Raw genomic sequence first — 53,724 nt, forward strand, 5'->3', positions numbered from 1 at the left:
GATAAGTGGCGGTGGCCGCGCGGCGAATCGGTCCGAGTCGCGTTCGGCGGCGGCGATCTTGACTCATGCTTGACACGACCGTCTTCGCCGCGTGTCGAGCCGCGACGCTAGTCGCCTGAACCGCCGAATACGTTCGACTGTGCGTGCGGGTGCGTGTCCTGATAGATGGCTTTGGCGGCGCGGCGAATTGATAGGAGCCGCGTTTGGCGGCGATCTTTGCGTATGCTGCATACGACCTTCTTCGCCGCGTGTCGGGCCGCGACGCTAGTCGCCCGAACCGCTGATTACGTTGGCCTGTGCGTGCAGTTGCGTTCCGATAGCTGACGGTGGCCGCGCGGCAAATCGCTCCGGGCCGCGTTCAGCGCGGGGCTCGCATTCTCCGATTCAATGGCGGTAATCTGGGCGCGTGCTCAACCCGACGGACGGCGGCGCAAGGTGCTTGAACGCAGAGACATGACTGATGGTCGGCGCGGGCGGTAAATCGCACTGGAGCTTCGCCAAGGCTGCCTTGGCCAGAAGCACGCTGACGCTGCCCGCCGCCGTGACCGTTTCGTCTACGCATCGCAACGGGTGCGCGCCGCGCCACTGCCGAAGCGTCGCGTAGACGGCGGCGCGCGTTCATCCCGGCGGCACGCCGGCAAACCCGGGAGTGCGAGCCGCCCGCTCACGCGACGGTGACCACATGCTTTCCGCATGGCGCCGTGCCATTCCAGCGCGGTGCACACCCCGGGTTCGACATTTGCTTGACACATTCGTGCATACGGTCGCAACGACCTGCACCCCAGCCGAGCCCGACACACGGCCCAGCTAAAGCACAACAAAAAAGGAGAACACCACATGGGGCTGATGCCGCTCACTCTCGAATGGCGCGACGTCGGCATACGCATTCTGCTGGCTGCGATCGCGGGCATCCTCATCGGTTTCGACCGTGGCGAATCCGGCAAGGTCGCGGGCCTGCGCACGACGCTTCTCGTCTGCCTCGCCGCGTGCCTCTCGATGCTCGAAGTTAACGCGCTACTCGCGCAATCCGGCAAGACGCCGGAATCCTTCGTTCAACTCGACGTGATGCGTCTGCCGCTCGGCATTCTGTCGGGCGTCGGGTTCATCGGCGCGGGCGCGATTCTGCGCAAGGACGGGCTCGTCAAGGGCGTGACCACGGCGGCGACGTTGTGGTTCGTGACGGTCGTCGGCCTGTGCTTCGGCGGCGGGCAACTCGGGCTCGGCGTGGCGGGCGTCGTGCTCGGGATCATCGTGCTGTGGTTCATGAAAGCGATCGAAGTGCGTATCCCGCGCGAGAATCAGGCAGAACTGAAGATTACCTACGAGCCGGGGCGTTTCTCGAAGGAATCGCTGATGGAGTCGATGCGCGCACGCGGCTGCCGTCTTTCCGCCATCGCGGGAACGTCGGGTCAGCCGGGGGATCGCGTGCAGGAGCGTTATGAGGTCCGGTGGTACGGCGTGCCGAAATCGCGCGACGTGCCGCCGTTCGTCGAATGCGCGACGAAGGCGGGCGCCGAGCACACCGAATGGTCCATCACGCGGTAAAGCGCCGCGCGGCCCGCGCTCAGAGTTCAGGCGTCTTGAGATCCGCGTCGACGATCTGTTTGCCGCGCATTTGCGCGGCGTTCTTCGCGGCGTCCTTCGAATCGAACGGGCCGAGTTCTTCGGCGCCATCGAAGGGATAGAGCAGGCGCGCATCGGTGAGGCGCACGACCTTCAGCGTGCCGACGAAGCCGCCGCTCACGTGCGGCCGATACGACGCGTAGACCGCGTAGTCGTCTTCGGTGAGGCCGGGCTTGGCCGCATGGTCTTTCTTCCATGGGAACAAGACGAGCTTCGCGCGTCGCGAGACCGGTTCTTTCATGGCCGGGATCAGTGAGAGAGAAATCGACCCGAATGTTAAGCATTCGCTGTGCCGAAGACCGATCCCGGCCTCGGGAGGTCAGCTCTTGAGGTCGTCCGGCACCTTGCCGCCGTTCTCGGCGAGCTTCTTCATCACTTCCTTGTGCAGCCAGATGTTCATGGAAGCGGAGTCGTCCGTGTTGCCGGTGTAGTGCAGTTCGGACGCGAGTTCCTTGCGCGCCTGCAGGCTGCTGTCGAGATCGAGCAGCTTCATCAGGTCGACAATCGACGTGCGCCAGTTCAGGTTGGCGCCATTCTGCTGCTGCTTCTGCGAGAGGATGGCTTCGACATCGACTTCGGGCATTGGCGTGACGGGCGGACGCGCGGGTTCAGCGCCCGCCGTGGCCGGCGCCGCCGCCGTCGGGGTCGGATTCGCTTGCGCCGCCGCGGCGCCGCCCGTCGCGTTCGATGCGGCAGGCGGTGTCGTGCCGCCTGAAGCGGTGGCGGCCGGATGATCGTGCGGGAAAATCTTGTTCAGAATGGTCGAAAAAATACTCATCGTGTTCTCCTGTCGAAAGAATCAAACGCACGGCGAACGCGCTGCCGCGACCGCCGCGCCGGGAAAGAATTTTAACTCTCCTGACCCACCGCCTTCGATACGGCTGCGGGACTTTCGTATTCCTGATCGGGCAACGCGTCGAGCGCGTTCGTGACCTCCTCGCTCGCGCCGTTGCTGCGAGCGGTGTCGAGGAGCGTCTGCTTGTCGGCGGGATAGTCGATGCCTTTGAGCGCCTTCTGCATGTCGATGAACATGCTGTTCGATCCGCCGGACGGGTTGTTCGCCATTGCATTTCTCCTGTGAAGTGGTGTGTCTTGCCGCGCGTGACGTTACTGGCTCGCGCCCGCGGGCGCATCGCTCGCGGCGGTGGCGGGGAAGCTGGCCGCAGCGGGCGCCGATGCCATCGGCGCGGGCGACATCGGCGCCGATGCAGCCGCCGACGTATCGCTCGCCGCGCCGGAACTCGCGCCGCTGCTTGCGTCGCCGCCGCGTTTGCAGCCTGCCGTGAGCGACATCGCGATCAAAAGCGCGGCGAGCGTTGCAACTCGGGTCGTGTGGTTCTTCGTCATGCTTTCTTCCTCCGTGCTTCGTCGTTCGTCATGGAATCACGACGACCCGTTCGCGTCCTTGAAAGGGACTTCGACGAGCGTCGTCTGCACCGACGTGCCGCTTTCCCACGCATTCGCACCGGGCGCGATGTCCGGCACGGGAATGCCATAGCGTCTGCGCTTGCGGTCCTCGGACGAGACGCGAAGACGCGCGTCGCGTTCGGCGACCATTGCCTCGTTCACCTGACCGTCCTGCGTGAAGCCCATCATCAGTTGCGGCGGGCCGTAGGGAAATTCATCGCGGTCGATCTGCCACGTATGGAAAGTCTTGCCGTAGGTCGAAACGAGGTCCTGAAAATACGCGCGCTCGGCCAGTTCCGGAATGCCGGGCGCAATGAGAGTGCCGGACTTCACTTCGTAGTGATGGCTGTGCCAGAGGCGTTTCTCCTCCGCTGGCAACTGCCGGAAACGCTCCTCCGAAATGATGTATTCGATGCCGATGAGCCGCGCGTCCGGCCGGTTCGAATCGAAGATGACGCATTGATGCAGATCGTGCCGAAGATGGATGCAGAAGTGATGCGCCTCGACCTGACGGCCCATGTCGTCCGCGTACATGTGAAAGCCGTTGAGCCACGTACTCATGGCTTGCAGCGGATACTTCGGCTGCATGACACCCGATGCGAGATCGAGCAGGCGATGCTTCGCCGAATGCGCTTCGCCGACGCGCGCAATGGCGTTGGCGCGGCGCCCGATCAGCACGCCCGCCGCCGCCGCGAGCCCGGCCACGACGCCCGCCGCGAGCGGCATGAAAGAATCCGATGCGTTCGACTGTTCTCGCGGGTTGCTCATCGATGCCTCCGTTCGCGTTCGCTGCTCCTCGGGTGAACGAAGCAATCACCGTTCCGGCGCGACGGGCTTTGCGACGGCGGGCGAAGGCATCACGATTGCTTGACGGTGCGCGTGCGGCGCGGGCCGCTCGCGCGGCGCGGAAGACGGCGTCGCCACGGTTCACAGCGGAGCACTTCCCGACATCGATTCATCAGGAGATCGACATGAGCACGTCATCGCAAAACGGCAAACCGGACGAGTCCCAGAACGCCGACAAAGAAGCGCAGGGCGGCAGCGACGAAACCTTCACGACCGACATTTCGGAGACCGACGACGAGGGCACCACCGTGCGCGAAGCCGAAGTGAAGTCGGACGACCTGTCGGAAGTCAAACCGGCGGGCGGCGGCGGACAGTCCTAAGCGGTGCGCCCGGTCAACGCAGGGATCGAGCCGCCATGCGCGTTCATCATCTGAATTGCATTTCGAGTTGTCCGCTCGGCGGCAAGCTTTTCGACGCTCGCACGCCGAGTCTGCTGCGCCGTGGCGAACTGACTTGCCATTGCTTGCTGATCGAGACGGACGACGGCCTCGTGCTCGTCGATACGGGCTTCGGCTTGCGGGATGTCGCCAATCCGCAGAGCCGCCTGAGCACGTTCTTCCTGTTCATGCTGAAGCCCGATTTCCGCGAGGAAATGACGGCGGTGCGGCAGATCGAACGGCTGGGCTTCAAGGCGAGCGATGTCCGGCACATTCTGATGAGTCACCTGGACTTCGATCACGCGGGCGGACTCGACGATTTCCCTCAGGCGACCGTCCATATGCTTCAGGTCGAGCGCGACTATGCGCTCGCGCAAAAGACATGGCTCGACCGGCAACGGTTTCGGCCGCAGCAATGGTCGACGCGCGGCAACTGGAAGGTGCATCGCGCGGACGGCGAGAAGTGGCGCGGCTTCGACAGCGTGCGGCCGCTGCCCGGCTTTCGCGATGACATCGCGCTCGTGCCGCTGCCCGGCCACACCTTCGGGCACGCGGGCATCGCCGTGCGCAAGGACGACCGGTGGCTCCTGCTTGCTGCCGACGCGTATTTCTTCCACACGGAGATGGACTGGGACCGGCCGCGCTGCACGCCCGGCCTCGCGTTCTATCAGTGGATGATGGAGAAGGACCGCGCCGCGCGCCTGCGCAATCAGGCGCGGCTTCGCGAGCTGTGCCGCACGGCCGGGTCCGAGCTGACCGTGTTCTGTAGCCACGATCCGTTCCAATTCGAGCGGCTTGCCGGACGCTCGCCCGGCATTCCAGCGGAACACCTCGTGATGGCGTGAAGCGGGCGTGCGGACCCGTACACGACCCTGCGGCTTCGCGCGATTCCCTTGCGGCTCGTGTGCTGCACGAACACGTCCGCCGAGACGCTGCGGCGTTCGTTGAATGAAATTCTGTCGCGCGGCACCGAAGGCGTCGGCGTGACGCCTCTTGCGGAGTGGCGCGCGTTGATCAGAAAAGCACGCGCGACGGGCGCTTTCTCGGCGTGGATGCGCGACTTCGCGACGTTCGCACGCTTCGGCCGCGCGCAGGCCGCGCTCGGTCCGCACGCAGGCCGCGCTCGGTCCGCACGCCCGACCCGCCGCCGCCCACTCCGCTATCGCAATTCGAAGCCGGCCTGCGGGAACATGGGCCGCTTCACCGCGTGCATGTGCGTCCGCTCTGACGGGGCACGCAGCTTGCATCGGCAAGACGTGCCAACCGACATCGCAGGAGCGATCAGCCATGAAAGGACAACCCACCGAAAACGCGGAGCGTCAGGACGAAGCGAGCGATCCGCGCACCGACAACCCGAAGGCGTCGCCGACATCGAACGCCGAGAAAGACCCCGACGAGTGGGTGACAGGCGACGAGCCGATGACGGGCGCGCAGGCGTCGTATCTAAAGACGCTATCCGAAGAGGCGAAGGAGCCGTTCGACGCGTCGCTGACGAAGGCGGATGCGTCGCGCCGGATCGAGGAGCTCCAGGCCAAAACGGGCAGGGGACAGAAGTCCTGACGGACCGCGACGTCCGCCGCGAGAGGGCGGCGGCGTGCGGTCAGAACTTGTAGCCGACCGACAGGAAACTCACGATCGGATTGAGCTTGATCTTCGACTCGCTGCGCACCGTGCCGACGGCCGATTGCGTCTCGAGCCGTGCGCGCGCCGAGAGCCACATGTACGACAGCGAGAACGACGCCGACCAGTGCTGCGTGAAGTTGTACGTGAACCCGGCGTTGGCGACCGGCGCGAACGAACTGCTGAGGCTCACGGTCGTCGGCCCGGTCAGCGCATTGCCGTACTGGCTGGAATAGAGGAATGCGCCGTTCGCCATCGGCGCGGTGAGCTTCGTATCCGAGAACCACACATACGCGCCGCCCGCGGCGATATACGGACGGAAGCGGCTTTGCGCGCTGCCGAAGTAGTACTTCAGCAAAAGCGTCGGGCTCCACTCGCGCGCCGAGCCCAGCTTGCCGATGGCGCCGAGCGTGCCGGTGCCGTCGAGATTGAACTTCGGCGGCACGCCCAGCACCGCTTCAGCCGCGATGTGATCGGTGAAAAAGTAGGTCGTCGTGATCGCGAACGTATCGGCATTGTCCACGGACGCGCCCGCATTCGACTCGGTCATCGTCTGACCCAGCGCGTTGATCTTGAACGGGCCGCTGGAATCCTGCGGCGCGAAGTGCATCCACCCCGCGTTGACGACGACATTTCCCGCCGCCTGTGCGTGAGCGCCGCTGACACACAACGCCGCGGCGGCCGCACACGCGATTTGCTTCGTTTTCATTCTTCTTGTCCAGATAGGGTACAGGCGCCGTGCACGCGTCCTCGCGCTGCACGGACCATCAATTGCGGTAACGGGCGATGCTCGCGGCGCGGTTACAGGCAGCAGTCGAGGCTCATCTTGAAGTACTCGTAGCTCATCGCGATGCTGCGTTTGACCGCATGCACTTCATCGACGCCCGGCGCATTGCCGAGCAGCGTCGCGACGATTTCGAGGGCTTCCCACGGATGCGCGTCGTCGTAATGCGCGTGCAGGCTGAGCCAGCGCATCGCCTTGCGGCGAATCGACACCGGGAAGCTGTTCGCGTAGGTGTCCGTGCTGCACACCAACGTGGACCATTCGCCGGTCACGCCTTCGATCGCGAAGTTGGTCGCCGCGATGCTCGCCGCGAGCGCGTCCGTGCTGCTGCTCTTCCAGCACCAGTGGCTGAGCGCATAAGCGAGCGACGGACCGTTGGCCTTCATCAGGTCGCGCTTGCTCACATCGTGCGCGGCGGCCCAGTCGACCCAGTAATCGGCGTGATTCTGCTCGACGCGGATGTTGCGCGTCAGATAACGCCGCGCCAGGTCTTCGCCGCGCGAATGCCCGTAGCGGACCTTCTGGAGGTTCATCGCCATGTATTGCGGAAACTGCTCGACGACGGGCCATCCGTTGACGAGGAACGCTTCCGCCTGACGCGGCTCGAGCTTGGCTTCGCGCATCGCCGCGAAAATGGGATGCGTGACGACGGCCAGCTTCGCTTCTTTGGTCTCGGCCAGCACATCGCCGAGCCAGGCCGGGTAACTCGCGATGTCCTTCAAATCGCCCACCCGCTGAAAAGTCGGATCCAACGTGTTCTCCTGATTAGATGTTGATGTGTTCGACATGCTGTGCCCAAGGCGCGGGGCGCCCAACATGAAACCCTTGAACGAAATCGACGCCCATCTCGCGCAACGCGCGCAGAATCGCTTCGCTTTCGACGTATTCCGCGATCGTCAGACGGCCCATGGAATGGCCGATGTCGTTGATCGCGGCGACCATATCGCGATTAACGGCATCTTTGAGCATGTCCTTGATGAAACCGCCGTCGATCTTGATGTAGTCCACCGGCAAGTGCTTCAGATAGCCGAACGACGACATGCCCGCGCCGAAGTCGTCGAGCGCGAACTTGCAGCCGCGCTTCTTCAACTCGCGGATAAAGCGCGCGGCTGCCGCGAGATTGGCGACGGCGGTGGTTTCGGTCACTTCGAAGCAGATCGCGGACGGCGCGACGCCGCTTATCGCGAACTGCTCGTTGAGAAATTGGAGGAAGCGTTCGTCGCCGATCGACGCACCCGACAGATTGATCGCGTACTGGAGGCGCTCGGTCGGTGGCGTGCAGGCGAGCGTTGCAAACACCGCGCGCACGACCCAGCGGTCGATGGCGGACATCAGCCCGTAGCGTTCGGCGGCGGGCATGAAGAGTCCCGGCGGGACGATATCGCCGCGTTCGCCGACCATGCGCAGCAGAATTTCCATGTGCCGGGTCGCGCCTTCGCGGCGGCCCGCTCGCGGGTTCGCGGCCTGGATTTCCTGCGCGTAGAGGCAGAAGCGGTCGTTCGCGAGCGCGTCCTTGATGCGTCCGCACCACGACATTTCGCTCGCGTGGCGCGTCAGTTCCTTGTCGCCGGGCACCGCGAGATGCACGCGGTCGCGGCCGCGCTCTTTCGCGAGATAGCAGGCAATGTCGCCGTAGCGCATCGCGGTTTCGACATCGAGCCCGTTTTGCCGCAGATCGACCACGCCGATGCTCACGCTCGTCGACAGGCGATGCGTCTCCCACGACCACTCGAACGCCGCGACATCCTGTCGAAGCCGCTCCGCGATCTGCATCGCGTCGTGCTTGTCGCAACTGCAGAGCAGCGCGCCGAATTCGTCGCCGCCCAGACGGCCGAGCACGTCGTCGTCGCGCAGACATTGTTCGATGAAGAGCGCGACTTCGCGCAGCATCGCGTCGCCGGCGGCGTGGCCGTACGTGTCGTTGACGACCTTGAACTGGTCGAGGTCGAGCATCATCAGCATCTGCGCGCGATGCGAGTCGTCCATATCCGACTCGGGATCGAGCGCGGTGCTGAGGCGCCGTTCGAATTCCGTGCGATTCAGCAGTCCGGTCAGGCCGTCGTGCGTCGCCTGCCACGCGAGATTCGAGACGTACTCGCGCTCGCGCGTCATGTTTCTCAGCAGCAGGACGACGCCCGTCAGCGTATCGGAGGTATCGCGCACGACCGACGTGATTGCCTGCACGACGATATCGACGCCCAGCGCGTTGGTCAGAATCAAATCGCCGCCGGCTTCGTCCGGCTCCGCGCCCTTGAGCGCCTCGTCGATCACATCGACGGGACGGCGATCCCATTCGCGCGCCACGGTGACGAGCGCGCCCAGCGGCCGGTTCACGCACGCGGCGGCTTCGCGGCAAAAGAGTCGCTCGGCGGCCGGGTTGATGAATTCGACGAGCCCCGACGGCCCCACCGAAATGACCGCCTCGCCGATGGAGCCGAGCGTCGCCTTCGCGCGCGCCTCGCTTCGGCGCAGCGCGTTCTCGGTCTCGAGCCGTGCGGTGATGAAGCGTCGCGCATACCAGCCCGACAGGCACACGAGCAGGACCGCGACCACGACGTTCACGGTGAAAAGAAGCATCGCGGTCTGACGGAACGCGGAGCCGAGCACATCGGCGAACGCGCGCGAGATCGGCGCGATCGAACCGTTGATATTCCAGACTTCGTTGGTGAGCCGGTCCACGTCGGCGTGACCGGAAGGGCCGCGCTGGACGGCGGCGCGCAGCTTCCTGCCCGCATCGGTCAACTGGTCCACGAGCAGGTCGCCCGCCGTCCAGTACGCCACCGCTTCCTGGAAGTAGCTCGCGCGCCGGAACGTGCGGAACACCCAGATCACCGCGCCGACATCGGCGGGATAGACGCCGCTCGTGAGCAGCGCGGCACGCGCGGCGGGCACGTCCGGTTCGGGTAGGTCGAGCGCGAGCCTCGCGCGCTTCAGGCTGAGCGGATAGGCGATCGCGTCTTCGTATTGACGGAACGCCTGTTCGTCGCCGGTCTGCGCATAGCGCACGAGATAGAAGACGGCGTCCTTCTGTCCTTTGGACCAGGTGCTTTCACCGCCGATATACGCGCGCACTGACGACATGATCGCCAGACTCGTGGCCGCCATCGCCAAAAGGGAGATGACGACCGCGAGAAACGGCCATATCGTGTTGAATAATTGCCGGTTTGTCGTCTTGGGGGCAACGCGCATGTTTACCTTCTTGTTGTTCGCTTAGGTACGACTGGAACGCTGCGACTGCGGGCCCGAGTTCCACGACCACGCGACCGGACGATCCGGATAACCCACTCTCTTCCGGAATATCGGCAGCGGACGCCGGGGCTTGAGGGCAGGCGTCGTTAAGCAAACGTTTGGCGCGTTGAATGTTAATTATCGAATAGCCGTAGCCGATAAAAGACGGTGAGGTAAAAAGGACGTTCGCCCTCGGGCGAACCGGAAATTATCGATCAACCGCGCGTGTCGATCCACTCGCGGGCCCATCGGCGCGAGTATTCGACGGCGTCGGTCTCGTTCGAGAAGTAGTCGAGCGAATAGAAGCGATACTGCGCGTCGCTCTCAGTAGTGGAGGCGCGCTCGAGAAGCAGATCGGCGGAAAAGGTTTGGTCGCGCAGCGGATGCGCAAACGCGTGCACCGCATAACCGCGGTAGTGTTGAGTTGCATTCATTTTAATTTTAAGGTCGTGGGCTTTTTCGTCGATGCGGAAAAGCCGGAGGACAAAACGTCCTCGATAGACGCCAGGGAAAATCGTCTGGGCCGAAAGATCTGGCCGAAGGTGGCCGAGAGATAAGCGGGGGACGGAGAAAGGCGAAGAAGCGAGGAAAGCGGATAAAACGCGGGGGCCCTGTGGCCCCCGCGCATGCTACGAATTACTGCGTGCTACTGAATCAAGACTTACAGCGGCTTGATGTTCGAAGCTTGCATGCCCTTCGGGCCGCGCTTCGTTTCAAAGCTCACCTTTTGGCCTTCGGCCAGGGTCTTGAAGCCGTCGGCGCGAATCTCCGAGAAATGCGCGAAGAGGTCGTCGCCACCATTGTCGGGGGTGATGAAGCCGAAGCCCTTGGTGTCGTTAAACCATTTGACAGTACCGGTGTCCATGAAAATCCTGAAATAAAAATTGAAGTTGCTCGAAACGAGCGGGGTGAAGCGGCAAGGAGGGAGTGGACAACGAATACCGGAACAAACTCGGACTATTGATGAGCAGCAATCGACTTCTTGTACTTCAAGCGTCATTATGCCAAACCCAATCGAATCAGTCAACTATTTCTTCGATCAATTTGATAAGGATGCCCGGCCGCGCAAATAAACGGCCGAGCTGACGCTCTCGATGCCGTTACAGCGGGGTCTTCTTCGTGCCCGTCACGCCAGTTGTGCCTTCGAGGTCCGTGGTCGTGCCTGCCACTCCGGTGGTGGCGCCCGGCACGCCGGTCGTCGTGCCTTCCACGCCTGCGGTGCGTTCCACTTCCACTTCAGTGCCGCGGACGGTATCTGTGATCGTCTCGGTCCGGTTGGAGCTTTCCTTGCCGACAACCACTTCCTCGACGACGCGCGCCGTCTTCGCCACGACCGCTTGTTCAGCCGTTTCCTTAATCTCGACGAAGCCTTCCTTCAGATCCGCCGCCGTCGCGGGACGATCCACTGCGCGGCGTTCGATGCTCGCGTGCTCTTCATGCAGGTTCACGGACTCGCTGACCGGCGTTTCCGTCAGACGCGAATACACGCGCACGCCGCCGGTCTGCACTTCGCGCTTGCCGACTTCCAGCGACTCCTGCACGACCGGGAACGCCTGGCGCTCCGCTGCGATTTCGTCTGCGGTGTAAGCGGGCGCATTTCGGTCGTAGCTGCTGTAGCCCGTGTTGCGCCACTGCGCGACACGCGAGTCGATGTCGATTGCGCCCGCCGCATAGAGCGCGTCGCGCACGCGTTCGGTCGCCGTTCCATCCGGTACGTCCACCGACAGCAATGCGCTGCCGCGTCGCACCGCTTCCTGATAATGACCGATCTCTTCGGGACGGTCGTCGTCGCCGAACAGGTTTTTGAAGAAGTGTTCGATGCGGCCCATCGCGCCTTCGTTCGCCTCGCCGACGGGACGGTCCGTCGAGAGATCGGTCGTGGCGGCGCCGGTCGTCATCGACGAGCTTGCGTCGTTCGAGTGCACGCTCATGTCTGTGCGCGCGATGCCTTCTGCTTCGAGGCGGGTCTGAGCGAGTTCGGCATCCTGAAGCGTATTGAATACACCAATGATAGTCTGAGTCATAGCAGCATCTCCGAGAAAAAGGCGTACGCAAGCCGGGAATAAAGCGCGTGCGATGGTAAGCGCAACGGGCGTTCCCGCGCGTGCCTCAGCTTGCTTGCGGATCGGGCTTCCATTCGCCGTCCGGCCCTTCGCGCCGTTCCACGACAAGTTCTTCGGAGTTCACGAGGACTTGATGCACCACGTCCTCTTGCGTCTCGGTCGTCTTGACGTACACCTCTTCTTTCAACGTCAGTTGCATTCTGACCACCGGCACGTATTCGTATACCGGAATGACGAGCGTATCGCCTTCGCGGCGCGGTTCGCTGCGCTCCTCGACCGGACGATTCACCGCGACGCGTCTCACTTCCACTTGCTGCGTGGCGAGCCGCATCGAGACCGGCTGCATTTCCTCATGCACGACCTTGCGCACGCGCACGGAGCCGGTCTCGGTCGTGCGCACGCCGACCGCGAGTTCTTCCTGCACGGCAGACAGGCGCACTTCTTCCGAAGGCTGCGGGACATTGCGGGGTGTTTCGTCTGCGTTCATCGGCTTCTCCATCGCGAGTGCGCGGGACGCTGATTCGCCCGCTCGAAGACGGCCGCCGTTCGCGGAACGCGCGGCGGCCATCTGAGCAATGGAACGCGCAAGCACTGTGCCGCTGTGACTCGCCCGCAAGCCGATGCGCAGTCAGTGTATCGGCGCGACCGTCCCGAGCTTCTCGGCGAGCATCCTTTCGTACACGCCGAAATGCAGGTCCACTTCTTCCTGCGTGACCGTCTGAACGAAGAGGTTGATCTGCTCCGGCATCAGTCCGAACACGGTGGCGAGAGCGGCTTCCAGTTGCGGCGCGCATACGCGGTCTTCGGCTACCGTGGTTCCCACGGTGATGTCGTACACCTTCTCGTGCCGAAAGACGATTTCCACGATCCTCGCCCGCGCGCTCATGTTCTGGTCTACCGCGAGGCGAGCGACTTCCGCCATCTGATGCATGATCTCGGTGGGAAAGCCCCGGGTCGAACGCAGCTTGATGCGATGTCGTCCGAGCGTTTTCCAGTCGGTATCGAATTCCACGACATTCTCCTTGTGACCTGGTGCGCGGATGGTATGGGCGACGCCTCCGTTTTCAAGCCTGAGAAGAACAAGCTCGCCCCCTTGAAAATTGCGCGAGCTTTAATATATTGGCCTCGTAAAGCGTGAAGGCAGCCGCTCGCAATGGGCGCTGCGTGTTCCAACCTTAATTGTCCGCGGCATGGGGCAGCTAAGCTGAAGCGCATCGAGCTTCCCTCCTGCCGCCAGAGGAGAGCAAAAATGAACGAAGCTTTCACTGGAGCGGATCTCTTCAGCGACTTGGAAAGATTGCAGCGGCAACTGTCCAGCGTGTTCGACGGCTTCCCGAGAAGCCTGCGTTCGAGCCGCCCGGGCGTGTTCCCGCCCATCAACATCGGCTCGACCGATGACACCATCGAAATCGTTGCGTTCGCGCCGGGGCTTGATGCGAGCAAGCTCGATATCAGCATCGACAAGGGCCTGCTCAACATTGCCGGCGAACGCGTGACGCGCGACGGCGACTTGCCCGAAGGTGCGCGCGAGTATGCGCAGGAGCGGTTCGACGGCGCTTTCCGGCGCGTGATCGAACTGCCGCAGCAGGCGGACCCGGACAAGGTGCAGGCGCGTTATGTCGATGGCTGTTTGCTGATTTCGGTCGGCAAGCGGGAGGCATCGAAACCGCGTGCCATTACCGTGCAATGAATCGTGGAGTAATCAAAGCAAGAGGTGACACCATGAGCGACACCACGCAAATCGCGGAACGCGAACACGGCGCTGTGGCTCGTCAGGCGTCCAGCCGGGAACAGCGCCGGATGACGCTTGCGCCGAGCGTCGATATCGTCGAGGACATGCACGCCGTCACTGTGTGGGCGGACCTGCCCGGCGTATCGAAGGACCGGCTCGATGTGAAGGTGCACGACGGCAGTCTGATCATCGAAGGGGAGTCGGTCGTGCCGGTGCCGTCCAATCTGCGGCTCGCGCACGCGGAAGTTCGCGCGCCGTATTTCTCGCGCACGTTCACCGTGAGCGATGACTTCGACACATCGAAGATCGAAGCGACGCTCAAGGACGGCGTGCTGAAGCTGACGCTGCCGCGCCGCGAGGAAGCCAAGCCGCGACGCATCGAAGTAACCGCCGCGTGATGCGGTGGCGGGGCCGGCGCAACGCTGGCCCCGTGGCGTCTATCGCTGGCCGCTCGCTTCGTCTTGATCGCGCAAGGCTTCTTCGAGCTGTTCGAGCGTATAGGGCTTGCGCAACGCCTGCCACTCGAAGCCCTGCACTTCGTTGTCCAGCACGGTGTCTCCGGACGCGAAAATGACGCGCACGCCGGGACAACGTTCGATAGCGCGCCGCGCCAGTTCGGTGCCCGCCATATCGGGAAGATTGACGTCGGTGAGCAGCACGTCGAAAGCCTCGTGCGTCATGGCATCGAGCGCCTCGCTCGCGTTCGCCATGCTCGCCACGCGATGGCCGAGCATGACGAGCAGTTCGCTCACGGCTTCGCGAGCGAAGCGGTCGTCTTCCACGACGAGCACGTGTTTTGCAGCGTCGCGCGCCGGGGAAGGATCGGCTTGCGCATGTCTGGCTGCGGGCGGATGCTTCGAAGTCCCGAGCATCTGCCGGATCTTAAACGCGAGGTCTTCGCGGCTGTAGGGCTTGCTGAGCAATTCCACGCCGGGATCGAGACGCCCGCCGTGGACGATCGCATTTTGCGTATAGCCGGACGTGAACAGCACGCGCAGCGTCGGCTGCATCTCCACCGCGCGCCGCGCCATCTCGGGGCTCTTGAGCGAGCCGGGCATCACGACATCGGTGAAGACGAGATCGATGTGCACGCCGCTGCTCAACACGACGAGCGCCTGATCGGCGTTGTCGGCCTTGAGCACGTGATAGCCGAGGTCCGTCAGCATCTCGATGACGGTGGCCTGCACCTTCTGGTCGTCCTCGACGACGAGTATGGTTTCCGTGCCGCCCGTCACGGGCGCGTTTCGCCACGTAGCCGGTTCGAGCGCCTCCACGAGCGATCGCGGCAAATAGACACGCACCGTCGTGCCGTGGCCGACTTCGCTGTAAATGCGGATATGGCCGCCGCTCTGTTTGATGAAGCCGTACGCCATGCTGAGCCCGAGCCCCGTGCCTTCGCCTTCGGGCTTCGTGCTGAAGAACGGATCGAATGCGCGCTCCAGCACTTCGGGCGGCATGCCGACGCCCGTATCCGTCACGCCGAGCATCACGTACTGTCCCGCCGGCACGTCTGAGAGCGTGCGCACGTAGCGGTCGTCGAGCATCGCGTTCGCCAGTTCGAGCGTCAGTTTGCCGCCGTCGGGCATGGCGTCGCGGGCGTTGATCGCCAGGTTGAGCAGCACGTTTTCGAGCTGATGCAAGTCGACGAAAGCGTTCCACAGGCCGCCCGACACCACGGTTTCCACCTCAATGGTTTCGCCGAGGGCGCGGCGCAGAAGGTCGTCCATGCCGCGGACCATCGAGGCGAGATTCACGGACACGGGCCGCAGCGCCTGCCTGCGGCCGAACGCGAGCAATTGCGAAGCGAGCTTCGCGCCGCGTTCCACGGCATCGATGGCATTGCCGAGCCGGTCCATGCTCCAGTTATCGCCCGCGCAGCGGCTGCGCAGCAGTTCGAGATTGCCGCGCAACACTTGCAGCACGTTGTTGAAGTCGTGCGCGACGCCGCCCGTCAGCTTGCCGATGGCTTCCATCTTCTGCGCCTGCAACAGCGCGGCGCGCGTCTCTTCAAGCAACTGATCCGCCTCGCGCTTTTCCGTGACGTCGCGCGTGATCTTGGCGAAGCCGATCAGCGTGCCGGTTTCGTCGCGAATGGCGTCCACGATCACATGCGCCCAGAAGCGCGTGCCGTCGCGGCGCAAGCGCCAGCCTTCGGACTCGAACCGCCCCTCGCGGGCGGCGGTTTTGAGCGCGCGCTGCGGCAGGCCGGCTGCTGCATCTTCGGGCGAATAGAAGCGCGAGAAGTGCGAGCCGATGATTTCGTCGGCCGTATAACCCTTGATGCGCCGTGCGCCGCTGTTCCAGTTGGTCACCAGGCCTTCGGGCGACAGCATGAAGATGGAGTAGTCCGTCACCCCCTCGACGAGCAGGCGGAAGCGCCGCTCGCTTTCGATGACCGCGTCGTGCGCCTGTCGCTTGTCGCTTTCATCCCGGACGATCTTCACGAAGCCGATGAGCGACCCGTCCGCGTCGGAAAGGGCCGTGGTCAGCACGCTCGCCCAGAACACCGACCCGTCCTTGCGCCTGCGCCAGCCTTCGGTTTCGAAGCTGCGGTGCGCGCGCGCCTCGCGCAATTCGTTCTCGAGCGTCATGCGCTCGCGGCCGTCGTCGGGAAAGAAGACCGAGTAGTGCCGTCCGATGATTTCGTCGTCCGCGTAGCCGTAGATGGCCGTGCCGCCCGGGTTCCACGTGGACACGCGGCCTTCGGGCGTCAGGCAGAACGCTGCAAGGTTGGTCGTGGAATCGACCCAGATGCGTGCCCAGTCAGGGCGCATGCCGGCTGGCGTGTTCTCGCTATTGCGCATGACATTCGTCATCGGTTCTTTTGGCTCGCTGACCCTACACGCGGCAATGAGATGGTGTTGGTGGACGTCTCCTGGACGAACCATTCTAGCGGCTTGCTCGCCCGGCGTCGAACGGCGTCACGGCCGGCTGCGGAAAAAGGGAGGAATTGGGCGCAAGAAGCGTGCGGCGGCGGGAAATGCGCGCACAGACAGACACAGGCGGGCAGGCGCGGCTGCCCGGCTGCCGGGGAGTGAGCATGACGGCGCTTAAGGCGCCCGAGGCGCCTCGAACGCTAGTCGAGATCGCTGTAGTAAACGTAGGAGGGCTGACGCAGCTTTCCTTCCTTGCCGACCGAATCGGGCGAGTCCGGCAGACGCGGCAGCTTGTCCCACAGCAGCGCGCGCCCGAGCCTCTGGTTCCGGTCCATATCCGGATGGTCCTCTTTGAGCCGGTTGAGAAACTGCTCGAACTCCGACACATACAGGCCGGTCGATACGCCGCCTTGTTCGCGATGACGTTTGAACAAGCCCACTTTCTTCTCCTTCATCAGGGTTCGCTGGTTCCGCTCACGGCATGATCGCGGTCGTGTTCAGGCATCCGCGATGCGCTCGAAGCTGAACACGTGCGATGTCTTCGATCCGTTCATCTGCTGCTCGTAGAGCGTCTCGGTGAACACCACGCGATAGCCGCGCCTCGGCAGGATCGGCGGTACGTTGCCGGTCGGGCGGCTGTCGATGCCGCCGAGCCCGAGCGCGGGCGTACGCACGTTGTTCGAGAGCGTCGCGTTCGATGAGATCACGTTGTCGTGCCAGCCCGACAGATCGCGGCTCGCTTCGATCGACTTCGCGTCGGCGTCCACGGTGTCGTCGGTGGACTCCATGGCGTCGCTGTCGACCGAGCGGATGCGGCTCTCTGCTTCCCGCACCGGATCGGACGAGCCGTTGCTGGCCGCGTCCTCGTCGATCGACGGCAGCGCGCCGTTTGCGTCGGCGGGGCCCGGTTCCGCCGAGCTTGCGTGGCTCGTGCTGCCGAACTCCTTGGCCTGCGTCTGTGCGTCAGGCGAAGCGGTGCCCGTCGCGGGCGTCTTCGCGGGGCTCTTGGCCGCCATTTCTTTTTGCTGCTGCTGTGACGGATTGCCTTCTGCGTTCTGCATTGCGTCCTCGTCGAATCGGTTGAATGCTCAAGTGAACAGGGCGGTGCATTCCGCGTGCCTGCATCGCGTGGGTGCGCGGTGCACGTCGCGCCGCATGCCTCGCTTACGCCGCCGCGAGCGCATAGCGCCGGCAGTGTTCGAGATAGCCGACTTCGTGACTGCCGACCAGTTCCACGATGCTGCTCCACAGCCATAGCGGCGCGTCGATGGACTTGGGCTTCGTGCGCTTCAGTTCGGCAAGCCAGCTCCGGCGCGTGGCCTTGTCCATCTGCCGGGCGTGCGCCTGCCCGACGACGAACGCGAGATAACGCGCCACTTCCATCGCTTCGGCTTGCCCGATGTGCTCGATTTCGAGCTTCAGGTCCTGCGGCAGCAGTTCGCGCAGAATCACGGGCCGTCCTTGCATGCTCGCGGACCGCATGCGCTCGCCGAGATGCGGCGACAGATTGCGCGCGCCTTCCACCACGCGTTCCGCGTTGTCGCGCGGCATGCTGGTGCCCGGATAGCGCGGCGCGGCGGCCTTCACGCCTTCCTTAATGTCGATCAGGCACAGATCGTCGCCGTCGACGACGCCGCCGTCCACATCGAGCAGCACCGCGTAGCGCAGGCGTCCGAGGGAACTGCAGCCTTTGACCCAGTACGCGGCGTCGAGCACCGTCACCTCGCCGGTGTCGGGCCGGCCGCGCAGGTTAGTCGCGAGCTTGGCGAGCGTTTCCTTCTGGAACAGCGCCTCGATCTCCGCGCGCTCGTCTTTGCTGACGGGCCAGAAGCGGCTGCCGAAAGGGATGGTCGGCTGGATGTCGTCGAGACGTTCCAGCGCCAGATGCTTCCACGAGCGGCGCACCGCTTCGCGCATCACCACGCGCACGACTTCCGGCTTGCGGCACGCATCGCTCGCATCGGTCTCCGGGTCGAAGGCGAGCGCGTAGCCTTCGAAGAGGGCTTCGATCATGTTGATCGTGGTGACGCCGGGCAAGGCGGAGCCGCGCGCCGCGGTCGCGAGCGACAGCCCGAGCCGGATCAGGTCATGCACCGGATTGCCGATGACCGTCTGGTCGAGATCGCGTATCTGAATCTCGATGCGCTTGTTCGCATCCGCGACGGGGCCGAGATTGCCGGTGTGGCAGTCGCCGCAAATCCAGATCGCCGGGCCTTGCGGCAAGCCGCGAATGTCCGCCTGTTCCAGCCAGTCGTAGAACTTCGACGTGTTGCCGCGCACGTAGGCGTGCGTCGAACGGGCCATCTTGGCATTGCGTCGGGCCGTGAGTATTTCCTGACGGCTCTCGAATTCAGGTACTTTTTGCTTGGATGGCTTGGGCATGAATCTTCTTGCGTGTGGTTCTTGCGTATGGAAGCGCGGCATACCCCGCAGGACATGTGCCTGCACCGCACAAATCGGAGGCGCACGTGCGTTGCAGGCACGCCGAATGCGCTGTGCGTCGCACCCGACAAGCCGTTGCAGGTGCCGCTGTGCAATCCCCTCCGTTCAGACTGACCGACTGGCATCGCTTCCTGTTCGGCAATGCGTCATGGCCCTTCCTGCTCGAAGTGCTGCTTAGAACCTGCGCGACCTACGTGCTTCTCGTCATCGCCATGCGCTTGCTGGGCCGGCGCGTGGCTGCGCAATTCACGCTGTTCGAAATCTCCATCGTCGTGACGCTGGCCGCGGCCATTGGCGTGCCGTTGCAGGCGGCCAATCGCGGCATGCTGCCGCCGTTTCTCATCGCGCTGGTCGCGGTCGCGCTTCAGCGGATCATCGCGTCGGCGGGCATCTTGCATCGGCGCGTGGAGACGATGATATCGACCGATGTCACGCTGCTCGCGCGGGAAGGGCGGCTCGAACATGCGGAACTTGCGCGCGCCGCGATGCCGCGCGAGAAGGTCTACGAAGCGATGCGGCTCGCCGGCTGGCAGCATCTCGGCCAGATCAGCCGCCTCTACATGGAGCCGTCGGGCGCGTTCTCGTTCATCCCGGCGCGGCCCGCGAGGCCGGGCTTGTCGGTGCTGCCCGCCATCGACGAGGAATTGCGCGATGAAGCGCGCGTGCCGGGCTGCGCCGCGTGCCTGCATTGCGGCAATACCGTCGAAACGGAGCACGGCGGCCGATCCGTTGACCTGAGCTGCGACAACTGCGGATCGCGCGAATGGACCTACGCCGTGACGGAAGTGGAGCGTTGATGCCTTTCATCGAGCGACTGCTGATCGGCGACGGACCGTGGGCTTTTCTCATCGAGGTCATTCCGCGAGCGGTCATCATGTATCTGATGCTGCTCGTCGCCATGCGGATGATGGGCAAGCGCGTCGCGGCGCAGTTGAGCATCACCGAACTCGCCGTGATCCTGATGCTCGGCGCGGCCATCGGCGTGCCGATTCAGGTGTCGTCGCAAGGCGTGCTGCCGGCCGCTGTCGTGCTGCTGGCGGTCGTCGCGCTGCAACGCCTGAGCGCGCGGGCGGGCCGCCGCTGGCGCAGATTCGAAGTGCTGGAGCAGGGCGACGTGACCATCCTCGTGAAAGACGGCCGCATGCTGCTGGATCAACTGAAAGCGAGCCAGATCTCGCGCGAGATGCTTGCATCCGAGTTACGGGCGGCAAACGTCGCGCATCTCGGGCAACTGCGCCGCGTGTACATGGAGGCGTCCGGCTCCATCAGCATCGTGTGGAGAAAGGAGCCTTTGCCGGGGCTTACGGTGCGGCCCGACATGGAGCGGTCGCTGCTCGACGCGATCGGCGCGAAGGGCTACTTTTCCTGCTGGAGCTGCGGCGTCACGGTGCAGTCGCAAGAGCGTCCGGGGCGTCCGTGCGAAGCGTGCGGCTACGAGCGGTGGGAGTCCGCCGTGCGCGTGCCAGTGGAGCGGTCGACCGCCACCGACACGACCCACGCCGATGAGCAGACCGCGGCGTCCTAGCGCCTTGCAGACGGCATGCGCCGGCCCGTCGCGCGCCGGTCATATTGCTTACACATCCCCTCGCTACGCTTCCGTGCGCTGAGTGCAACTGCCCACGCTTGCGAGAGAGGACGCATGAAGAGAGCCGAAAGACGCCGCCACGTAGCGGCGGGCATCGTCGTAGTCGCGTGCGCAACCGTTGGCGGCTGCAACAGCAAAGACGACACGGCAGTCGATCGCACTGCGGCAGCCTCTGCCCGCGCGAGCACGCAAGATCCCCGGCCCGCCGCAGCGGGAACGAGCGAACTGGAGAACTGGGCGATATCGGCGACGTCCACCGATGCACCGCGCCCGCCGCCGGCGGCTTCCGCGCAGGCCACCTCCGATGCGCTCGCCTTGCCGGTCATTCACACAGTCGACTGAGACCTTCCCTTTCTCCCCAGGTACACGGATGACAACCCAGAACAGACGTGAATTCCTGCGCGCGGCCATGCAGACCGCCGGCGCGGCCACCGCACTCAACCTCGTTCCGCTCGGCATTCGCCAGGCGCTCGCGATTCCCGCGAACAACCGTCACGGTTCGATCGAGGATATCGAGCACATCGTCGTGCTGATGCAGGAAAACCGCTCCTTCGATCACTACTTCGGCACGCTGCGCGGCGTGCGCGGTTTCGGCGATACGCGCGCCGTGCGGCTCGCCAACGGCAACACCGTGTATCACCAGCCGATCGCCGCCGGCGCGGGCGACGTGCTGCCGTTTCATCCAGGCGCATCCAACCTCGGGATGCAGTTCCTGCAAGACCTGCCGCACGACTGGACGAGCAGCCACGGCGCATTCAACGCGGGCCGCTACGATCAATGGGTGCCGTTCAAGGGCACAACGACGATGGCGTATCTGAAGCGCGACGACATTCCGTTCCACTATCAGCTGGCGGACGCCTTCACGATCTGCGACGCGTACCACTGCTCGACCAATACGTCGACCGATCCGAACCGCTACTACATGTGGACCGGCTACGTAGGCAACGACGGCACGGGCGGCGGTCCCGTGGTCGACAACGCGGAAGCGGGCTACGGCTGGTCCACCTTCCCCGAAGTGCTGGAGCGCGCGGGCATCTCGTGGAAGATCTATCAGGACGTCGGCACCGGGCTCGACGCAAAGGGCTCGTGGGGCTGGACGCAGGACCCGTACATCGGCAATTACGGCGACAACTCGCTCTTGTACTTCACGCAGTATCAGAACGCGCAGCCGGGCAGCCCGCTCTACGAGAAAGCGCGTCGCGGCACCAACGCGGCGGCGGGCGACGACTACTTCACGATGCTCAAGCGGGACGTGCAGGCGGGCACGCTGCCGCAGGTCTCGTGGATCGTCGCGCCGGAAGCGTATTCCGAGCATCCGAACTGGCCGGCGAATTACGGCGCGTGGTACGTGGATCAGGTGCTCCAGGTGCTCACCTCCAATCCGGATATGTGGAGCAAGACGGCGCTTCTCATCAACTACGACGAGAACGACGGCTTCTTCGATCATATCGTGCCGCCGTTTCCGCCGACATCCAGCGCGAACGGCCTTTCGACCGTCGATACCACCCTCGAAATTTTCCCCGGCAGCCAGAAGTATGCGGCGGGTCCCTACGGCCTCGGCGCGCGCGTGCCGATGATCGTGGTGTCGCCGTGGTCGCGCGGCGGCTGGGTCTGCTCGGAGACGTTCGATCACACGTCGGTGATCCGCTTCATTCAGAAGCGTTTCGGCGCCTCGCACGGACTTGCCGAACCGAACATCACGCCGTGGCGCCGCGCGATCTGCGGCGATCTGACCTCCGCGTTCGATTTCCGCAATCCGAATCGCGGCGTGCCGACGCTGCCGGGCACGTCGTCGTACGCGCCGCCCGACAAGGCGCGCCATCCCGATTACGTGCCGGTGCCGCCTGTCGTCGGCGCGATGCCGAAGCAGGAGCCGGGCGTTCGTCCCGCACGCGCGCTGCCGTACGAGCTCTTCGTGCGCACGCACGCGAATGCGAGTCAGCGCACGGTGGCGTTCGACTTCGTGAACACGGGCGCGGCGGGCGCGGTGTTCCTGCTGTATCGCCGGGGCAGCACGAATGCGCCGCGCACCTACACGGTGGAGGCGAACAAGCGTCTCGCGGATCACGTCGCGACGAACGCCGACGGCAGCTACGACTTCGTCGTGCATGGCCCAAACGGGTTCCTGCGCCGCGTCGCGGGCAAGGCGACGGCATCGCATGGCTGGTGGTCGCGCGAACAGGCGCTGCCCGAAGTCGCCGAAGGTTACGACGTCGCCAACGGCAACCTGCAACTGCGCCTGAAGAACAACGGAAGCGGGCCGTGCACGTTCAGCGTGACGAACGACTACGCGCCGTCGAACACCGTGACGCGGCGCGTGGCGGGCGGCGAGACCGCGCAGCTATATCTCGATCTGCGCGCGTCGCACGGCTGGTACGACGTGCGCGTGACAGTGGACACGGACAGCACGTTCGAGCGTCGGTTCGCCGGGCACGTGGAGACGGGTTGCGACAGCATGAGCGATCCGGCGCTGTCGGCTTAAGCGGCACGGGCGAGGCTAGCGCGCGGGTTGAACGTCGCGCGCGGCCTCGCGCTCGATCCATGCAAGAAACCGCTCGACGCGCGGCAGGTCGGCGTTCTGGCTCGGATAGACGAGATGATGCGCGCCGACTTCGACCGCGAAACTGTCGTCGAACACGGGCACGAGCACGCCCTCGTTGATCTTGACCGAGGCGAGCATCAGGCTTTCGAGCGCGATGCCGAGCCCGAGCGCCGCCGTTTCGATCGACATATAAGAGCGGTCGAACGAGAAGTCGAAGGTCTTTTGCGGCGCGGACACGCCCGTTCGGCCGAACCACTGCTTCCACTGCACGAGCGGCGTCTCCGAATAGATCAGACGATGCGAGAGCAGGTCTTCCGGCGTCTTCACGGGATGGCGTTCGAGATACTTGGGCGAGGCGAGCGGCGCGATGAATTCGCCGCGCAAGGTTCGCACGTCGAGATTGGTCCAGTTGCCGTAGCCGTGGCGAATGTCGATGTCGTAATAGCCGTTCGAAAACGACACGTTCTCGTACGAACACGCGAGATTGAGCTGGATATCGCCGTTGTCCTCCTGAAACGACGACAGGCGCGGCAAGAGCCACATGAGTCCGAAGCTCGGACTCGAATGCACGCGCAGAATGTCCACTTCTTTCTGGCTCGACGCGCGCTCGGTGGCGCGGCTCAGGTCCGCGAGCAGGCCGGTGACATCGGACAGATAGCGTTCGCCGGCTGGCGTCAGCACGAGGCCGCGTCCCGACCGCTGAAAAAGCGGCTGCCCGATGATGGCTTCCAGATTCGCGATCTGGTGACTGACCGCCGACGCCGACAAGCCCATTTCCTCTGCCGCGCGATTCACGCTTTTCGTCCGTGCGACGCTTTCGAACGCGACGATGGCCTTGAGCGGCGGAATACGCATAGGTGCTGTGTCTGATTGCGGTTGAATGTGGCGCGCTCCGTTGCGGCGTGCGCCCGGTCCGGCATTATCCGTTTTTCGTTCCAGATGCGCGATTGGCGCGAGCCCTATAACCGTTTGTTATATCCCTGTGCGCCGCGCGGCACGATCCATGCTCCAACCCTTCGTCAAACATCGCACTCATACGCGGAGGCGCATCATGGAATTCCAATACCGCTCATGCACGATCCACACGTCGGCGAGCGTCGAGGACGGAAGCATCGTCGGCAATGCGCGCATCTATCTGCCGCCCGCGAACGAAGGCGACGAAATCGACTCGCACGACATGGACTTTCATCTGGCCTTCGTCGATGAAAACGAGGCGATTGCCTTCGCACGCGAACGCGCGATGGCCTGGGTGGACGAACACGAGGCGCTCGCACTCTGAACGAAGGCGCGCAGCCCGCGATGCCCGCCGTCGGGCTCACGACGGCGGCTTGTTCTTGTTCTTCGAATTGACCGAACGTTCGCGAACTGCGTCAGGGTTATCGGCGTTCAACTGCTCGCGCGCGCGGTGATAGTACTCGTCGGCCCGGCCGGCCTGCCGGCCTTCTGCCTCCCACATGTAATAAGCAAGCGTGCGAATGCGCTGTTCGAGGGCTTCGCGCGCCATCGCGTCGCGTGCATCGTCGTCCTCGTGGTCCGGTCTGCTCGACATTCTCTCGTCCTGTGAATTGGGCGCGACGTGCGCAGTTCGATTTTATGGCCGCGACGGCCGCGTTTGGAAGTTGTCCACTGCATTCGTCGTGCCGGGCCGCGTTCGGGCGTTCTAGTGCTGCGCTTCGAGCGCGCGGGGTATCAACACCTTGCCGGCGTAGTTGAGCGCGTGGTCGAGCGGTTCGATCGCGCTGAACGACATGTCCGCATAGTCGAGCCTTCGATAGAAAGCGGTTTCCATCAGTTCGCCTTTCACGCGTCGATATAAGATGCGCCCTGCCAGATACAGTTGCGGATCGCCGGGCGCGGGGGCGTCCGCGGGGATGACGCCGCCGAAGGTCGTCCGCGTATCGCCATGAAACCAGGCCCACCACTCGGCGTTGGCATCGAGCAATGTGCCCTTCGTGATGACGGACGTGACCGTGTAGCCCCAGCCGGCTCTCGGCAGCGCATGCCGCGCGTCGCTATAGGTTCTTTTCAGCTCGAAGAGGCTTCTAACGATTTCGAGGCGCGCGTCGCTTTTGTTCGCGACGGCGAGCGTCACGCGCCCGGGCCTGCCGGGAGACGCGGTCGCTTTCAGCAGAACGAGAGAGGTGTCCATGATGCTTGACTGCAAGATCGATGAGTCCAGTGCGTGTTCGTGACTAGTGGGCCAGTGCGGTCATTTCACAGCGCGCGATGCGCTGAAATTCGGCGATGAATTCGAGGCGGCGGCGCTGCGTGGTCAGGCGTCCGAGTTCCAGGAGCGCGAAGCCGTTGATCGCGTGCAAGGCGGTCGCGAAGGCGGCCGGAACAATCGACAACTTTGCGCAAACGCCCGCAGAACGCACGAGCAACCACTGCTTCCGGGACGGTTTGTCGGGCATGCAGGCTCCCCTTCAGATGGTGATGTCGGCGTGCGTTGGAGCAATCCACAGTCCCGCGAGGCGGTTCGTGGCGGCTGCGGGAACCTGGTCGCGGGGCACGCCGATTGCACCGCTTTCGCCAACCTCGATAAAGAAAGGAAGCGCGATGCATGCAATGACACGAAGGATCATCTTGAGCTCGATGCTCGCGCTAGCGGGCAACGTTCATGCAGCGGGCGGAGGACTCGGCTGCGGCGGCGGCGGCTGCGTCAACAATGGACAGGGCGGCAGCACGTCGGGCGGCGGAAGTGCGGCGGGACACTCGGCGGATGCATCAGGCGCGCAGCGGCGGTCCAACGTTTCGCCGGGCACCGTATCGAAAGGCGGGCAGGGCAGCGGCATGAGCCGCGATATGGGCGGCGCGATGGCGCCCGGCGCTCAGAGCGGCAAGCCGTCGCCCGTGACCAAGCACGACGCCGGCGGCTCGCAAGGCTGGTAAGGGCGACGCTCGTAGATCGCCCGATTCAGCGCAGCGTGCCGAACAGACCTCGAAGCGCGGTCCGCAACAGATCACCGGATGTCGGCTTGCTGACGAAGCTCATCGCCGGCGCGTAAGTCAACTCGAACACGAGCGCGCCGAGCACTTCGGCTTTAACATCGAGTTTCGGATCGAATTGAAGGAGCACCTCGCCGAGTGCCTTCCATTGCGCTCGCAAGACTTTCTCCTGCGACTTGCGAAACGTGTCCGCGGGTCGCGCCACACGCGAATATTCGAGAATCAGCATCGGCCAGTTACCTTGGCGCGAACTGCGCGTGGCCCACGCCGCGATCCGGTCGATGGCTTTTTCAATGTCCCGCGCGCCTTGCAATTCGGCCAGAATCTCGTCGAGACTCACGCGCCCGTGCTCTTCCAGCACGCCGAGAAAGAGTTCCTCCTTGCCCGCGAAATTCGAATAGACGGCGCCTTTGCTGAAGCCGGCTTCGTCCGCGATGCGGTCGAGCGAAGATGCGGCGTAGCCATCGCGGGCGAACTGCTGTTTCGCGACCGTCAGTAGCCGCGACCGCGTGAGCGCCTGATTCTGCTCGCGGGAAAGCCTTGCCATGTTCGAATCCTGTTGGTGTTGAAGACTGCCCAGTCCCGCTACTAGCAAGTATCCGGAATGCCGCAAACTGCGATCGGGCTTTCTAAATTCGTGATAGTATCCGGATACTATGCGGTATTCTAAATCCGCCGCGAACGCGAAAATCATCAAGAGGCCGAGGCATGTACAAGAAGGGCGCCGCGCTCGAATTGCAGTTTTCATCGGCGCGGCTGAACAACGGTGCGGGCAATCCGTACTGGATCGATTTGAGCGTGCAGGAAGCCACGCTGCTGCACGCCGAACTGAGCGCCTTCTTGGCGAAAGGCGTCGATATGCACGCGGGTCCGCTCATCGTGTCACTGGATGAAAGCGCGCATGACGATACGCACAAATCTGGCGATACCGCCGTCGCGCCCGAACCCGTCGCGTCCGCTTTTAGTCAATGGGTGTGCCTGATCTGCGGATGGATCTACGACGAAGCCGCAGGCGATCCCGAACACGGCATTCCGGCGGGCACGCGCTGGCGCGACGTGCCGGGCGACTGGCGCTGTCCGTTGTGCGATGTCGGCAAGGACGACTTCGCGCTCATTGAATTCTGATCCTTTCGTTTTCTAATAACTCTGCTCAAGACCTCATCGCGCGTTGGCGTGACGGGCGTCGTTGACCAGCTCGCCGATGTGAACGGGCGGCGCGACTCAAGCCAGCGTTCGCACCCAGTGCCATGCCAGCGGTCCGCATATTACGCCCCACGTCAGCACGCAGATAATCAGCGAGACGGTGACGGCCGCGCTGCCGCAGTCCTTCGCGCGCCCTGAGAGTTCGTGACGTTCGAGTGAGATGCGATCGATGGCCGCCTCGATGCTCGAATTGATCAACTCGACGAGCAATACCAGCAGGACCGATGCCGCCAGCAATACACGCTCGGCGGCGCTCACCGGCACGATGAACGCGATCGGCAACAGCACCGCAGCGACGCACACTTCCTGGCGAAACGCGCTTTCTTCACGCCACGTCACGACCAAACCCTTCCATGAGTGGCGCAACGCGAACAAGCCGCGCAGCAGGCCGCTGCGCTTGCCGTGCGGAGGGGGTGTCCATGTAGAGGATGAATTGCGTCGGGCCATGAGGCGATAGTGCGGCTGCGTTAGATGGCAAATGCGCGGGACTAACAAGCATACCGGTTTATTAAGAGCGCCTCGTCGCTCGTTCGCAACTAACCGTCTCCCACCTAAGCGCCCGAATCAAAGGCTAAAGCGGCCACCGGCGCAAGCGCCCGTGACCGCCCCCACTCGCGCTTACATCACCGGCAGGGCGCTCAATTTGCCGATGGTATCCGCGCACGCATGCGCCGCTTCTCTGCCTTTCACGAGGAAATGTTTGCGGAAGAAGCTAACGTGCTCTTCGCCATGATGGAAGTGATGCGGCGTGAGCACCGCCGAAAAGACCGGCGTGCCCGTTTCGAGCTGCACCTGCATCAACCCGTTGATGACGGCCTGCGCGACGAATTCATGCCGATAGATGCCGCCATCGACGACCAGTCCTGCCGCGACGATGCCCGCATAGCGCCCGCTCTGCGCGAGACGCTTCGCGTGCAGCGGAATCTCGAACGCGCCGGCGACTTCGAAAAGATCGATATCGTCGCGCGCATAGCCGAGTTTCTCGATCGCTTCCACGAAGGATGTCTTGCACTGATCGACGATATCGCGATGCCAGCAAGCCTGAATGAACGCAATGCGTGGACGACGAGAGCCCGCAGCGTGGACTGCCTGTGATTCGTTGAAAATGGATGTGTTCATGGACTTCAGCCTGTTTGTGTGAACAGGGCGAAGGACGGCCGCGCGCCTCCACACGAAAGGCGCACGCACCGTCCTGTTCTCTTTCATCCGGACTATACCGTCGGCCCCGGAATCCAACCGGGTCTGCTGACATCGCCGCGCGCCTTCTTGCGATGGCATCGGCCGAGCAGCTCGCGGGCTACGTCCGCTAGGGACGATTACCGCCGGTGGGGAATCGCACCCCGCCCCGAGAACGTGTTCCTCGTCTTGTCGAAGAACGCGGCTACGGTATCACGAGAGAACGCCCCTTAGCAGATTTCCCCGTTTCTCTTGAGGGTAATGCCCCGTGAGCCGTCGGTTCAGCGGAAGCGATTACATCGTGCGCGATATATAATGCGCGGAACCGAACTTCGCGCTGGAGAGCACCATGAAATCGACGGAACCGTCATCTTCCGCACCGTTGCTGTCGGAATTTCTCTGCTTTGCGGTGTATTCTGCGAACCTTGCGTTCGGCAAGGCATACAAGCCCATTCTCGAAGAACTGGGGCTGACGTACACACAGTTCATCACGCTCATTGCGCTATCGGAGGAAGACGATCAGACCGTCGGCTCGCTCGGCGAGAAGCTCTTTCTCGAATCGAATACGCTGACGCCCATCCTCAAGAAGCTCGAGGCAATGGGCTATGTACAAAGGCAGCGCGATCCCGCCGACGAACGCCAGGTGCGCGTGAGCCTGACGCGGGAAGGGCGCCGCCTGCGCGAAAAAAGCTGCAAAACAGACCTCGTCGCGGCCACGGGCCTCAAGCCCGCCGAGTTCGCGAAGGTGCAAAAGGCCATCGTCACGCTGCGCGCGAACCTCATTCGCTCGGTCAACGAAGCCGCGTGACACGCGGCCAACGCAACGCTGGAAACGCCGCCTCGTATCCGGAGCACGCATGCAACGAAGGTTCGACGACCTGCTGCTCGGCAGTATCGAGTTGTTCTGCCTCGCTGCCGAACTGGAAAGCTTCACGCTCGCCGCGAACGCCGCGAGCGTCAATCCGGCGGCGGTGAGCCGCTCCGTCGCGCGGCTGGAAGAGCGCCTCGGCGTGCGGCTTTTCGTGCGTACGACACGGCAAATTCGCCTGACGGATTCCGGCAGACGCTATTACGAACGCTGTCGGCAAGCACTCGGCGAACTCGTCGATGCGGAGCGCGAAGTCACCGGTCAGCAAACCACGCCCGCCGGCGTGCTGCGCATCAGCATGCCGACGCCTTACGGGCATTACCGTGTGTTGCCGCTTCTGCCCGCGTTTCGCGAGCGTTATCCCGATGTCAGCATCGAGACGCATCTCAGTAACCGCAACATCGAGTTCGCGGAAGACGGCTTCGATCTCGCGATACGCGGCCGCGCGCCGGACGACTCCACGCTTATCGCCCGCAAGCTCGAAGACGCACAGATGGTCGTCGTCGCGACGCCGGACTATCTGGAGCACGCGGGCGTGCCCGAGTCGCCCGACGACCTCGCGGCGCACGAGTGCATTCAGTTCGAGCGGCCGAGCAGCGGACGCAACATCGCATGGACGTTTCGCGATGCCGCCGGCGAGACGGATATCGTCACGCGAGGCGCATACGGATCGTCGGGCGACGCGCTCGCGGGCGTCACGCTCGCGCGCGCGGGCGCGGGCCTCTTTCAGACATACCGCTTCATCGTCGAAGAAGACCTGCGTGCAGGGCGCCTCGTGGAAGTGCTGTCCGGCTACCGCAGCACGCGTCCGTTCATCCTGCTTTATCCGCACGCGCGGCACTTGTCGTCGCGCGTCAGAGTGTTCGTCGATTTTCTCTTTGAACATTTGTCGCGCGCACAGGCCGGACGAAAGCCGCAATGAAGCGTCAACCGGCTGCTTTTTCGGCGAGCTTCTTGCGGTAATCCTGAACCGGCAGTCCGCCCCAGCCCCAGTTTTCCAGCTCGACTTCTTCGATCACGACGAACGTCGCTTCGAGCGGCTTGTGCAACACGTCGAGCAATAGCTGGCTCGCGCCCGCGATGAGCCGCGCTTTCTCGTCGGCGGTGATGGCATTCGCGCCGGGGCGCGTGCCTTCGCGCGTGACCTGTATCGTGACAATCGGCATGTCAGACCTCCTTTAGCAACGTTACTCAATGCCCCGCGCTCTGGCCGCCATCCACGTGCAGGATTTCGCCGGTGACGAACGGGGCGCTGTCGAGATACAGAATCGCGTTGACGATATCGCTCATCTCGCCCATGCGCCCCACAGGATGCAGCGCCGACAACGCGGCGTGTGTCTCGGCAGGATGCATCGGCGACTTGATGACGCCGGGCGATACCGCGTTCACGCGCACGCCTGAACGCGCGTACTCGATGGCAAGCGACTTCGTCGCCGCGTTCAGACCGCCTTTCGTCAGCGAAGCGAGCACCGAAGGGACGCCGCTGATCGCGTGATCGACGAGACTGGTCGTGACCGTCACGATATGCCCGCTGCCCGCTTTTTGCATCTGCGCGATCACGCGCTGCGTGATGTGAAAGAAGCCGTCCACGTTCACGCGCTGAATCGCGGCATAGTCCTCTGCCGTGTATTGCGTGAACGGCTTCGCGATGAAGATGCCCGCGTTGTTGACGAGCGTGTCGATGCGTCCGAATCGTTCGATGGCGGTCTCGACGATGCGCTCGGCCGTGCCGGCATCGGCGATGTCGCCGGGTATCGTGATGAGGTCCTTATCGGCCGATTCGCCGATGGAGCGCGAAGTCGCAATGACGCGATGCCCGCGTTCACGGAAAGCCTTGACGGTTTCAGCGCCGATGCCTTGCGATGCGCCGGTGACGATAACCACTTTCGATGCGTTCATGATGAGCCTCATGCAGTGTGAGTGTCGGCTTCTCGAGCCGTTCGAATCGATGGATTCGATGGAGGCACACTGTAGGCGCGTACCGTTTCGCCGCGAACACCCATCGCGGACAAACACTCTTGCGTTTCAGGAACAAGAGCGACGCTATGGCCGACTTAAGCAAAAGCAATTGACACCCGAAAGCGGGTCATGCAGTATGGCGCAACCGATTAGATCGCATCCGATTGATTCGGCAACGTTCATTCACTGAGGCAAACATCATGTCCAACATCGACAAAGTGCTCTACACCGCCAAGACCCATACCTCGTCCGGTGGCCGCGACGGCACCGCGCGCAGCTCCGACGGGCGGCTCGATATCGAACTGTCGTCGCCCGGCAGCGCAGGCAAGGGCACCAATCCGGAGCAACTGTTCGCAGCGGGCTGGTCGGCGTGTTTCATCGGCGCAATGGGGCTTGCGGCGCGCAAGATGAAGGTGACGTTGCCGCCGGATTTGTCGGTAGACGCGGAAGTGGATCTCGGCATGACCGGCGACGCGTATCTGCTCGGCGCGCGCCTTAATGTGAGCCTGCCGGGTATCGAGAAGGAGATCGCGCGTGCGCTCGTGGATGCCGCGCATGAGACGTGCCCGTACTCGAAGGCCACGCGCGGCAACATCGAAGTGGCAATCAACCTCGTGTAACGAAGGTCAGCTATTGAGCCCTGACGCCGATCGTTTTCTCGAAGCAGCAGGCGTCGGGCTGATGAACATAGATGCCGTAGCGGCCGGCCGGCGTGAAGCCGTTGCGCTGGTAGAACGCAATGGCGCGCCGATTGAACGACCGCGTTTCCAGCAAGAGCTTGTGGTAGCCGGCCGCCGCCGCATCCGCTTCGAGCTGCGTCAGAATGGCTTTCCCCACACCGCACGTTTTCGGCCTGCTGTAGAGGCGCTTCAGTTCCGCCACGCCGTAGTCGAAGCGCCGGAATGCACCACATCCGAGCGCGAATCCTTGCGCCGTTCGAGCGACGACGAACGCGCCGCGCGCCGAACATACATCTTCGAGGCAGAAGCGGCTCTGGCCGCTGTCGCCCGAAAAGACGGCCAGCATGGCGCTCAGTTCGTCGAGCAGGGCTTGGGCGTCCAGCGACCACGGGTCTTCACGTCGGACAAGAATGGCGGTTTCGAAGGGCGTCACGGCGAGGGCTCCTTGGCTTGGTCTGCGGTAGCTTCGAGCACGAGCCGAGCAAACCATGGTCCCGAAACCGCCTCAGGAGACGTTTGAAACGCGCGTTCGATCATTGAGCAGCGCGATGAACCGTTCGGCCATCGGCGAGAGCACGCCGGTCTTGCGCGTCACGATGCCGTAAGTCTGCGAAGGCGAGCGCAGCGTCACTGGAAGAATGCGCAGCATCTTGTGCTGCGCGAAGAAGTTCGCGATGTCGGTCGGCAACAAGGACACGAGGTCCTTGCTCTGATTCAGCAACGCCACCGTGACGAACGTGGATGCCGTCGAAATCGTGTTAGTCGGCATGTCCACTCCAGCGAGGTCCATCTCCCGTTCGAGCAGTTCGCGCAAGGGCATCTGGCTCGGATACGTGACCCAGCGGCAGTGCGCGAGATCGCGCATCTCCATGTGGCTGCGCGGCTTCGTCGCGTGCCGGTAGCCGACGACGACGGAGAGCGGTTCATCCGCGAGCTTCCAGTAGCGATATTTCGATGGCTGCTCGCTCACCGCCGATCGGCCGATGACGAGATCGAGATGCCCTTCGTCGAGTTGCAGCAGCATGCGCGCGCTCGTGTCCTCGACGATTTCCACCGATACGTGCGGCTGGTCCGCGTGCAACGCGTCGAGCGCGGGCACGACGACAGCCGGTATCGCACCCATGATCGCGCCGATGGCGAGACGCCCGCCGCGCCCCGACTGAATCTCGGCAATGTCCTGACAAAGCAGCGTCAAATCGGTTGTCAGGAGCCGCGCGTATTGAATCACCCGATGCCCATACTGATTCGGAAGCATGCCGCTTGCCGAACGTTCGAAGAGCGCCGTGTCGAACAGGGCTTCCAGTTCGTGCAACGCCTTGCTGGCCGCCGATTGCGTGATGGCCAGCACCGCCGCGGCCTTGTGCAGCGACTTGTGTTCGTCGAGCGCAATCAGCAATTGAAGCTGTTTCATTCTGAGTCGCGACAGCAACATCTGGACCGTGTTCATCGGCGAGTGGCGGGGCAAGTAGAAGAAGTGATCGGGGGATGGAAACAATTCAATATACATGCCGCATCCCACAACCGTATAGTCGGTTCCGGAGACGACACTCGAGAAACCCGGTTCCGGGTTCACATCATGCAGAACGCAAGCCAGAACATAACTGGCCGGCTCGACGAAGCCCGGCCACGATCCCCCGTGATTCGCCTTCACCGTGACGACGACGTGGTCATCGCGCGAGAGCAGCTTGTCGGCGGCGCGCGTCTCGCCGAAGAGGGCATCACCGTATCCGGACTCATTCCGCCAGGCCACAAGATCGCGACGCGCGCCATCGGGCAAGGCGAAGCGGTGCGGCGCTACGGCCAGATCATCGGCTTCGCGAGCCGCGCGATTGCGCCGGGCGAGCACGTTCACACGCATAACGTGGCGATGGGCGAATTCGATCGCGACTACGCGTTCAGTGCGGGCGCGCGTGCCACGCAGTACGCGCAGGCGCCCGCCACGTTCAACGGCATCGTGCGACCGGATGGGCGCGTCGCGACGCGCAATTACATCGGCATTCTCACGTCGGTCAACTGCTCGGCGACGGTTGCCCGCGCGATTGCCGACCACTTTCGCCGCGACACGAATCCCGCGAGCCTCGCCGCCTATCCGAATGTGGACGGCGTCGTCGCGTTGACGCATGGCGCCGGCTGCGCGGTCGACCCCGAAGGCGAGGGCCTGGCGATGCTGCAGCGAACGCTCGGCGGCTATGCGATGCACGCGAACTTCGCGGGCGTGCTCGTGATCGGCCTCGGCTGCGAAACGAACCAGATTTCGCGCATGCTGGAGACGCAGGGCCTCACCGAAGCGCCGTTTCTGCAGACGTTCAGCATTCAGGAGACAGGCGGCACCGCGAAGACGGTGGCGCATGGCATCGGAGTGGTCAAGGGCATGCTGGCCGAGGCGAACCGCGTGGAGCGCCAGCCCGTGCCGGCCTCGCATCTGATCGTCGGACTGCAATGCGGCGGTTCCGATGGCTATTCGGGCATCTCGGCGAACCCGGCGCTCGGCGCGGCCGTGGACTTGCTCATCGCGCACGGCGGCACCGCGATTCTTTCCGAAACGCCCGAGATTTATGGTGCCGAACACTTGCTGACGCGACGCGCGATCAACCGCGACGTCGGCGAAAAGCTCGTTGCGCGCATCCACTGGTGGGAAGACTATTGCGCGCGCAACCGCGCGGCGATGAACAACAATCCGTCGGCGGGCAACAAGGCGGGCGGTCTCACCACCGTGCTCGAAAAGTCGCTCGGCGGCATCGCGAAGGCCGGCAATACGAACCTCGTCGAAGTCTACGAATACGCGCAGCCCGTGCATGCGAAGGGCCTCGTGTTCATGGATACGCCCGGCTACGATCCGATCTCCGCGACGGGGCAGGTCGCAGGCGGCGCGAACCTCATCTGCTTTACGACCGGACGCGGCTCGGCCTACGGCTGCGCGCCGTCGCCATCGCTCAAGATCGCGACGAACGACGCGCTGTGGAACCGCCAGCAGGAAGACATGGACCTGAACTGCGGCGCCATTCTGAGCGGCGAGAAGAGCATCGAGGAAATGGGCGAAGCCCTCTTCGAGCTGATGCTCGCGACCGCATCCGGCGAGCGTACTCGCAGCGAAATCCACGGCTACGGCCAGAACGAATTCGTGCCCTGGCAGATCGGCGCGATCACCTGAACGCGTACTACAGGCCCGGTCCGAGCCGGCACCCAACCCATAAACATCGTCGTGCTAACCATGCCAAACACTCCCTCTTATCGCGGTGTCTTTCCGGTCGTTCCTACCATTTTCGACGAAGCCGGACGACTCGATCTCGAAGGCCAGAAGCGTTGCGTCGACTTCATGATCGATGCCGGTTCGAACGGCCTGTGCATTCTCGCCAACTTCTCGGAGCAATTCGCGTTGTCGGACGACGAACGCGACTCCGTCATGCGCGTGGTGTTGCAACACGTGGCGGGACGCGTGCCCGTCATCGTGACGACGACGCATTTCAGCACCGACGTGTGCGCGCGCCGTAGCCGCGCCGCCCAAGACGCGGGCGCCGCGATGGTCATGGTGATGCCGCCGTATCACGGCGCGACCATTCGCGTGACCGAGAAAGGCATCTTCGAATTCTTCGGCAAGGTCTCGGATGCGATCGACATTCCGATCATGATTCAGGACGCGCCGGTCGCCGGCACGCCGCTGTCCGCGCCGTTCCTCGCACGCATGGCGCGCGAAATCGAGAACGTCGCGTACTTCAAGATCGAAACAGCGCAGGCCGCCTCGAAGCTGCGCGAGCTCATCGAACTGGGCGGCGATAGCGTCGTCGGTCCCTGGGACGGCGAGGAAGCCATCACGCTCATGCCCGATCTCGAAGCCGGCGCGACAGGCTCGATGACAGGCGGCGGCTATCCCGACGGCATCCGCAAGATCGTCGATGCGTACGCGAGCGGTGACAAGGAGCAGGCTGCATCGCTGTATCAACAGTGGCTTCCGCTCATCAACTACGAGAACCGCCAGTGCGGGCTTGCTGCCTGCAAGATTTTGATGAAAGAAGGCGGCGTGATCCGCTCGGACGCGGTGCGTCACCCGTTCGCGCCCGTGCATCCGAAGACGCGCGACGGCCTGCTCGACGTCGCGCGCCGGCTCGATCCGCTCGTGCTGCGCTGGGGCCACTAAGCACTCAAGCACTCAAGCACTCAAGCATGAACTTCGGGCGATTCCGCTCGAAGACATAAGAAACTGGTTAGGAGACCGGACAATGAATGTGTCCAGCAGTAGCAGCGTGCAAGCCGCAAAAATGACGAATGTCCGGTGGAAGATCTTTCTTCTGCTGCTGACGCTCGTGTCCATCAACTACATCGACCGTGCGGCGCTTTCGGTGGCGATGCCCGCCATTTCGCAAGAGTTCAGCCTCACGCCGGAACGTCAGGGCCTCATTCTGAGCTCCTTTTTCTGGACCTATCTGTTCATGCAGGTTCCTTCGGGCATGCTGGCAGACCGACTCAAGCCGCGTGCGCTGATTGCCATTGCAACCGTCGGCTGGGGCTTCTTTCAGGCACTCGGCGCGCTGAGCACCGGCTGGTTCCTGCTCTTGCTGACGCGTCTCGGCCTCGGCGTGACCGAAGCGCCGATCTATCCGGGCGGCGGCAAGCTCAATGCGCTGTGGCTCACGCAGAACGAAAAGACGCGCGGCGCGGCGCTGCTGGATGGCGGCAGTGCGCTGGGTTCGGGCGTCGGCGCGGTGGTCGTGGCGACGCTGATGACGGTGCTCGGTTCGTGGCGCGCGGCGTTCGTCGTCGCGGGCGTTGGCACCATTCTGTGCGGTGTGTGGGCATGGTGGTATATCCGCAATACGCCGCGCGAGCATCCGTCGATCAGTGACGAGGAAGTCGCCTACATCGAGCGGGCGCACGCCGAGGAAGACGCGAACGAGCCGAAGGTCGCATCGGGCGGATCGCTGTTCCGTTTCTTCGCCTACCGCTCCGTGTGGGGCATGTGCCTGAGCCATACCTGCACCAACCTGATCTTCTTCGGGCTGATGACGTGGCTGCCGACGTATCTCTTCAAGGTTCACGGCTTCGACCTGAAGTCGCTGGGCGGCGCGACGTTCCTGATCTTCTTCTGCGGCTTCGTGGGTGAAGTGCTGGGCGGTCAGCTCGCCGACAAGTGGAAAGCGTCGGGCGCGGGCGCGAACGTCGTGTATCGCTCGATGATGATCATCGGCGCGGCGGCCGTCGCGTTGTCGATGCTCGGCGTCGCGTTTGTCAAGTCGCCGGTCATGGTCGTGGGCCTGCTGTGCGTCGCCTTGTTCTTCCTGCGCTGGAACGGCGGCTGCAACTGGGCGACGCCGGCCATGCTCGCCACCCGTGCGCGCGCCGGCACGCTCAACGGCATCATGAATTTCGTCGGCAATATCGCGGGCATCTTTGTGCCTATCTTCATCGGCTTCATCGTGCAGACGACGGGTTCCTATTTCCTCGCGTTGATGTTCTTCGTCGCGGTGGCGGCGTTCCAGGTGTTGTCGGTACTCAACATCAACTATCAACGCAAGCTGCCGGTATAACCAGAAAGACAGCAGGAGAGCTGTAGTGCAACGTCGTCTTTATACGGGTAACGATCCGCGCCGTGCTCACAGCATCGAAGAGCTTCGCGCGATGGCGCAGCGGCGCGTACCCAACTTCTGTTTCGAGTACGTGGAAGGCGGTGCGGAGGAAGAAGCCACCTTGCAGCGCAATCGCTCGGTATTCGCGGATATCGCTTTCCAGCCGCGTTCGCTCGTGGATGTATCGACGCGCGACATCAGCATCGATCTCTTCGGGCGTCGCAGCGCCGCGCCGTTCATGATCGGGCCGACGGGTTTCAGCGGCCTGCTCTCGCGTGAAGGCGATATCGCGCTCGCCAGCGCGGCTGCGGCGGCGGGCATCCCGTTCATCCTGAGCAATGCCTCGACGGTGCCGCTGGAACGTGTCGTCGCGACTGCGGGCGGCCGCGTGTGGATGCAGGTCTACATGTATCGCACGCGCGATTTCGTCGCGAAGCTGGCCGAACGCGCGAAGCATGCGCAAGTGGAGGCGCTCGTCGTCACCACCGACAGCGCGATCTATGGCAAGCGTGAATGGGACTTGCGCAACTACGCGCGTCCGCTGAAGCTCGATCTGCGCAATACGCTCGATGTGATCGCGCATCCGCGCTGGATGAGGGATGTGCTATGGCCGAACGGCATGCCGAAGTTCGCGAACCTCGGCGATCTGCTCCCGCCGGGCCAGGACAGCGTGCGCGGCGCGGCGTCCGCGCTGGCGAAGGAACTCGATCCTTCGCTCTCGTGGGACGACATCCGCTGGCTGCGTGATCGCTGGCCGGGGCGGCTCATCATCAAGGGCCTCATTCATCCGGAAGACGCCGCGCGCGCCGTGTCCGTGGGCGCGGATGGCATCGTGCTGTCGAATCACGGCGGACGGCAACTGGACGGCTCGGTCGCGGCGCTCGAAGTGCTGCCCGAAGTCGTCGCCGAAGTGAACGGGCGTCTTGCCGTCTTGCTCGATGGCGGCTTCAGGCGCGGCTCCGATATCGTGAAGGCGATGGGGCTCGGCGCCGATGCGGTGTTGCTCGGGCGCGCGACGACATGGGGCCTCGCGGCGGGCGGGCGCGCGGGCGTGGACCGCGCAATCGAGATACTGAAGACGGAAGTGGATCGCGTCATCGGTCTGCTGGGCTGCAAGAGCATCGCCGAACTGGATACGCGCTATCTGCAATGGACGCGCCGCAACGGCCAGCCGATGCAGGCACGCACGCCGCAGCCGATGCAGGAAGCTCTCACCCTTTGAGCACGACATCAATGAACACGAACAACACGAGCCTGAACGAAACGGCATCTGCGGCGCGCATCGAACGCGTCGGCATGATCGGACTGGGACTGATGGGCAGCGCCATTGCCGCGCAGGTCATGCGCAGGGGATTCAAGCTGTCGGTGCTCGGGCATCGCAGCCGCGAGGCGCTCGAAGCACTCGTGGCGCAGGGCGCGACCGAAGCCGTCAGCGCAGCGGACCTCGCGCGCAACGTCGATGTGGTGATCGTGTGCGTTACCGGAACGCCGCAAGTGCGCGATGCCGTGTTCCGCGAGAACGGCTTGCTGGCTGGCGCGCACGAAGGTTCGATCGTGATCGACAGCACCACGGCCGATGCGGACTTCGCCGATGAAGCGGCCAGCGCATTTGCGGCGAAGGGTGCGGCATTCCTCGATGCGCCCGTGAACCGCACGCCGAAGGAAGCGCGCGAAGGCCGGCTCAACGTGCTCGCGGGCGGCGATGCAGCCGTGCTCGATCGCGTGCGGCCGCTCATGGCCGCGTACGCGGAGACGGTGCATCATCTCGGCGCCCACGGTTCGGGTTATCGCGCAAAGCTCATTCACAACTTCATCGCGCAGGCGAACGGCGCGATTCTCGCCGAAGCGTTCGGCACGGCCGCGAAGGCGCAACTGAATCTGCACGAGTTCGCGGCGGTGTGCCGTTTGAGCGGCGCGCATAGCAAGACCTTCGACCGCATCATCCCGTATCTGCTCGAAGGCGATGACAGCGGACAGCAGTTCGCCATCCGGAACGCGGCGAAGGACATGCGTTCGTATAGTCAGCTTGCGGCAGCGTATTCATCGACGGCGATCCTCGCCGAAGCCGTGCGTCAGATGTACGTGCTCGGCACGAATCTCGGTCATGGCGACCAATACGTGCCGCATATGTTTGATGTCATTGCCCAGTTGAACGGGATGAAGAAGAACGGCTGATCAGTCGTCGAAGTCGCCTTCAGCGAGAAGATCCGCGACGCTCTGATGAAGCGCCGGATCGAACCGCGTCTGCCGCACGTTGAAGCCGATTTCATAGCCGCGATGCACGCGCGCTTCGCGTTGACGAAGCGCGTGGCGCAGGCGTTGAATCAGATCGTCGGTGTCCTCGGCGCTCGTGTCGGTGAGCAGCACCGCGAATTCGTCGCCGCTCATTCGCGCGATCACGTCGCTTTCGGCGAGCACATCGCGCAGCACGTCGGAGAACGTCTGCAACGCGCGATCGCCTTCGGCGTGCCCGTACGTATCGTTGATTTCGCGAAAGCCGTCGAGGTCGATCAAAAGCAGCGTGGCATCACGTGAGAGCCGCTTGCACACATTGAGCGCATGCTGCGCGAGCGTTTCGAAGCCGCGCCGGTTGGAGAGCAACGTGAGTTCGTCGATGGTCGCAAGCTGCAATGCGGCCATCTCCTGTTCCGCCATGCGGCCGAGGTCGCGCAAGAGTCGGCGGTCTTCTTCGCCGAACGCGCGCGGATGCTGGTCGATCAGACACAGCGTGCCGAGCTTCGCGCCGTTGGGCAGGCTCAGCGGATAACCCGCATAGAAGCGGATGAACGGCGGCCCGATGACGAGCGGATTGTCGTCGAAGCGCGCGTCGGCGCGGGCATCGGGCACGATCAGCACGTCGCCGCCGACGATGGCATGCGCGCAGAACGATACATCGCGCGAGGTTTGCCGCGTTTTCAGGCCAGTGCACGACTTGAACCACTGCCGGTTCTCGTCGACGAGGCTCACCAGTGCGATGGGAACGTCGAAAAGGCGCTTGGCGAGCCGTGTCAGGCGGTCGAAGCGTTCTTCGGGCGCGGTATCGAGGATGTTCAGTGCGCGAAGCGCGGCGATGCGCTCGCTTTCGTTCGAAGGCTTAATAGGGACAAGCATCGGTGGGAACAAGCATCGGTGGTCGGCAATCGGCTTCCGGATGCCCGAGCGGGCGGGAGAACTAAAGACTATTCTAGCGCCTGACGGCTCTTTGCAGAGGCGTTCAAAAAGCCAATAGGTCTCGCGCCAGCGCGGCGTGAACCGCGCTGGCCCGATTGTTGGAAGCTGCCGCGCCCCTTACCACCCGCCGCGCGATCCACCGCCGCCGGGCGAAGGCGTGTTCTGCGGGCTCGTCACGCCGGAGGACATGTTGCGCGTTGCGCCCGGCGGCTGCATGCCGCCCCGGGCCGGCGCCGCGCTCATGGTGCCGTCGTTCGCGCCGCCGATGCCGCCGCCGCGCGCCATGCCGACGCCGCCATTCGCGTTCGTGCCGTTCGCGCCATTCGCGCCGGAGAGCCCGTTGACGCCGTTCGTCCCCATGCCTGCACCGCTCGTCCCGCCGACCGCGCCGCCCGCTGCCCCGCCGATATCGCCGCCGGCCGCATGAACGCCGCCTGACAGAGCGATCAGGAGCGCCGTCATCGCAAGTCTGGATTTCATGTCGAATCTCCTACTGATTACTGATTACAGCGTTCCCGCGCAAACGTCGTGCCGCGTTCAGCATGCGAACCGCCTGGCCGCTCTCAGGCCGCGAGCGCTGGCTTGTTACTTAAGCATTGCATAAGCATGAGGCCCGCATCATAGACGCGCGGGTCGGTCCGGTGTCACGGCGACAACGCATCCCGCGAATGCCGCTCAAGCGGTTCCGAGTCCATGCACGCCTACTGTCACACTATGGCCACAGCCGCGATGCGACGATCAGCACCCAGCCCGATGCGGCTAAGACACGCATGACGGCGCACGCCATTCCCGTCTGGATGTGGCTGGTCATCGGACTGTGTTGCGCGGCGACCTGTCATGCGGCGCTGGCGGCGCTGTTGCACGGCGGCCGGCGCACCGCTCGATCTTCGCGCCGCGACCATTCCACGAGTGCCGATTCCCCCGTTCCCGTGAGCATTCTGAAGCCGCTGTGCGGCGCGGAGCCGCGTCTTTACGCGAACCTCGAAACCTTCTGCACGCAGACGCATCCTTCATATCAACTTCTCTTTGGCGTCGCGCACGCGTCGGATGCCGCGGCGGGCGTCGTGCGGCGGCTTGCGCGCGCATATCCGGACCGCGACATCGAGCTCGTCATCGACGCAACGACGCACGGCAGCAACCGCAAGGTCGCGAATCTCATCAATCTGTCGGGACACGCGAAGCATGACGTGATCGTGATCGCGGACAGCGATATCGCCGTCGAGCCGGACTACCTGATGCGCGTGACCGCGCCGCTTGCCGATGCGAGCGTGGGCGTCGTCACGTGCCTGTACCGGGCGCGTTGCATTGGCGGAATCTGGGCGAGACTCGGCAGCCTTTTCATCGACGAATGGTTCGTGCCGTCCGTGTATGTGGCGAACGCGCTCGGCTATGGACGCTTCGGCTTCGGGGCGACGCTTGCGCTCACGCGCGAAACGCTCGAAAAGATCGGCGGACTGGAAGCCTTGCGCGATTGCCTCGCCGACGATTTCTGGCTCGCCGAACGGGCGCGCGTGATCGGCCTGCGCACGGTGCTGTCGGATGTCGTCGTCACAACCGATGTGATCGAAGGCGATCTCCCCTCCTTGTGGCGGCGCGAGACGCGCTGGCTGCGCACCATCCGTTCGATCAACCCCTTGGGTTTCGCTTGTCTGTGCATTACGTTTGCATCGCCGTGGCTTCTGACGAGTGCGCTTCTGGGCGTTTCGTTCGACACGAGCGGCACGGACCTCGCACAATCGACAGCCGATGCCATCGTCGATATCAGCACCTCTCTCGGCATCAGCGCGCGTCTCTTGCTGCACTCGCGCAGCGCGCGTTCGTGGCGCGCGTTCTGGCGCGACCTGCCGCTCATTCCGCTGCGCGACGGGCTGATGTGGCTCGCGTGGTTCGCCGCGCTGTTCGGTTCGAGCGTCGTGTGGCGCGGCGTGCGCGTGCCGCTCAACGTCTCCGATGCCTCGGCCTCCGAAGGCGACGCGTACGAAACGAATCCGTCCGACAGGCCATGAAAACACGCCTTGAATACACGCCATGAATACACAGGACTTCGCATCATGAAGCAGACGCTTTTTCTTCAGGCCCCGTCTTTCGACGGTTTCGACGGCGGTGCGGGATCGCGCTATCAGGCCAAGCGCGAGATACGCTCGTTCTGGTATCCGACGTGGCTCGCGCAACCCGCCGCGCTGATACCGCAAAGCCGCGTGCTCGACGCGCCCGCCGATGGCCTGTCCGTCGAGGAGACGCTCGACATCGCGGCGCACTACGATCTCGTCATCATTCACACGAGCACGCCGTCCTTTCCGACCGACGCGCTCTTCGCCGAGCATCTGAAAGCGCGCAAGCCGTCGGCGCTGATCGGCATGGTCGGTGCGAAAGTGGCGGTCGATCCGCATCACTCGCTGACAGCGAGCGACGCGATCGACTTCGTGTGCCGCGAGGAATTCGACTACACCTGCAAGGAAGTCGCCGAAGGCATGCCGTTCGCGTCGATCAAAGGGCTCTCGTGGCGCAATGAAGACGGTGCAATCGAGCATAACGAAGCGCGCCCCATCCTCGAAAACATGGATGAGTTGCCGTTCGTCGCGCCCGTTTATCGACGCGATCTGAATATCCGGAACTACTTTATCGGCTATCTGAACTATCCGTACGTGTCCATTTATACGGGGCGCGGCTGCCGTTCGCGCTGCACGTTCTGCCTGTGGCCGCAGACGGTGGGCGGGCATCGCTACCGCGTGCGCTCGGTCGAGAACGTGCTGGAAGAAGTGAAGTGGATTCGCGACAACATGCCGGAAGTGAAGGAGATCATGTTCGACGACGACACCTTCACCGACTTTAAGCCGCGCGTCGAGGACATCGCGCGCGGGCTGGGCAAGCTCGGCGTGACGTGGTCGTGCAACGCGAAGGCCAACGTCCCGTATTCGACGCTCAAGATCATGAAGGAGAACGGCTTGCGTCTCTTGCTGGTCGGTTATGAATCCGGCGACGACCAGATTCTGCTCAACATCAAGAAGGGCTTGCGCACGGATATCGCGCGGCGCTTCGCCGACGATTGCCGCAAGCTCGGCATCAAGGTACATGGCACGTTCATTCTAGGCTTACCGGGCGAAACCAAAGAGACGATCGATAAAACCATTCGGTATGCGAAGGAAATCAATCCGCATACCATCCAGGTCTCGCTGGCCGCGCCTTATCCGGGCACGACGCTCTACAAACAGGCTGTCGATAACGGCTGGCTCGCGGAGAACAAGGTCATCAATCTCGTCAGCAAGGAAGGCGTGCAACTGGCGGCGATCGGCTATCCGCATCTCTCGCGCGAAGACATCTATCACGAGCTCGAACGCTTCTATAAGCGGTTCTATTTCCGGCCGTCGAAGATCTGGGAAATCGTGCGGGAAATGCTGACGAGCTGGGACATGATGAAGCGCCGCCTGCGCGAAGGTGTGGAATTCTTCCGCTTCCTGCGGGCGCGCGAGGCATGACCGCATGCGAGCGTTGATTGTCACCGCCGACGACTTCGGTCTGCACGAGCGCATCAACGAGGCGGTGATCCGGGCGCATCGCGAAGGCGTGCTCGCGTGCGCGAGCCTGATGGTCGCCGCGCCCGCCGCGCGGGATGCGGTCGCGCGCGCGAGAGCGTGTCCGTCGCTGCGCGTCGGCCTGCATATCGTGCTGGCCGATGGCGTGTCGACGCTCGGCGCCGCGCGTGTCCCCGCATTGACCGATGATGACGGATGGATGCGCGATGCCCCCCTGAAAGACGGTCTGCGCTATGCGTTGCTTCCTCGCGTGCGGCGCCAGCTCGGCGAGGAAATCCGCGCGCAGTTCGAAGCGTTTCGCGCGACCGGGCTCGCGCTCGACCACGTCAACACGCACAAGCATCTGCACGTGCATCCGGTGGTGCTTTCGCTGATTCTCGAGATTGGCCGCGACTACGGCATGCGCGCGATGCGTTTGCCATCGGAAGCGAGCGCGCCGTTCTGGTTGAAGCCGTGGACGGCGCTGACGCGCCGGCGTCTCGCACGCGCGGGCATCGCGCACAACGATTACGTCGTCGGCATGGCGCAAACGGGCCGGTTCGATGAAGCCGCGTGGCTCGCGGCGCTCGCCGACATAGACGTAAAAGATGGACGGGTCGGCGAAATCTACTGTCATCCTGCCGTGGCCGGCGATACACCGATCACGTACTCGATGCGCGACTACCGGCACGCCGACGAACTCGACGCGCTGCTGTCTCCGCGCGTCAGTCAGGCGCTCGGTGCGGCGCGTGCGCGCGGCGTCGCGCTGGGCGGCTTCTCAGACGTGTTTGCCGACGCATTCGGCGCGGGGCGCGCGTGATCGCGCTACGCAAGGCCGCCGCCACCGCGTGGCCGGGCGTGCTCGCGCTCGTCGCGGCGCTCGTGATCGGCTATACGCTGCGCGACAGCATCGGCCAGGCGAGCGAACGGATCATGCATGCGTGGCTGCCGCTGCTTCTGCTCGTGCCGTATCGCGCGGTGCCGCTCGCGCTCGATGCGCTCGGCTGGTGGATCCTGCTTGCGCGTGCCGTGCCGTTTCGCTTTGTCTGGTGGATCGCGACGGTGCGCGACGGCGTGAGCCGCCTGCTGCCCGTCGCAAGCGTGGGCGGCGAAGTGGTCGGCGTGCGGCTCGCGTGCTGGAAGCTGCGCGATTCATCGGCGGTGATCGCGTCGGTGATCGTGGAAGTGCTCGTCACGCTCGGCATGCAGGCGATTTTCGCGATCATCGGCATCGCGGCGCTCGCGCATGCGGCTGCGTTGCACCGCGCGTTGTGGCCGCTCGCGGCGGCAAGCGCGGCGACGCTCGCGGCGCTCGGCGGATGCGCCTGGTGGCTGCGTCGCGGTGCGCCATTCGATGTGCTTTTGGCGCTCGCACGGCGCGTGCTCGGCAGCAGCCCGCTGCTTCGCGCGGGGCATTCGCGACGGCTCGACGCCGCGTTGCGCGCGCTGGCGCAGCGTCCGCGTGCGTGGCTTGCCGCGCTCGCATGGCAGCTCGCGGGGCAGGCCGCGGGCGCGCTCGAGAACTTCTTCGCGCTCTGGGCGATGGGCGTGCCGGTGACGCTGACCGATGCCGTCGCGATCGAAGCCATCACGCAAATTGCACGGCACGTCGCCTTTTTCGTGCCGCTCGGCGTCGGCGTGCAGGACGCCGCCATCGTGCTGACGGCCCAGCTCGCCGGCCTCGGCACGGAAGCAGCGGTCTCGCTTGCGCTCGTCAAGCGCATGCGTGAAGTGCTGTCGGGCGGGCTTGCGCTGGCGTCGTGGCTGGTCGCGGAGCGCGTTCGTCGCAAGGCCGGCACGACGGCAAGCGCAGCGCGGAAGAACCGCGCGAAATTATCTGCATGACGTATCGCACGGCATGCAAGTCGCAATCTGCAAGTAACGAGGAATACTAATGAAAGTCGAATCGAAGGTCCCACAGGTCACGTTGCTTTTCTGGATCGTCAAGATTGCCGCGACGACGCTCGGTGAAACCGGCGGCGACTGGGTGTCCATGTCGTTGAACCTCGGCTATCTGATCGGCTCGGCCATCTTCGCGCTGCTGTTCGTCGGCTTCGTCACCGCGCAGGTGAGAGCGCGGGCGTTTCACCCGTCGCTGTACTGGGCGACCATCGTCGCGACGACCACGCTTGGCACGACGCTCGCCGACTTCGCCGACCGCTCGCTCGGTCTCGGCTATCCGGGCGGCGTGACGATCGTTTCGGCGTGTCTGCTGGCGAGCCTCGCGGTGTGGTATCGCGTGGAAGGCAGCGTGTCGGTCGATCGGATCAATACGCCGCGCGTCGAATGGTTCTACTGGGTGACGATCCTCTTCTCGCAAACGCTGGGCACCGCGCTCGGCGACTGGATCGCGGGCGACGACCGCGGCGGTCTCGGGTTCGGTTACGAAGGCGGGGCGCTTCTCTTCGGCGGATTGCTGGCCTGCGTCTCCGCGCTCTACTTCTGGACCGCGCTGTCGCGCACGCTGCTGTTCTGGGCGGCGTTCGTGCTGACGCGGCCGCTCGGCGCGACGCTCGGCGACTTGTTCGACAAGCCCGTTGCGCAAGGCGGCCTCGCGATGAGCCGCCTCTGGGCGTCGGTCGCGCTGCTGGCGTTCATGGCCCTCTGCGTCGCATGGATGACGATGGCGCAGACGCGCGAGCGCAGATCCTTGCGATAGCGCGCATCAGCGCAGCGGCGCAATGCCTTCGGCCACGCCAGCCGGCATGCAGATGTGCTTGATCTCGGTGAAGTCGGCGAGCGCGTCGTAGCCATGCAGACGCCCGAGGCCGCTTTGCCGGTATCCGCCGGTTTCGGCTTCCGCGAAGAGCTTGTTGTGGTCGTTGATCCACACCGTGCCGTTCTTGAGCGCCCGCGCGATGCGAAACGCGCGCGGACCGTCGTGCGTCCACACGCTGGCTGACAGGCCGAACACGGTGTCGTTGGCCTTCGCGACGGCTTCCTGTTCGCTCTCGAAGACTTCGAGCGTGACGAACGGACCGAAGATTTCTTCCTGACAGAAGAACGCCTTAGGGTCGCCATGCTCGACGAGCGTCGGCGACAGAAACGCACGGCCCGATGCGCCGCCGCGCAACAGCACGCGATCCGCCGTGTCGCATGCACGTTCGATCGTGCGATTCACGGCATCGCGCGTCGGGGCGTCGATGAGCGCGCCGATATCCGTCGCCGGATCGATGCCCGGCCCCACCTTCAGCGCCGCGAGTGCGCCCGCGAGCTGTTCGCGCATGTCCGCCGCGCGCGACGCATGCACGAGCACGCGCCGCGCAGCCGTGCATTGCTGGCCCGAGATGATCGTCGCGGCGCGCGCCAGGCGCGGCGCGATGGCGGCGATATCGGCATCGTCGAAAACGAGGCAGCATGACTTGCCGCCGAGTTCGAGCGAGAGCTTCTTCATGCTGTCCGCCGCCGCTGCCATGATCTTCTTGCCGGTGGCGGTCGATCCGGTAAAGCTCACCACGTCCACGCCGTGCGAATCCGCGAATCGCTGGCTCGCGACATGACCCTGCTCGTTGACGAGGTTCACCGCGCCGCTGGGCAGCGCGGTGTGCTCGAAGCAGCGCAGCATCGCCGCCGTGACGAGCGACGTCTGCGCGGCGGGCTTCACGACTGCCGTGCAGCCCGCCGCGAGCGCAGGCGCGAGCGAGCGCACGAGCAGCACGGCCGGCGCGTTCCACGGCACGATGATCGCGGCGACGCCAGCGGCTTCGCGCAGCATCGTCGAAATGGTGCCCGGTTCGGGTTCGAGCACATGCCCCGCGATGTGCCGAGCAAGTCCAGCGTAATAGCGCACTTCGGAGATCGCGCCCGCGATCTCGCCGCGCGATTGCGCAATGGCCTTGCCGTTTTCGCGCGTGAGCAGCGTGGCGAGCGCTTCGCGTTGCTGCTCCAGCGCCGCGGCCCACGCAAGCAGCACGTCCTGACGCAGACGCGCATCTTGCGCCCACGTCGTGCGGTCGAATACATGGCGCGCGGCGGCGATGGCGGCGTCTGCTTCCTGCGCGCCGCCGTCGGCGTACTGGCCGATGGCTTCGCCCGTCGCGGGATCGATGCTGTCGAGCGTCGGCGTGCCGGTCCATTCGCCGCCGATCCAATGCAATGCGCAATGCAATGCGTTCATGCTGATTGTTCCTTCAATGAGGGAGATACGTCGGACACCGAAGTATTGGAGGCTTGGTGCAATTCATCGCCGATGATCGCGATTAGTGCCTCCGCCGCCGCGCTCAACGGTCTGCGCGGATGACTCACGCACACGATATGCCGCACGATGCGCGGCGCGAGGATCGGGCACGCGCGCAAGGTGCCGTGCCGCGCGGCACGCTCGACCACGATGCGCGGAAGAATCGTCGCAAAGCGCGTGTGCTCGACGAGTTTGAGAATGGTGGAAAGCACGTCGATCTCGAAGCGCGGCGCGAGCAGCACGTCTTCATGCTGCGCGGCGCTGTCGAGCACGCCGCGCAGACCGTGGCGCTTGGTCGGCAACACGAGTTCGAGTTCGGGCAACTGCGCTAATTCAATCGCGTGCGGCAAGTCGGGGCCGTGCACGGCGCTTGTCGCGAGCACCATCTCCTCGTCGAGCAGCGCGCGCGAATCGAGCGAAAGGCGAGCGCGCGGCTTGTTGATGATCGCCGCATCCAGTTGACCGCCCGCGACCCAGTCGATGAACGTCGCGCTGTAGCCATCGGCCACCGTCACTTCGACATCCGGATAACGCGCATGAAAACGCGAGAGCGAGTCCGCCAGCACGCTCTCCGTGACCGAGGCGATCAGCCCGATGCCCACGTGTCCCGTCACGACTTCATCGCGCTGCACGAGCTGCTGCCGCGCGTGCGCGAGGTCGCGCATGATCGGCAAAAAGAGGCGATACATGAGCCGTCCCGCCGCGGTCGGCGCCATGCCGTGCGCGCCGCGCTCGAAAAGTTGCTGATGCAGTTCGTCTTCCAGCTTGGCGATCTGCATGCTCAACGCGGGCTGCACGATGTTCAGGCGCTTGGCCGCACGCGTGACCGAGCCGTCCTCGAAGAGCGCAATGAAGTACTGGATTTGCTTGAGGTCCATTCAATCCCTTTCGGCATCAGTAACGCTAATAGCTTGCGCTCGCGTTATCACCAAGCGCCCTTTGCGCTCCCACTGTGTCTTTAATGACAACGCCCAGCCGCACGGCGTGCGGAAGGCATCTATTGATACGTAACTGTAAGAACGCTGTCATCGGGGCTAACACGGATATAAGAGCCAGTGATTCGGCGCATCAGAAAACAGTATTAGAACTTATGGAGCGATCTCGCTACGCTTCAGACCATGCGCTTGCTTCGGCATCTTCAGCCGATGAAGCGGGCATGAGATGGAGACACGAATGAACACACGCGATGCCGCAACGAACGGCATTTCCGCATTGACGTGGGCCAGCCAAGGCTCGGACGCCGGTTCGCTTTCGCTGCGCGACTGGCTCGCGCATCTCGCGAAAACCGGACGCGTCGCGACGATCGACAAGCCGGTTGCGCTCGAGCATGAACTGGCGGCCATCGCCAAGCGGCTCGACGGCACGCAGGCGGCATTCTTCACGCAACCGGGCGGACATGCGGTCCCCGTGGTGACCGGTTTCATGGCGAAGCGTGCGTGGATTGCGGAAGCCCTGGGCGTCGAGGAAGCCGGCCTGCTCGCGCGCTTTTCCGCTGCGGCTGCCGCGCCGCTCGCGTCGAAAGTCGTCGCGCGTGAAGAGGCGCCGTGCCAGCAAGTGGTGCATACGAACGACATCGACCTGCACGCGCTTTTGCCTATTCCCACGCACAGCGAGCACGACAACGGCCCGTACATCACGGCGGGCCTCGTGATTGCGCGCAATCCGCGCACGGGCGTGCAGAACGTGTCCATCAACCGCATTCAGGTGCATGGCCGCGACCGCATGGCGATTCTGCTGCTGCCGCGCCATCTGTACGCATTCCAGCGTGCAGCCGAGGAAGCGGGCGATGCGCTCGACGTGGCAGTTGCCATCGGCGTCGATCCGCTGACAATGCTCGCGTCGCAAGCCATCACGCCGATCGATCACGACGAACTCGAAATCGCGGGCGCGCTGCATGGCGCACCGCTGCCGGTCGTGTCGTGCGTGACGAGCGGCGTGCATGTGCCGGCGTTCGCGGAGATCGTCATCGAAGGACGCATTCTGCCGAACGTGCGCGAGCCCGAAGGCCCGTTCGGCGAGTTTCCCAAGTACTACAGCGCGAAGGAAGCGCGCGAAGTGATCGAAGTGACGGCGGTGACGCATCGGCGCGACCCGATCTTTCATACCATCGTGCCCGCCGAAATGGAGCATCTGCTGCTCGGCGCGATTCCGCGCGAAGCCACGCTGCTCGCGCATCTTCAGCGCAGCCATCCTTCGGTCACGGACGTGCATCTTTCGGTGGGCGGCGTGTGCCGCTATCACCTGTGGGTGCAGTTCGACAAGAAGCGCGAAGGCGAGGCGAAGAACGTGATTCTCTGCGCATTCGGCGCGCACTACGACATCAAGCAGGTCGTCGTCGTCGATACCGATGTCGACGTGCACGATCCCGCCGAGATCGAATGGGCCATTGCGACGCGCTTTCAGGCCGACCGCGATCTCGTCGTGATAGCGGGCGCGCAAGGCTCGCCGCTCGATCCTTCGACGACCGTCGGCCTTCCTGATGACGCGCCTGCGCATCTGCAAGGCATCAGCGCGAAGATGGGCCTCGACGCCACGCGTCCGGTCGTCTATCCGGCGCACGTCTTCACGCGCGTACGCATTCCCGGCCAGGACACGGTCGATCTGGATGCGCTCATCGCGAGCGATAACAGCGCGCTGAACGCCTACCTTACGCGCGATCATGGCTGAGCGAAAGAAGCGCATCGTCGTCGGCATCTCGGGCGCGAGCGGCGCGGTTATCGGCGTGCGCCTCATTGCCGCGCTGCGCCGGCTCGGCACGCACGAGACGCATCTGATCGTGTCGGCGTCCGGCGCGGTGACGGCGGCGCAGGAACTCGGCCTCACGCGCGGCGACCTCGATACGCTCGCGGACGTCGTGCATAACGTGCGCGATATCGGCGCGGCGGTCGCGAGCGGTTCGTTCCTGAGCGACGGCATGGTGATCGCGCCGTGTTCGATGAAGACGCTCGCCGGTGTCGCGAACGGCTTCGCGGACAACCTGCTGACGCGCGCCGCCGACGTCATGCTGAAAGAACGCCGCCGCCTCGTGCTGGTCGCCCGCGAGACGCCGCTCAACCTCGCGCATCTGCGCAACATGACGCTCGCGACAGAAATGGGCGCCATCGTGATGCCGCCCGTGCCGGCGTTCTACGCGCATCCGAAGACCATCGACGATGTCGTCGATCACACGGTCGGGCGCATTCTGGATTTGTTCGGCATCGAGCACGGCGAGATCGCGCGCCGCTGGAGCGGCCTCGCCGATGAATTCGGCAGCCGCGCCGAGAGCAAGGAGTGACGCCATGAACCAGCGCGATACAGGTTTTGCCGATATCAACGCACGCGCCGCTGAGAACACGGCCGCCGCGCCGGAGCGCCACGTCGGCCGTTCGATGCCCCGCGTCGAAGACCCCGCGATCCTGACGGGCCGTGGCCGCTACGGCGACGACCTCGCCGTGAAGCCCGGCACGCTGCACGCCGCGATTCTGCGCTCGCCGCACGCGCACGCGGATATCGTGTCCATCGACACCGAAGCCGCGTCGAAGCTGCACGGCGTGCGCGCGGTTCTCACGCGCGACGACTTGCGCCCGTGGTCGCGGCCCTTCATCGTCGGCGTGAAGTCGCCAATGGAGCAGTGGGCGCTCGCGATGGACCGCGTGCGCTACGTAGGCGAGCCGGTGGCTGTCGTGATGGCGGAATCGCGCGCCATCGCGGAAGACGCGCTGGACCTCATCAAGGTCGAATACGCACAGCGCGATGCCGTCACGTCCATCGAAGAGGCGGTGAAGGAAGACGCGCCGGTGCTGCACGAGCGCGTCGGCACGAACGTCATCAGCGAGCGGCATTTCAGCTATGGCGATCCGCAAGCCGCGTTCGAGCGCGCGCCGCATCGCGTGAAACTGGTCGCGCACTATCCGCGCAATACGTGCGCGCCGATCGAATGCGGCGTGGTGATCGCCGAATATCTGTCGGGCGACGAAGGCTACGACGTCACTTCGAATTTCATGGGGCCGTTCTCGCTGCACGCCGTCATGGCGATGGCGCTCAACGTCCCCGCGAACCGTCTGCGCCACAAGGCCCCGCGCGATTCGGGCGGCAGCTTCGGCGTGAAGCAGGCGGTGTTTCCATACGTCGTGCTGATGTGCCTCGCCTCGCGCAAGGCCGGCGCGCCGGTGAAATGGGTCGAAGACCGGCTCGAACACCTGAGCGCGGCGACGTCCGCGACCGCGCGCCTGTCCACCCTCGAAGCCGCCGTGGAAAGCGACGGCCGCATTCTCGCGCTTTCGTACGATCAATTGGAAGACGTCGGCGGCTACGTGCGCGCGCCCGAGCCCGCGACGTTCTACCGGATGCACGGCTGCCTGACCGGCGCCTACGCAATTCCAAATCTCGCCGTGCGCAACCGCGTCGTGCTCACCAACAAGACGCCGACCGGCCTCGTGCGCGGCTTCGGCGGACCGCAGGTCTATTTCGCGCTGGAGCGGCTGATTCAGCGCATCGCGATCGAATTGAAGCTCGATGTGCTCGACGTGTACCGCCGCAACTTCGTTCCCGCCGATGCGTTCCCGTATCGCGCGGCGGCGGGCGCGCTGCTCGACTCGGGCAACTATCAGGAGGCGCTGCGTCTTTCGAACGTGGAGGGCGGCTACGAAGAACTCATCGCCCGGCGCGACGCGGCGCGCAAGGAAGGGCGTCTGTATGGCATCGGGTTCGCGGCGATCGTCGAGCCGTCCGTGTCGAACATGGGCTATATCACGACCGTGATGCCGCCCGACGCGCGCAAGAAGGCCGGCCCGAAGAACGGCGCGATAGCCAGCGCGACCGTGAGCGTCGATCTGCTCGGCGGCGTGGTCGTCACCATTGCATCGACGCCCGCAGGACAGGGCCACATGACGGTGTGCGCGCAAGTCGTCGCGGATGTGCTCGGGCTGGACCCGAAGGACATCGTCGTGAACGTGGAGTTCGACACGCACAAGGACGCATGGTCCGTCGCGGCGGGCAATTATTCGAGCCGCTTCGCGGGCGCGGTGGCGGGCACGGTGCATCTCGCCGCGACGCGCGTGCGCGACAAGCTCTCGCGCATTCTCGCGAAGCAGTTCGGGTGCGCCGCCGGCGACGTGCGCTTCGAGCGTGCGCGCATCTTCCCGAAAGATGCCGAAGACCGCGCGCTGCCGTTCGCGCGCGCGGCGAGCAACGCGCCGCACTGGGCGCCCGCGCTCTTGCCCGACGGCGACGAGCCGGGCTTGCGCGAGACCGTGTTCTGGTCGCCGCCGCACATGGACGCCCCGGATGAAGAGGACCGCATCAACACGTCGGCGGCGTATGGCTTCGCGTTCGACATGTGCGCCGTCGAAGTGGACCGCGAGA

Annotated in this window: 62 protein-coding genes and 1 riboswitch (1 of these 63 cut by a window edge); of the genes, 29 read left to right on the forward strand and 33 right to left on the reverse strand. The window is 64.2% G+C overall.

The genetic code is table 11. From position 1 onward, the window contains the following. The first annotated feature begins 837 nt into the window (after positions 1-837). Positions 838-1,545: an MgtC/SapB family protein gene (locus GV035_RS10230; protein WP_159834808.1), complete on the forward strand. Its 708-nt coding sequence runs from the start codon at positions 838-840 to the stop codon at positions 1,543-1,545. Positions 1,546-1,564: 19 nt separating this feature from the next. Here GV035_RS10230 and GV035_RS10235 read toward each other — a convergent pair whose 3' ends face one another. The 5 genes from GV035_RS10235 to GV035_RS10255 form a co-directional block, all read right to left on the reverse strand. Continuing rightward, on the reverse strand, positions 1,565-1,864 hold the full coding sequence (locus GV035_RS10235; protein WP_236572514.1) for a DUF6723 family protein: 300 nt from the start codon (positions 1,862-1,864) through the stop codon (positions 1,565-1,567). Positions 1,865-1,942: 78 nt separating this feature from the next. After that, entirely contained in the window at positions 1,943-2,401 is a 459-nt protein-coding gene (locus GV035_RS10240) for a DUF3597 domain-containing protein (protein WP_159834809.1), read from the reverse strand. 71 nt (positions 2,402-2,472) lie between these two features. Then, positions 2,473-2,688, reverse strand: coding sequence for a DUF2795 domain-containing protein (locus tag GV035_RS10245; RefSeq protein ID WP_159834810.1), 216 nt, complete (start codon positions 2,686-2,688; stop codon positions 2,473-2,475). Between the two features lie 42 nt (positions 2,689-2,730). Next, positions 2,731-2,970 carry a hypothetical protein gene (locus GV035_RS10250; protein ID WP_159834811.1) on the reverse strand — a complete coding sequence of 80 codons (240 nt, stop codon included), beginning with the start codon at positions 2,968-2,970 and terminating at the stop codon, positions 2,731-2,733. 36 nt (positions 2,971-3,006) lie between these two features. Beyond that, positions 3,007-3,798 carry an OBAP family protein gene (locus GV035_RS10255; RefSeq protein ID WP_159834812.1) on the reverse strand — a complete coding sequence of 264 codons (792 nt, stop codon included), beginning with the start codon at positions 3,796-3,798 and terminating at the stop codon, positions 3,007-3,009. Between the two features lie 203 nt (positions 3,799-4,001). Here GV035_RS10255 and GV035_RS10260 point away from each other — a divergent pair, with 203 nt between their 5' ends. From GV035_RS10260 to GV035_RS10270, 3 genes are all read left to right on the forward strand, one after another. Then, positions 4,002-4,196 (forward strand): hypothetical protein, encoded by a 195-nt coding sequence (locus GV035_RS10260; protein WP_159834813.1) that lies wholly within the window; start codon positions 4,002-4,004, stop codon positions 4,194-4,196. Positions 4,197-4,231: 35 nt separating this feature from the next. Then, positions 4,232-5,098: an MBL fold metallo-hydrolase gene (locus GV035_RS10265; protein ID WP_159834814.1), complete on the forward strand. Its 867-nt coding sequence runs from the start codon at positions 4,232-4,234 to the stop codon at positions 5,096-5,098. A gap of 442 nt (positions 5,099-5,540) precedes the next feature. After that, positions 5,541-5,813, forward strand: coding sequence for a DUF3072 domain-containing protein (locus GV035_RS10270; protein ID WP_159834815.1), 273 nt, complete (start codon positions 5,541-5,543; stop codon positions 5,811-5,813). A 40-nt stretch (positions 5,814-5,853) separates the two neighbouring features. Here GV035_RS10270 and GV035_RS10275 read toward each other — a convergent pair whose 3' ends face one another. The 8 genes from GV035_RS10275 to GV035_RS10310 form a co-directional block, all read right to left on the reverse strand. Further along, complete coding sequence (locus GV035_RS10275) at positions 5,854-6,582, reverse strand: OmpW/AlkL family protein (RefSeq protein ID WP_159834816.1); 729 nt, start codon at positions 6,580-6,582, stop codon at positions 5,854-5,856. A 92-nt stretch (positions 6,583-6,674) separates the two neighbouring features. Next, positions 6,675-7,445 (reverse strand): TenA family transcriptional regulator, encoded by a 771-nt coding sequence (locus GV035_RS10280; protein WP_442859541.1) that lies wholly within the window; start codon positions 7,443-7,445, stop codon positions 6,675-6,677. Further along, positions 7,423-9,846 (reverse strand): EAL domain-containing protein, encoded by a 2,424-nt coding sequence (locus GV035_RS10285; RefSeq protein WP_159834817.1) that lies wholly within the window; start codon positions 9,844-9,846, stop codon positions 7,423-7,425. Before GV035_RS10285 ends, GV035_RS10280 begins: the two co-directional genes overlap by 23 nt. Positions 9,847-10,100: 254 nt before the next feature. Beyond that, positions 10,101-10,319, reverse strand: coding sequence for a hypothetical protein (locus tag GV035_RS10290; protein ID WP_159834818.1), 219 nt, complete (start codon positions 10,317-10,319; stop codon positions 10,101-10,103). 227 nt (positions 10,320-10,546) lie between these two features. Continuing rightward, positions 10,547-10,750: a cold-shock protein gene (locus GV035_RS10295; protein ID WP_159834819.1), complete on the reverse strand. Its 204-nt coding sequence runs from the start codon at positions 10,748-10,750 to the stop codon at positions 10,547-10,549. 235 nt (positions 10,751-10,985) lie between these two features. Further along, positions 10,986-11,909 carry a YsnF/AvaK domain-containing protein gene (locus tag GV035_RS10300; protein WP_159834820.1) on the reverse strand — a complete coding sequence of 308 codons (924 nt, stop codon included), beginning with the start codon at positions 11,907-11,909 and terminating at the stop codon, positions 10,986-10,988. 85 nt (positions 11,910-11,994) lie between these two features. Then, positions 11,995-12,435, reverse strand: coding sequence for a YsnF/AvaK domain-containing protein (locus GV035_RS10305; RefSeq protein ID WP_236572515.1), 441 nt, complete (start codon positions 12,433-12,435; stop codon positions 11,995-11,997). A gap of 141 nt (positions 12,436-12,576) precedes the next feature. After that, entirely contained in the window at positions 12,577-12,960 is a 384-nt protein-coding gene (locus GV035_RS10310) for a hypothetical protein (protein ID WP_159834822.1), read from the reverse strand. Between the two features lie 237 nt (positions 12,961-13,197). Here GV035_RS10310 and GV035_RS10315 point away from each other — a divergent pair, with 237 nt between their 5' ends. Further along, positions 13,198-13,638 carry an Hsp20/alpha crystallin family protein gene (locus GV035_RS10315; RefSeq protein WP_159834823.1) on the forward strand — a complete coding sequence of 147 codons (441 nt, stop codon included), beginning with the start codon at positions 13,198-13,200 and terminating at the stop codon, positions 13,636-13,638. 32 nt (positions 13,639-13,670) lie between these two features. Continuing rightward, positions 13,671-14,078 (forward strand): Hsp20/alpha crystallin family protein, encoded by a 408-nt coding sequence (locus GV035_RS10320; protein WP_159834824.1) that lies wholly within the window; start codon positions 13,671-13,673, stop codon positions 14,076-14,078. Between the two features lie 39 nt (positions 14,079-14,117). Here GV035_RS10320 and GV035_RS10325 read toward each other — a convergent pair whose 3' ends face one another. The 4 genes from GV035_RS10325 to GV035_RS10340 form a co-directional block, all read right to left on the reverse strand. Then, the gene (locus GV035_RS10325; protein ID WP_236572516.1) at positions 14,118-16,496 is read right to left on the reverse strand and encodes a hybrid sensor histidine kinase/response regulator; all 2,379 of its coding nucleotides are present in this window, start codon (positions 16,494-16,496) and stop codon (positions 14,118-14,120) included. 260 nt (positions 16,497-16,756) lie between these two features. After that, a complete protein-coding gene (locus GV035_RS10330) occupies positions 16,757-16,996 on the reverse strand; it encodes a DUF3460 family protein (protein WP_236572517.1) in 240 nt (79 codons plus the stop codon). Positions 16,997-17,053: 57 nt separating this feature from the next. Continuing rightward, positions 17,054-17,617: a DUF3005 domain-containing protein gene (locus GV035_RS10335; RefSeq protein ID WP_159834826.1), complete on the reverse strand. Its 564-nt coding sequence runs from the start codon at positions 17,615-17,617 to the stop codon at positions 17,054-17,056. Between the two features lie 103 nt (positions 17,618-17,720). After that, on the reverse strand, positions 17,721-18,938 hold the full coding sequence (locus tag GV035_RS10340) for a DUF2252 family protein (RefSeq protein ID WP_159834827.1): 1,218 nt from the start codon (positions 18,936-18,938) through the stop codon (positions 17,721-17,723). A gap of 149 nt (positions 18,939-19,087) precedes the next feature. Between GV035_RS10340 and GV035_RS10345 the strand changes: the two genes are divergently transcribed. The 4 genes from GV035_RS10345 (at position 19,088) to GV035_RS10360 (ending at position 23,065) form a co-directional block, all read left to right on the forward strand. Then, positions 19,088-19,795 carry a DUF421 domain-containing protein gene (locus GV035_RS10345; RefSeq protein ID WP_236572518.1) on the forward strand — a complete coding sequence of 236 codons (708 nt, stop codon included), beginning with the start codon at positions 19,088-19,090 and terminating at the stop codon, positions 19,793-19,795. Beyond that, entirely contained in the window at positions 19,795-20,523 is a 729-nt protein-coding gene (locus GV035_RS10350) for a DUF421 domain-containing protein (RefSeq protein ID WP_159834829.1), read from the forward strand. The genes GV035_RS10345 and GV035_RS10350 overlap by 1 nt, the downstream gene beginning before the upstream one ends. A gap of 114 nt (positions 20,524-20,637) precedes the next feature. Next, entirely contained in the window at positions 20,638-20,925 is a 288-nt protein-coding gene (locus GV035_RS10355) for a hypothetical protein (protein WP_159834830.1), read from the forward strand. Between the two features lie 28 nt (positions 20,926-20,953). Further along, positions 20,954-23,065 carry a phosphocholine-specific phospholipase C gene (locus GV035_RS10360; protein WP_159834831.1) on the forward strand — a complete coding sequence of 704 codons (2,112 nt, stop codon included), beginning with the start codon at positions 20,954-20,956 and terminating at the stop codon, positions 23,063-23,065. 15 nt (positions 23,066-23,080) lie between these two features. Here the strand turns inward: GV035_RS10360 and GV035_RS10365 are convergent, their stop codons facing one another. Next, complete coding sequence (locus GV035_RS10365) at positions 23,081-23,980, reverse strand: LysR substrate-binding domain-containing protein (RefSeq protein WP_159834832.1); 900 nt, start codon at positions 23,978-23,980, stop codon at positions 23,081-23,083. 196 nt (positions 23,981-24,176) lie between these two features. Here GV035_RS10365 and GV035_RS10370 point away from each other — a divergent pair, with 196 nt between their 5' ends. Then, on the forward strand, positions 24,177-24,404 hold the full coding sequence (locus GV035_RS10370; RefSeq protein WP_159834833.1) for a hypothetical protein: 228 nt from the start codon (positions 24,177-24,179) through the stop codon (positions 24,402-24,404). 36 nt (positions 24,405-24,440) lie between these two features. Here the strand turns inward: GV035_RS10370 and GV035_RS10375 are convergent, their stop codons facing one another. The 4 genes from GV035_RS10375 to GV035_RS10390 all read right to left on the reverse strand — a co-directional run bounded on the left by GV035_RS10375 (position 24,441) and on the right by GV035_RS10390 (position 25,710). Further along, positions 24,441-24,674: a DUF2934 domain-containing protein gene (locus GV035_RS10375; protein WP_236572519.1), complete on the reverse strand. Its 234-nt coding sequence runs from the start codon at positions 24,672-24,674 to the stop codon at positions 24,441-24,443. 111 nt (positions 24,675-24,785) lie between these two features. Next, entirely contained in the window at positions 24,786-25,274 is a 489-nt protein-coding gene (locus GV035_RS10380) for a hypothetical protein (RefSeq protein ID WP_159834834.1), read from the reverse strand. 43 nt (positions 25,275-25,317) lie between these two features. Continuing rightward, positions 25,318-25,539, reverse strand: coding sequence for a hypothetical protein (locus GV035_RS10385; RefSeq protein ID WP_159834835.1), 222 nt, complete (start codon positions 25,537-25,539; stop codon positions 25,318-25,320). 12 nt (positions 25,540-25,551) lie between these two features. Beyond that, entirely contained in the window at positions 25,552-25,710 is a 159-nt protein-coding gene (locus GV035_RS10390) for a hypothetical protein (protein ID WP_159834836.1), read from the reverse strand. A 1-nt stretch (position 25,711) separates the two neighbouring features. Here GV035_RS10390 and GV035_RS10395 point away from each other — a divergent pair, with 1 nt between their 5' ends. Further along, positions 25,712-26,017, forward strand: a complete 306-nt coding sequence (locus GV035_RS10395; RefSeq protein WP_159834837.1) for a hypothetical protein — start codon at positions 25,712-25,714, stop codon at positions 26,015-26,017. A gap of 25 nt (positions 26,018-26,042) precedes the next feature. Here GV035_RS10395 and GV035_RS10400 read toward each other — a convergent pair whose 3' ends face one another. Further along, entirely contained in the window at positions 26,043-26,621 is a 579-nt protein-coding gene (locus tag GV035_RS10400) for a TetR/AcrR family transcriptional regulator (RefSeq protein WP_159834838.1), read from the reverse strand. A gap of 161 nt (positions 26,622-26,782) precedes the next feature. Here GV035_RS10400 and GV035_RS29835 point away from each other — a divergent pair, with 161 nt between their 5' ends. Next, positions 26,783-27,199 carry a rubredoxin gene (locus GV035_RS29835; RefSeq protein ID WP_159834839.1) on the forward strand — a complete coding sequence of 139 codons (417 nt, stop codon included), beginning with the start codon at positions 26,783-26,785 and terminating at the stop codon, positions 27,197-27,199. A gap of 96 nt (positions 27,200-27,295) precedes the next feature. On the opposite strand, the gene GV035_RS10410 is transcribed toward GV035_RS29835, so the two are convergent. Both GV035_RS10410 and GV035_RS10415 read right to left on the reverse strand, forming a co-directional pair. Then, complete coding sequence (locus GV035_RS10410) at positions 27,296-27,724, reverse strand: diacylglycerol kinase (protein ID WP_159834840.1); 429 nt, start codon at positions 27,722-27,724, stop codon at positions 27,296-27,298. A gap of 171 nt (positions 27,725-27,895) precedes the next feature. Continuing rightward, positions 27,896-28,396 (reverse strand): 6,7-dimethyl-8-ribityllumazine synthase, encoded by a 501-nt coding sequence (locus GV035_RS10415; protein ID WP_159834841.1) that lies wholly within the window; start codon positions 28,394-28,396, stop codon positions 27,896-27,898. Between the two features lie 71 nt (positions 28,397-28,467). Beyond that, positions 28,468-28,634: riboswitch (FMN riboswitch) on the reverse strand. 168 nt (positions 28,635-28,802) lie between these two features. Here GV035_RS10415 and GV035_RS10420 point away from each other — a divergent pair. Both GV035_RS10420 and GV035_RS10425 read left to right on the forward strand, forming a co-directional pair. Then, positions 28,803-29,261: a MarR family winged helix-turn-helix transcriptional regulator gene (locus GV035_RS10420; protein ID WP_159834842.1), complete on the forward strand. Its 459-nt coding sequence runs from the start codon at positions 28,803-28,805 to the stop codon at positions 29,259-29,261. Between the two features lie 49 nt (positions 29,262-29,310). Beyond that, complete coding sequence (locus GV035_RS10425; RefSeq protein ID WP_159834843.1) at positions 29,311-30,243, forward strand: LysR family transcriptional regulator; 933 nt, start codon at positions 29,311-29,313, stop codon at positions 30,241-30,243. Positions 30,244-30,247: 4 nt separating this feature from the next. On the opposite strand, the gene GV035_RS10430 is transcribed toward GV035_RS10425, so the two are convergent. Both GV035_RS10430 and GV035_RS10435 read right to left on the reverse strand, forming a co-directional pair. Then, the gene (locus tag GV035_RS10430; protein ID WP_159834844.1) at positions 30,248-30,487 is read right to left on the reverse strand and encodes a tautomerase family protein; all 240 of its coding nucleotides are present in this window, start codon (positions 30,485-30,487) and stop codon (positions 30,248-30,250) included. A gap of 25 nt (positions 30,488-30,512) precedes the next feature. Further along, a complete protein-coding gene (locus tag GV035_RS10435; RefSeq protein ID WP_159834845.1) occupies positions 30,513-31,220 on the reverse strand; it encodes an SDR family NAD(P)-dependent oxidoreductase in 708 nt (235 codons plus the stop codon). A 260-nt stretch (positions 31,221-31,480) separates the two neighbouring features. Between GV035_RS10435 and GV035_RS10440 the strand changes: the two genes are divergently transcribed. After that, positions 31,481-31,900, forward strand: coding sequence for an organic hydroperoxide resistance protein (locus GV035_RS10440; RefSeq protein WP_159834846.1), 420 nt, complete (start codon positions 31,481-31,483; stop codon positions 31,898-31,900). Positions 31,901-31,910: 10 nt separating this feature from the next. On the opposite strand, the gene GV035_RS10445 is transcribed toward GV035_RS10440, so the two are convergent. After that, complete coding sequence (locus GV035_RS10445) at positions 31,911-32,393, reverse strand: GNAT family N-acetyltransferase (RefSeq protein ID WP_236572520.1); 483 nt, start codon at positions 32,391-32,393, stop codon at positions 31,911-31,913. 72 nt (positions 32,394-32,465) lie between these two features. Continuing rightward, complete coding sequence (locus tag GV035_RS10450; protein WP_236572521.1) at positions 32,466-33,371, reverse strand: LysR family transcriptional regulator; 906 nt, start codon at positions 33,369-33,371, stop codon at positions 32,466-32,468. 165 nt (positions 33,372-33,536) lie between these two features. Here GV035_RS10450 and GV035_RS10455 point away from each other — a divergent pair, with 165 nt between their 5' ends. The 5 genes from GV035_RS10455 to GV035_RS10475 all read left to right on the forward strand — a co-directional run bounded on the left by GV035_RS10455 (position 33,537) and on the right by GV035_RS10475 (position 39,696). Then, positions 33,537-35,111, forward strand: coding sequence for a UxaA family hydrolase (locus GV035_RS10455; RefSeq protein ID WP_159834848.1), 1,575 nt, complete (start codon positions 33,537-33,539; stop codon positions 35,109-35,111). A 60-nt stretch (positions 35,112-35,171) separates the two neighbouring features. After that, the gene (locus tag GV035_RS10460; RefSeq protein WP_159834849.1) at positions 35,172-36,095 is read left to right on the forward strand and encodes a dihydrodipicolinate synthase family protein; all 924 of its coding nucleotides are present in this window, start codon (positions 35,172-35,174) and stop codon (positions 36,093-36,095) included. An 82-nt stretch (positions 36,096-36,177) separates the two neighbouring features. Further along, positions 36,178-37,482: an MFS transporter gene (locus GV035_RS10465; RefSeq protein WP_159834850.1), complete on the forward strand. Its 1,305-nt coding sequence runs from the start codon at positions 36,178-36,180 to the stop codon at positions 37,480-37,482. 25 nt (positions 37,483-37,507) lie between these two features. Next, the gene (locus GV035_RS10470) at positions 37,508-38,743 is read left to right on the forward strand and encodes an alpha-hydroxy acid oxidase (RefSeq protein WP_159834851.1); all 1,236 of its coding nucleotides are present in this window, start codon (positions 37,508-37,510) and stop codon (positions 38,741-38,743) included. Positions 38,744-38,754: 11 nt separating this feature from the next. Beyond that, positions 38,755-39,696, forward strand: a complete 942-nt coding sequence (locus GV035_RS10475) for an NAD(P)-dependent oxidoreductase (RefSeq protein ID WP_159834852.1) — start codon at positions 38,755-38,757, stop codon at positions 39,694-39,696. On the opposite strand, the gene GV035_RS10480 is transcribed toward GV035_RS10475, so the two are convergent. Beyond that, positions 39,697-40,632, reverse strand: coding sequence for a GGDEF domain-containing protein (locus GV035_RS10480; RefSeq protein WP_159834853.1), 936 nt, complete (start codon positions 40,630-40,632; stop codon positions 39,697-39,699). It lies immediately after the preceding gene. Between the two features lie 177 nt (positions 40,633-40,809). Further along, entirely contained in the window at positions 40,810-41,172 is a 363-nt protein-coding gene (locus GV035_RS10485; protein ID WP_159834854.1) for a hypothetical protein, read from the reverse strand. A gap of 290 nt (positions 41,173-41,462) precedes the next feature. Here GV035_RS10485 and hpnI point away from each other — a divergent pair, with 290 nt between their 5' ends. The 5 genes from hpnI to GV035_RS10510 are packed head-to-tail and all read left to right on the forward strand — an operon-like array spanning position 41,463 to position 46,863. After that, positions 41,463-42,698 (forward strand): bacteriohopanetetrol glucosamine biosynthesis glycosyltransferase HpnI, encoded by a 1,236-nt coding sequence (hpnI, locus tag GV035_RS10490; protein ID WP_159834855.1) that lies wholly within the window; start codon positions 41,463-41,465, stop codon positions 42,696-42,698. Between the two features lie 45 nt (positions 42,699-42,743). Next, complete coding sequence (gene hpnJ / locus GV035_RS10495; RefSeq protein WP_159834856.1) at positions 42,744-44,168, forward strand: hopanoid biosynthesis associated radical SAM protein HpnJ; 1,425 nt, start codon at positions 42,744-42,746, stop codon at positions 44,166-44,168. Positions 44,169-44,172: 4 nt separating this feature from the next. Then, positions 44,173-45,024 carry a hopanoid biosynthesis-associated protein HpnK gene (hpnK, locus tag GV035_RS10500; RefSeq protein WP_159834857.1) on the forward strand — a complete coding sequence of 284 codons (852 nt, stop codon included), beginning with the start codon at positions 44,173-44,175 and terminating at the stop codon, positions 45,022-45,024. Then, complete coding sequence (locus tag GV035_RS10505; RefSeq protein WP_159834858.1) at positions 45,021-46,049, forward strand: lysylphosphatidylglycerol synthase domain-containing protein; 1,029 nt, start codon at positions 45,021-45,023, stop codon at positions 46,047-46,049. Before hpnK ends, GV035_RS10505 begins: the two co-directional genes overlap by 4 nt. A 49-nt stretch (positions 46,050-46,098) precedes the next feature. Then, positions 46,099-46,863 (forward strand): COG4705 family protein, encoded by a 765-nt coding sequence (locus GV035_RS10510; RefSeq protein WP_159834859.1) that lies wholly within the window; start codon positions 46,099-46,101, stop codon positions 46,861-46,863. A gap of 6 nt (positions 46,864-46,869) precedes the next feature. On the opposite strand, the gene GV035_RS10515 is transcribed toward GV035_RS10510, so the two are convergent. Next, the gene (locus GV035_RS10515; protein ID WP_159834860.1) at positions 46,870-48,321 is read right to left on the reverse strand and encodes an aldehyde dehydrogenase family protein; all 1,452 of its coding nucleotides are present in this window, start codon (positions 48,319-48,321) and stop codon (positions 46,870-46,872) included. Beyond that, positions 48,318-49,259, reverse strand: coding sequence for a LysR family transcriptional regulator (locus GV035_RS10520; protein ID WP_159834861.1), 942 nt, complete (start codon positions 49,257-49,259; stop codon positions 48,318-48,320). The genes GV035_RS10515 and GV035_RS10520 overlap by 4 nt, the downstream gene beginning before the upstream one ends. Before the next feature lie 295 nt (positions 49,260-49,554). On the opposite strand from GV035_RS10520, the gene GV035_RS10525 reads away from it, so the two are divergent. The 3 genes in view from GV035_RS10525 to GV035_RS10535 are tightly spaced (at most 4 nt apart) and all read left to right on the forward strand, a layout consistent with a single transcriptional unit that may run on beyond the window. Then, positions 49,555-51,048, forward strand: coding sequence for a UbiD family decarboxylase (locus GV035_RS10525; protein ID WP_159834862.1), 1,494 nt, complete (start codon positions 49,555-49,557; stop codon positions 51,046-51,048). Next, on the forward strand, positions 51,041-51,655 hold the full coding sequence (locus tag GV035_RS10530; protein ID WP_159834863.1) for a UbiX family flavin prenyltransferase: 615 nt from the start codon (positions 51,041-51,043) through the stop codon (positions 51,653-51,655). The genes GV035_RS10525 and GV035_RS10530 overlap by 8 nt, the downstream gene beginning before the upstream one ends. Before the next feature lie 4 nt (positions 51,656-51,659). Continuing rightward, positions 51,660-53,724: the 5' portion of a xanthine dehydrogenase family protein molybdopterin-binding subunit gene (locus GV035_RS10535; RefSeq protein WP_159834864.1), read on the forward strand. The gene runs 977 nt beyond the window's last position; the window shows 2,065 of its 3,042 coding nt (coding positions 1-2,065); it begins with the start codon at positions 51,660-51,662; its stop codon lies beyond the right edge, outside the window.

Source organism: Burkholderia sp. 8Y, assembly GCF_902506145.1.
Lineage (GTDB): Bacteria > Pseudomonadota > Gammaproteobacteria > Burkholderiales > Burkholderiaceae > Caballeronia.

Excerpts from the sequence above, each read along its gene's own strand:
- GV035_RS10320 (WP_159834824.1), top strand. The coding sequence starts at position 13,671 with ATGAGCGACACCACGCAAATCGCGGAACGCGAACACGGCGCTGTGGCT.
- GV035_RS10385 (WP_159834835.1), bottom strand. The coding sequence starts at position 25,539 with ATGCCCGACAAACCGTCCCGGAAGCAGTGGTTGCTCGTGCGTTCTGCG.
- GV035_RS10455 (WP_159834848.1), top strand. The coding sequence starts at position 33,537 with ATGCAGAACGCAAGCCAGAACATAACTGGCCGGCTCGACGAAGCCCGG.
- GV035_RS10475 (WP_159834852.1), top strand. The coding sequence starts at position 38,755 with ATGAACACGAACAACACGAGCCTGAACGAAACGGCATCTGCGGCGCGC.
- GV035_RS10275 (WP_159834816.1), bottom strand. The coding sequence starts at position 6,582 with ATGAAAACGAAGCAAATCGCGTGTGCGGCCGCCGCGGCGTTGTGTGTC.
- GV035_RS10245 (WP_159834810.1), bottom strand. The coding sequence starts at position 2,688 with ATGGCGAACAACCCGTCCGGCGGATCGAACAGCATGTTCATCGACATG.
- GV035_RS10350 (WP_159834829.1), top strand. The coding sequence starts at position 19,795 with ATGCCTTTCATCGAGCGACTGCTGATCGGCGACGGACCGTGGGCTTTT.
- hpnK (WP_159834857.1), top strand. The coding sequence starts at position 44,173 with ATGCGAGCGTTGATTGTCACCGCCGACGACTTCGGTCTGCACGAGCGC.
- GV035_RS10305 (WP_236572515.1), bottom strand. The coding sequence starts at position 12,435 with ATGAACGCAGACGAAACACCCCGCAATGTCCCGCAGCCTTCGGAAGAA.
- GV035_RS10380 (WP_159834834.1), bottom strand. The coding sequence starts at position 25,274 with ATGGACACCTCTCTCGTTCTGCTGAAAGCGACCGCGTCTCCCGGCAGG.
- GV035_RS10485 (WP_159834854.1), bottom strand. The coding sequence starts at position 41,172 with ATGAAATCCAGACTTGCGATGACGGCGCTCCTGATCGCTCTGTCAGGC.
- GV035_RS10430 (WP_159834844.1), bottom strand. The coding sequence starts at position 30,487 with ATGCCGATTGTCACGATACAGGTCACGCGCGAAGGCACGCGCCCCGGC.
- GV035_RS10435 (WP_159834845.1), bottom strand. The coding sequence starts at position 31,220 with ATGAACGCATCGAAAGTGGTTATCGTCACCGGCGCATCGCAAGGCATC.
- GV035_RS10360 (WP_159834831.1), top strand. The coding sequence starts at position 20,954 with ATGACAACCCAGAACAGACGTGAATTCCTGCGCGCGGCCATGCAGACC.
- GV035_RS10425 (WP_159834843.1), top strand. The coding sequence starts at position 29,311 with ATGCAACGAAGGTTCGACGACCTGCTGCTCGGCAGTATCGAGTTGTTC.
- hpnJ (WP_159834856.1), top strand. The coding sequence starts at position 42,744 with ATGAAGCAGACGCTTTTTCTTCAGGCCCCGTCTTTCGACGGTTTCGAC.
- GV035_RS10260 (WP_159834813.1), top strand. The coding sequence starts at position 4,002 with ATGAGCACGTCATCGCAAAACGGCAAACCGGACGAGTCCCAGAACGCC.
- GV035_RS10335 (WP_159834826.1), bottom strand. The coding sequence starts at position 17,617 with ATGCAGAACGCAGAAGGCAATCCGTCACAGCAGCAGCAAAAAGAAATG.
- GV035_RS10295 (WP_159834819.1), bottom strand. The coding sequence starts at position 10,750 with ATGGACACCGGTACTGTCAAATGGTTTAACGACACCAAGGGCTTCGGC.
- GV035_RS10515 (WP_159834860.1), bottom strand. The coding sequence starts at position 48,321 with ATGAACGCATTGCATTGCGCATTGCATTGGATCGGCGGCGAATGGACC.
- GV035_RS10325 (WP_236572516.1), bottom strand. The coding sequence starts at position 16,496 with ATGACGAATGTCATGCGCAATAGCGAGAACACGCCAGCCGGCATGCGC.
- GV035_RS10340 (WP_159834827.1), bottom strand. The coding sequence starts at position 18,938 with ATGCCCAAGCCATCCAAGCAAAAAGTACCTGAATTCGAGAGCCGTCAG.
- GV035_RS10240 (WP_159834809.1), bottom strand. The coding sequence starts at position 2,401 with ATGAGTATTTTTTCGACCATTCTGAACAAGATTTTCCCGCACGATCAT.
- GV035_RS10250 (WP_159834811.1), bottom strand. The coding sequence starts at position 2,970 with ATGACGAAGAACCACACGACCCGAGTTGCAACGCTCGCCGCGCTTTTG.
- GV035_RS10255 (WP_159834812.1), bottom strand. The coding sequence starts at position 3,798 with ATGAGCAACCCGCGAGAACAGTCGAACGCATCGGATTCTTTCATGCCG.
- GV035_RS10230 (WP_159834808.1), top strand. The coding sequence starts at position 838 with ATGGGGCTGATGCCGCTCACTCTCGAATGGCGCGACGTCGGCATACGC.
- GV035_RS10510 (WP_159834859.1), top strand. The coding sequence starts at position 46,099 with ATGAAAGTCGAATCGAAGGTCCCACAGGTCACGTTGCTTTTCTGGATC.
- GV035_RS10520 (WP_159834861.1), bottom strand. The coding sequence starts at position 49,259 with ATGGACCTCAAGCAAATCCAGTACTTCATTGCGCTCTTCGAGGACGGC.
- GV035_RS10525 (WP_159834862.1), top strand. The coding sequence starts at position 49,555 with ATGAACACACGCGATGCCGCAACGAACGGCATTTCCGCATTGACGTGG.
- GV035_RS10285 (WP_159834817.1), bottom strand. The coding sequence starts at position 9,846 with ATGCGCGTTGCCCCCAAGACGACAAACCGGCAATTATTCAACACGATA.
- GV035_RS10450 (WP_236572521.1), bottom strand. The coding sequence starts at position 33,371 with ATGAAACAGCTTCAATTGCTGATTGCGCTCGACGAACACAAGTCGCTG.
- GV035_RS10290 (WP_159834818.1), bottom strand. The coding sequence starts at position 10,319 with ATGAATGCAACTCAACACTACCGCGGTTATGCGGTGCACGCGTTTGCG.
- GV035_RS10465 (WP_159834850.1), top strand. The coding sequence starts at position 36,178 with ATGAATGTGTCCAGCAGTAGCAGCGTGCAAGCCGCAAAAATGACGAAT.
- GV035_RS10530 (WP_159834863.1), top strand. The coding sequence starts at position 51,041 with ATGGCTGAGCGAAAGAAGCGCATCGTCGTCGGCATCTCGGGCGCGAGC.
- GV035_RS10415 (WP_159834841.1), bottom strand. The coding sequence starts at position 28,396 with ATGAACACATCCATTTTCAACGAATCACAGGCAGTCCACGCTGCGGGC.
- GV035_RS10460 (WP_159834849.1), top strand. The coding sequence starts at position 35,172 with ATGCCAAACACTCCCTCTTATCGCGGTGTCTTTCCGGTCGTTCCTACC.
- GV035_RS10480 (WP_159834853.1), bottom strand. The coding sequence starts at position 40,632 with ATGCTTGTCCCTATTAAGCCTTCGAACGAAAGCGAGCGCATCGCCGCG.
- GV035_RS10280 (WP_442859541.1), bottom strand. The coding sequence starts at position 7,445 with ATGTCGAACACATCAACATCTAATCAGGAGAACACGTTGGATCCGACT.
- GV035_RS10440 (WP_159834846.1), top strand. The coding sequence starts at position 31,481 with ATGTCCAACATCGACAAAGTGCTCTACACCGCCAAGACCCATACCTCG.
- GV035_RS10315 (WP_159834823.1), top strand. The coding sequence starts at position 13,198 with ATGAACGAAGCTTTCACTGGAGCGGATCTCTTCAGCGACTTGGAAAGA.
- GV035_RS10400 (WP_159834838.1), bottom strand. The coding sequence starts at position 26,621 with ATGGCAAGGCTTTCCCGCGAGCAGAATCAGGCGCTCACGCGGTCGCGG.
- GV035_RS10410 (WP_159834840.1), bottom strand. The coding sequence starts at position 27,724 with ATGGCCCGACGCAATTCATCCTCTACATGGACACCCCCTCCGCACGGC.
- hpnI (WP_159834855.1), top strand. The coding sequence starts at position 41,463 with ATGACGGCGCACGCCATTCCCGTCTGGATGTGGCTGGTCATCGGACTG.
- GV035_RS10270 (WP_159834815.1), top strand. The coding sequence starts at position 5,541 with ATGAAAGGACAACCCACCGAAAACGCGGAGCGTCAGGACGAAGCGAGC.
- GV035_RS10375 (WP_236572519.1), bottom strand. The coding sequence starts at position 24,674 with ATGTCGAGCAGACCGGACCACGAGGACGACGATGCACGCGACGCGATG.
- GV035_RS10370 (WP_159834833.1), top strand. The coding sequence starts at position 24,177 with ATGGAATTCCAATACCGCTCATGCACGATCCACACGTCGGCGAGCGTC.
- GV035_RS10300 (WP_159834820.1), bottom strand. The coding sequence starts at position 11,909 with ATGACTCAGACTATCATTGGTGTATTCAATACGCTTCAGGATGCCGAA.
- GV035_RS10365 (WP_159834832.1), bottom strand. The coding sequence starts at position 23,980 with ATGCGTATTCCGCCGCTCAAGGCCATCGTCGCGTTCGAAAGCGTCGCA.
- GV035_RS10355 (WP_159834830.1), top strand. The coding sequence starts at position 20,638 with ATGAAGAGAGCCGAAAGACGCCGCCACGTAGCGGCGGGCATCGTCGTA.
- GV035_RS29835 (WP_159834839.1), top strand. The coding sequence starts at position 26,783 with ATGTACAAGAAGGGCGCCGCGCTCGAATTGCAGTTTTCATCGGCGCGG.
- GV035_RS10390 (WP_159834836.1), bottom strand. The coding sequence starts at position 25,710 with ATGATCCTTCGTGTCATTGCATGCATCGCGCTTCCTTTCTTTATCGAG.
- GV035_RS10265 (WP_159834814.1), top strand. The coding sequence starts at position 4,232 with ATGCGCGTTCATCATCTGAATTGCATTTCGAGTTGTCCGCTCGGCGGC.
- GV035_RS10235 (WP_236572514.1), bottom strand. The coding sequence starts at position 1,864 with ATGAAAGAACCGGTCTCGCGACGCGCGAAGCTCGTCTTGTTCCCATGG.
- GV035_RS10420 (WP_159834842.1), top strand. The coding sequence starts at position 28,803 with ATGAAATCGACGGAACCGTCATCTTCCGCACCGTTGCTGTCGGAATTT.